Annotated in this window: 56 protein-coding genes, 1 pseudogene and 1 riboswitch (1 of these 58 running past the window's edge); of the genes and pseudogenes, 48 read left to right on the plus strand and 9 right to left on the minus strand. The window is 41.2% G+C overall.

What is annotated here, in order from left to right; all coding sequences use genetic code 11:
* On the plus strand, positions 1-266 hold a 266-nt coding region (locus tag GJS40_RS06370; RefSeq protein ID WP_270897022.1), incomplete at its 5' end, for an RNA-guided endonuclease InsQ/TnpB family protein.
* A 1,319-nt stretch (positions 267-1,585) separates the two neighbouring features.
* Here GJS40_RS06370 and thpD read toward each other — a convergent pair.
* Positions 1,586-2,533, minus strand: coding sequence for an ectoine hydroxylase (gene thpD, locus GJS40_RS06375; protein ID WP_270897024.1), 948 nt, complete (start codon positions 2,531-2,533; stop codon positions 1,586-1,588).
* Between the two features lie 180 nt (positions 2,534-2,713).
* Positions 2,714-4,057, minus strand: a complete 1,344-nt coding sequence (locus tag GJS40_RS06380) for an MFS transporter (RefSeq protein ID WP_270897026.1) — start codon at positions 4,055-4,057, stop codon at positions 2,714-2,716.
* A 222-nt stretch (positions 4,058-4,279) separates the two neighbouring features.
* Between GJS40_RS06380 and GJS40_RS06385 the strand changes: the two genes are divergently transcribed.
* The 23 genes from GJS40_RS06385 (at position 4,280) to GJS40_RS06495 (ending at position 29,323) form a co-directional block, all read left to right on the plus strand.
* Positions 4,280-6,667 carry a 3-hydroxyacyl-CoA dehydrogenase/enoyl-CoA hydratase family protein gene (locus GJS40_RS06385; protein ID WP_270897028.1) on the plus strand — a complete coding sequence of 796 codons (2,388 nt, stop codon included), beginning with the start codon at positions 4,280-4,282 and terminating at the stop codon, positions 6,665-6,667.
* A 22-nt stretch (positions 6,668-6,689) separates the two neighbouring features.
* Positions 6,690-7,868: an acetyl-CoA C-acetyltransferase gene (locus GJS40_RS06390; protein ID WP_270897030.1), complete on the plus strand. Its 1,179-nt coding sequence runs from the start codon at positions 6,690-6,692 to the stop codon at positions 7,866-7,868.
* A gap of 21 nt (positions 7,869-7,889) precedes the next feature.
* A complete protein-coding gene (locus GJS40_RS06395) occupies positions 7,890-9,674 on the plus strand; it encodes an acyl-CoA dehydrogenase family protein (protein WP_270897031.1) in 1,785 nt (594 codons plus the stop codon).
* A gap of 433 nt (positions 9,675-10,107) precedes the next feature.
* Positions 10,108-10,467, plus strand: a complete 360-nt coding sequence (locus tag GJS40_RS06400; RefSeq protein WP_270897032.1) for an arsenate reductase family protein — start codon at positions 10,108-10,110, stop codon at positions 10,465-10,467.
* Positions 10,468-10,488: 21 nt separating this feature from the next.
* Positions 10,489-10,872, plus strand: a complete 384-nt coding sequence (gcvH, locus tag GJS40_RS06405; RefSeq protein ID WP_270897033.1) for a glycine cleavage system protein GcvH — start codon at positions 10,489-10,491, stop codon at positions 10,870-10,872.
* 545 nt (positions 10,873-11,417) lie between these two features.
* Positions 11,418-12,443: a methionine ABC transporter ATP-binding protein gene (locus tag GJS40_RS06410; RefSeq protein WP_270897034.1), complete on the plus strand. Its 1,026-nt coding sequence runs from the start codon at positions 11,418-11,420 to the stop codon at positions 12,441-12,443.
* On the plus strand, positions 12,436-13,104 hold the full coding sequence (locus GJS40_RS06415) for a methionine ABC transporter permease (RefSeq protein WP_270897035.1): 669 nt from the start codon (positions 12,436-12,438) through the stop codon (positions 13,102-13,104). The genes GJS40_RS06410 and GJS40_RS06415 overlap by 8 nt, the downstream gene beginning before the upstream one ends.
* 16 nt (positions 13,105-13,120) lie before the next feature.
* Entirely contained in the window at positions 13,121-14,005 is an 885-nt protein-coding gene (locus GJS40_RS06420) for a MetQ/NlpA family ABC transporter substrate-binding protein (RefSeq protein ID WP_270897037.1), read from the plus strand.
* Between the two features lie 473 nt (positions 14,006-14,478).
* On the plus strand, positions 14,479-15,273 hold the full coding sequence (gene sufC, locus GJS40_RS06425) for a Fe-S cluster assembly ATPase SufC (RefSeq protein ID WP_270897039.1): 795 nt from the start codon (positions 14,479-14,481) through the stop codon (positions 15,271-15,273).
* A gap of 18 nt (positions 15,274-15,291) precedes the next feature.
* Positions 15,292-16,599: a Fe-S cluster assembly protein SufD gene (gene sufD, locus GJS40_RS06430; protein ID WP_270897041.1), complete on the plus strand. Its 1,308-nt coding sequence runs from the start codon at positions 15,292-15,294 to the stop codon at positions 16,597-16,599.
* Positions 16,599-17,819: a cysteine desulfurase gene (locus GJS40_RS06435; RefSeq protein ID WP_270897043.1), complete on the plus strand. Its 1,221-nt coding sequence runs from the start codon at positions 16,599-16,601 to the stop codon at positions 17,817-17,819. The genes sufD and GJS40_RS06435 overlap by 1 nt, the downstream gene beginning before the upstream one ends.
* Complete coding sequence (sufU, locus tag GJS40_RS06440; protein ID WP_270897045.1) at positions 17,809-18,255, plus strand: Fe-S cluster assembly sulfur transfer protein SufU; 447 nt, start codon at positions 17,809-17,811, stop codon at positions 18,253-18,255. Before GJS40_RS06435 ends, sufU begins: the two co-directional genes overlap by 11 nt.
* Before the next feature lie 139 nt (positions 18,256-18,394).
* The gene (sufB, locus tag GJS40_RS06445) at positions 18,395-19,792 is read left to right on the plus strand and encodes a Fe-S cluster assembly protein SufB (protein ID WP_270897046.1); all 1,398 of its coding nucleotides are present in this window, start codon (positions 18,395-18,397) and stop codon (positions 19,790-19,792) included.
* A 224-nt stretch (positions 19,793-20,016) separates the two neighbouring features.
* Complete coding sequence (locus GJS40_RS06450; RefSeq protein ID WP_270897049.1) at positions 20,017-20,823, plus strand: peptidoglycan recognition protein family protein; 807 nt, start codon at positions 20,017-20,019, stop codon at positions 20,821-20,823.
* An 88-nt stretch (positions 20,824-20,911) separates the two neighbouring features.
* Positions 20,912-22,144, plus strand: coding sequence for a cytochrome P450 (locus tag GJS40_RS06455; protein WP_270897051.1), 1,233 nt, complete (start codon positions 20,912-20,914; stop codon positions 22,142-22,144).
* Positions 22,145-22,268: 124 nt separating this feature from the next.
* Positions 22,269-23,090, plus strand: coding sequence for a sulfite exporter TauE/SafE family protein (locus GJS40_RS06460; RefSeq protein WP_270897254.1), 822 nt, complete (start codon positions 22,269-22,271; stop codon positions 23,088-23,090).
* A gap of 475 nt (positions 23,091-23,565) precedes the next feature.
* Complete coding sequence (locus tag GJS40_RS06465) at positions 23,566-24,972, plus strand: bifunctional metallophosphatase/5'-nucleotidase (RefSeq protein ID WP_270897052.1); 1,407 nt, start codon at positions 23,566-23,568, stop codon at positions 24,970-24,972.
* Positions 24,973-25,039: 67 nt separating this feature from the next.
* Positions 25,040-25,339, plus strand: a complete 300-nt coding sequence (locus GJS40_RS06470; protein ID WP_270897054.1) for a YunC family protein — start codon at positions 25,040-25,042, stop codon at positions 25,337-25,339.
* A 114-nt stretch (positions 25,340-25,453) separates the two neighbouring features.
* Positions 25,454-26,248 carry a thymidylate synthase gene (locus tag GJS40_RS06475; RefSeq protein WP_270897055.1) on the plus strand — a complete coding sequence of 265 codons (795 nt, stop codon included), beginning with the start codon at positions 25,454-25,456 and terminating at the stop codon, positions 26,246-26,248.
* The gene (locus tag GJS40_RS06480) at positions 26,245-26,730 is read left to right on the plus strand and encodes a dihydrofolate reductase (protein WP_270897057.1); all 486 of its coding nucleotides are present in this window, start codon (positions 26,245-26,247) and stop codon (positions 26,728-26,730) included. The genes GJS40_RS06475 and GJS40_RS06480 overlap by 4 nt, the downstream gene beginning before the upstream one ends.
* 67 nt (positions 26,731-26,797) lie before the next feature.
* Entirely contained in the window at positions 26,798-27,553 is a 756-nt protein-coding gene (gene yunB, locus GJS40_RS06485) for a sporulation protein YunB (RefSeq protein WP_270897058.1), read from the plus strand.
* Between the two features lie 142 nt (positions 27,554-27,695).
* Positions 27,696-29,222 (plus strand): sodium-dependent transporter, encoded by a 1,527-nt coding sequence (locus GJS40_RS06490; protein ID WP_270897060.1) that lies wholly within the window; start codon positions 27,696-27,698, stop codon positions 29,220-29,222.
* On the plus strand, positions 29,219-29,323 hold the full coding sequence (locus GJS40_RS06495) for a methionine/alanine import family NSS transporter small subunit (RefSeq protein WP_270897062.1): 105 nt from the start codon (positions 29,219-29,221) through the stop codon (positions 29,321-29,323). Before GJS40_RS06490 ends, GJS40_RS06495 begins: the two co-directional genes overlap by 4 nt.
* Before the next feature lie 19 nt (positions 29,324-29,342).
* Here the strand turns inward: GJS40_RS06495 and GJS40_RS06500 are convergent, their stop codons facing one another.
* Positions 29,343-30,341 carry a M23 family metallopeptidase gene (locus GJS40_RS06500; protein ID WP_270897255.1) on the minus strand — a complete coding sequence of 333 codons (999 nt, stop codon included), beginning with the start codon at positions 30,339-30,341 and terminating at the stop codon, positions 29,343-29,345.
* Between the two features lie 162 nt (positions 30,342-30,503).
* Between GJS40_RS06500 and lipA the strand changes: the two genes are divergently transcribed.
* Together lipA and GJS40_RS06510 are read left to right on the plus strand one after the other, a co-directional pair.
* Positions 30,504-31,406, plus strand: coding sequence for a lipoyl synthase (gene lipA / locus GJS40_RS06505; protein ID WP_270897064.1), 903 nt, complete (start codon positions 30,504-30,506; stop codon positions 31,404-31,406).
* A 90-nt stretch (positions 31,407-31,496) separates the two neighbouring features.
* Complete coding sequence (locus tag GJS40_RS06510; protein WP_270897256.1) at positions 31,497-31,793, plus strand: YutD family protein; 297 nt, start codon at positions 31,497-31,499, stop codon at positions 31,791-31,793.
* Between the two features lie 82 nt (positions 31,794-31,875).
* On the opposite strand, the gene GJS40_RS06515 is transcribed toward GJS40_RS06510, so the two are convergent.
* The gene (locus tag GJS40_RS06515) at positions 31,876-32,181 is read right to left on the minus strand and encodes a hypothetical protein (protein WP_270897065.1); all 306 of its coding nucleotides are present in this window, start codon (positions 32,179-32,181) and stop codon (positions 31,876-31,878) included.
* 105 nt (positions 32,182-32,286) lie between these two features.
* Here GJS40_RS06515 and GJS40_RS06520 point away from each other — a divergent pair, with 105 nt between their 5' ends.
* Both GJS40_RS06520 and GJS40_RS06525 read left to right on the plus strand, forming a co-directional pair.
* Positions 32,287-32,736 (plus strand): DUF86 domain-containing protein, encoded by a 450-nt coding sequence (locus tag GJS40_RS06520; RefSeq protein ID WP_270897066.1) that lies wholly within the window; start codon positions 32,287-32,289, stop codon positions 32,734-32,736.
* A gap of 5 nt (positions 32,737-32,741) precedes the next feature.
* Positions 32,742-33,506, plus strand: a complete 765-nt coding sequence (locus GJS40_RS06525; protein WP_270897067.1) for a TIGR01457 family HAD-type hydrolase — start codon at positions 32,742-32,744, stop codon at positions 33,504-33,506.
* Here GJS40_RS06525 and GJS40_RS06530 read toward each other — a convergent pair.
* Positions 33,503-34,000 carry a phosphatidylglycerophosphatase A family protein gene (locus GJS40_RS06530; RefSeq protein ID WP_270897069.1) on the minus strand — a complete coding sequence of 166 codons (498 nt, stop codon included), beginning with the start codon at positions 33,998-34,000 and terminating at the stop codon, positions 33,503-33,505. The two genes, GJS40_RS06525 and GJS40_RS06530, sit on opposite strands and share 4 nt — an antisense overlap.
* A 137-nt stretch (positions 34,001-34,137) precedes the next feature.
* Here GJS40_RS06530 and GJS40_RS06535 point away from each other — a divergent pair, with 137 nt between their 5' ends.
* From GJS40_RS06535 to thrB, 4 genes are all read left to right on the plus strand, one after another.
* Complete coding sequence (locus GJS40_RS06535) at positions 34,138-35,130, plus strand: protein kinase family protein (RefSeq protein ID WP_270897071.1); 993 nt, start codon at positions 34,138-34,140, stop codon at positions 35,128-35,130.
* A gap of 155 nt (positions 35,131-35,285) precedes the next feature.
* Positions 35,286-36,587 carry a homoserine dehydrogenase gene (locus GJS40_RS06540; RefSeq protein ID WP_270897072.1) on the plus strand — a complete coding sequence of 434 codons (1,302 nt, stop codon included), beginning with the start codon at positions 35,286-35,288 and terminating at the stop codon, positions 36,585-36,587.
* Complete coding sequence (gene thrC, locus GJS40_RS06545) at positions 36,588-37,658, plus strand: threonine synthase (protein ID WP_270897074.1); 1,071 nt, start codon at positions 36,588-36,590, stop codon at positions 37,656-37,658. It begins immediately after the preceding gene.
* Entirely contained in the window at positions 37,648-38,568 is a 921-nt protein-coding gene (gene thrB, locus GJS40_RS06550) for a homoserine kinase (protein WP_333723890.1), read from the plus strand. The genes thrC and thrB overlap by 11 nt, the downstream gene beginning before the upstream one ends.
* Positions 38,569-38,648: 80 nt before the next feature.
* Here the strand turns inward: thrB and GJS40_RS06555 are convergent, their stop codons facing one another.
* From GJS40_RS06555 to GJS40_RS14540, 3 genes and pseudogenes are all read right to left on the minus strand, one after another.
* A complete protein-coding gene (locus tag GJS40_RS06555) occupies positions 38,649-38,888 on the minus strand; it encodes a NifU family protein (RefSeq protein ID WP_270897076.1) in 240 nt (79 codons plus the stop codon).
* 131 nt (positions 38,889-39,019) lie between these two features.
* On the minus strand, positions 39,020-40,090 hold the full coding sequence (locus GJS40_RS06560; protein WP_377902108.1) for an NAD(P)/FAD-dependent oxidoreductase: 1,071 nt from the start codon (positions 40,088-40,090) through the stop codon (positions 39,020-39,022).
* Between the two features lie 402 nt (positions 40,091-40,492).
* Positions 40,493-40,675 (minus strand): annotated as a pseudogene (locus tag GJS40_RS14540) (TetR/AcrR family transcriptional regulator); the annotation flags it as partial.
* 187 nt (positions 40,676-40,862) lie between these two features.
* On the opposite strand from GJS40_RS14540, the gene GJS40_RS06565 reads away from it, so the two are divergent.
* The 3 genes from GJS40_RS06565 to GJS40_RS06575 all read left to right on the plus strand — a co-directional run bounded on the left by GJS40_RS06565 (position 40,863) and on the right by GJS40_RS06575 (position 42,239).
* Positions 40,863-41,099, plus strand: coding sequence for a YuzB family protein (locus GJS40_RS06565; protein WP_270897078.1), 237 nt, complete (start codon positions 40,863-40,865; stop codon positions 41,097-41,099).
* Between the two features lie 518 nt (positions 41,100-41,617).
* On the plus strand, positions 41,618-41,812 hold the full coding sequence (locus tag GJS40_RS06570; RefSeq protein WP_270897080.1) for an aspartyl-phosphate phosphatase Spo0E family protein: 195 nt from the start codon (positions 41,618-41,620) through the stop codon (positions 41,810-41,812).
* Positions 41,813-41,885: 73 nt separating this feature from the next.
* Positions 41,886-42,239: a HesB/IscA family protein gene (locus GJS40_RS06575; protein WP_270897081.1), complete on the plus strand. Its 354-nt coding sequence runs from the start codon at positions 41,886-41,888 to the stop codon at positions 42,237-42,239.
* Between the two features lie 1,240 nt (positions 42,240-43,479).
* Here the strand turns inward: GJS40_RS06575 and GJS40_RS06580 are convergent.
* Positions 43,480-44,463: an NAD(P)/FAD-dependent oxidoreductase gene (locus GJS40_RS06580; protein ID WP_270897082.1), complete on the minus strand. Its 984-nt coding sequence runs from the start codon at positions 44,461-44,463 to the stop codon at positions 43,480-43,482.
* Positions 44,464-44,647: 184 nt separating this feature from the next.
* Positions 44,648-44,843, plus strand: a riboswitch (cobalamin riboswitch).
* Between the two features lie 206 nt (positions 44,844-45,049).
* On the opposite strand from GJS40_RS06580, the gene cobJ reads away from it, so the two are divergent.
* The 13 genes in view from cobJ to GJS40_RS06645 are tightly spaced (at most 14 nt apart) and all read left to right on the plus strand, a layout consistent with a single transcriptional unit that may run on beyond the window.
* Complete coding sequence (cobJ, locus tag GJS40_RS06585) at positions 45,050-46,639, plus strand: precorrin-3B C(17)-methyltransferase (RefSeq protein WP_270897083.1); 1,590 nt, start codon at positions 45,050-45,052, stop codon at positions 46,637-46,639.
* 12 nt (positions 46,640-46,651) lie between these two features.
* Positions 46,652-47,491, plus strand: a complete 840-nt coding sequence (locus tag GJS40_RS06590; RefSeq protein WP_270897085.1) for a sirohydrochlorin chelatase — start codon at positions 46,652-46,654, stop codon at positions 47,489-47,491.
* Between the two features lie 13 nt (positions 47,492-47,504).
* Entirely contained in the window at positions 47,505-48,278 is a 774-nt protein-coding gene (gene cobK / locus GJS40_RS06595) for a precorrin-6A reductase (protein WP_270897087.1), read from the plus strand.
* Positions 48,279-48,953: a precorrin-8X methylmutase gene (locus tag GJS40_RS06600; RefSeq protein ID WP_270897089.1), complete on the plus strand. Its 675-nt coding sequence runs from the start codon at positions 48,279-48,281 to the stop codon at positions 48,951-48,953. It begins immediately after the preceding gene.
* Positions 48,934-50,052, plus strand: coding sequence for a cobalt-precorrin-5B (C(1))-methyltransferase (locus tag GJS40_RS06605; RefSeq protein WP_270897091.1), 1,119 nt, complete (start codon positions 48,934-48,936; stop codon positions 50,050-50,052). Before GJS40_RS06600 ends, GJS40_RS06605 begins: the two co-directional genes overlap by 20 nt.
* Positions 50,049-51,257 (plus strand): precorrin-6y C5,15-methyltransferase (decarboxylating) subunit CbiE, encoded by a 1,209-nt coding sequence (gene cbiE, locus GJS40_RS06610; protein ID WP_270897092.1) that lies wholly within the window; start codon positions 50,049-50,051, stop codon positions 51,255-51,257. The genes GJS40_RS06605 and cbiE overlap by 4 nt, the downstream gene beginning before the upstream one ends.
* Positions 51,254-51,982: a precorrin-2 C(20)-methyltransferase gene (gene cobI / locus GJS40_RS06615; RefSeq protein WP_270897094.1), complete on the plus strand. Its 729-nt coding sequence runs from the start codon at positions 51,254-51,256 to the stop codon at positions 51,980-51,982. The genes cbiE and cobI overlap by 4 nt, the downstream gene beginning before the upstream one ends.
* A complete protein-coding gene (cobM, locus tag GJS40_RS06620) occupies positions 51,979-52,770 on the plus strand; it encodes a precorrin-4 C(11)-methyltransferase (RefSeq protein ID WP_270897096.1) in 792 nt (263 codons plus the stop codon). The genes cobI and cobM overlap by 4 nt, the downstream gene beginning before the upstream one ends.
* Positions 52,763-53,848, plus strand: coding sequence for a cobalt-precorrin 5A hydrolase (locus tag GJS40_RS06625; protein ID WP_270897098.1), 1,086 nt, complete (start codon positions 52,763-52,765; stop codon positions 53,846-53,848). The genes cobM and GJS40_RS06625 overlap by 8 nt, the downstream gene beginning before the upstream one ends.
* A gap of 14 nt (positions 53,849-53,862) precedes the next feature.
* Complete coding sequence (locus tag GJS40_RS06630; RefSeq protein ID WP_270897099.1) at positions 53,863-55,245, plus strand: cobyrinate a,c-diamide synthase; 1,383 nt, start codon at positions 53,863-53,865, stop codon at positions 55,243-55,245.
* The gene (gene cobA, locus GJS40_RS06635; RefSeq protein ID WP_270897100.1) at positions 55,242-56,000 is read left to right on the plus strand and encodes a uroporphyrinogen-III C-methyltransferase; all 759 of its coding nucleotides are present in this window, start codon (positions 55,242-55,244) and stop codon (positions 55,998-56,000) included. The genes GJS40_RS06630 and cobA overlap by 4 nt, the downstream gene beginning before the upstream one ends.
* Positions 55,997-57,067 (plus strand): FecCD family ABC transporter permease, encoded by a 1,071-nt coding sequence (locus GJS40_RS06640; RefSeq protein WP_270897101.1) that lies wholly within the window; start codon positions 55,997-55,999, stop codon positions 57,065-57,067. Before cobA ends, GJS40_RS06640 begins: the two co-directional genes overlap by 4 nt.
* A gap of 11 nt (positions 57,068-57,078) precedes the next feature.
* A protein-coding gene (locus GJS40_RS06645; RefSeq protein WP_270897102.1) for an ABC transporter substrate-binding protein crosses the window boundary here: on the plus strand, positions 57,079-57,671 show its 5' portion. The gene runs 367 nt beyond the window's last position; only the first 593 of its 960 coding nucleotides appear in the window; its start codon is at positions 57,079-57,081; the stop codon falls past the right edge of the window.

The following is a 57,671-nucleotide window of genomic DNA, read 5'->3' on the forward strand; positions in this document are numbered from 1 at the left end:
TGAAAAATAAACATTTAGCAAAAGCAGTTGCACAACAAAAATTATATGACTTTAAAAGAGTTATTCAGTATAAATGCGAATGGTTAGGTATTAAATTTGTTGAAGTTGATAGATGGTTTCCTTCATCTAAACTGTGTTCAAAATGCGGTCAGATTAATAAAGAGCTGAAATTATCTGACAGAGTATATAGGTGTGATTGTGGACATGAGATAGACAGGGATTTAAATGCATCTATCAATTTAGCAAATTATGCAATCAATATGTAATCACAAACAAGAACATATTGATATGTAGGGTTCGTTGTACCCGAATTAACGCCTGTGGAGTGTTATACCAAACGAGAGTAGCTTCGGCAAAATCGGACACGTTGAAGCAGGAAATAAACAAAACTTTAGAGTTTTATAGAGTTTTGGCAACGGAAATGCTTGCTCGTTATGAAAATGAAACAGTCGTCGTCGTTTGTTCTGGTTCCTCGAATGAATTTTGTTTAGAAGACTGGCTATTTTATACATTCATTACTCTCTCGAACGAATTGGAGCGACTGGGAGATGAGCGATTCAGCACTTTCTGCCTATCACTTTTATCAAGGGGTTGGAAAGAACAATGTCAGTGACTTGTTTTACGAAACTAGGGTTGGGAGAATGCTTATTCGCCAATGAATAAAAGAATCAGTGACATTTGCTTGTGCACACGATAAATATGACACAGTTCCAGAAATGATTGATCAAAAATATATTGGCCTTCATCACAAAAGCAGTACGACTGTGTGAACTTACTTCTATCAACAATTTGTGTTGGAAACATCCCTATTCGGCCAAGAGGCGTTTCCAGAAGCAATTTTTGATGAAGCGGTAACAAAAAATGTCCAAAAAGTCACCAATCATGACTTTTTGGACAGCTTCTTTTTGTAAGGTTTTTTCCTTTTTTCTAATGGTTGGGTTACTATTTCTAACGGTATATTTCTTTAAGTTTCCCACCAGAAGCGCATGCACAAGAAGTATAAATAAGCCTCCGATGATTCTATGTCACCAGTATGATGTACGCGGATCGTCAGCAGGACGGCCGAATGCACCACAAGCACCCAATCGAAGCTGCTCTGGAACGAGATTCCCCATTTGTAACACGTCGTGAGACCATTCGGTAGGATTTTGTGTGATATTTCGTCGTATGAATCTTTTATACGACACTTCAGTGCATCGATCTCGCAATAAAAGGTCGTATGAAACATGTGCGACCTATTTTTATCCTCATTTCTTCCATTTTAAGCTTTCATACGACCATTTGACCGGTGTTTGACAAAATGAAGCGTCGTATGAAACGTTTGTGGGACGATTCATCTTCTTTTTTTAAGCGTCATTCGTCGCATGAAACATAAAAACGCTCCGAATCACCTAAATTTTTCCAATTCTAATCCACTTACAACCACTCCTGTTCGAATTGTACGAAAAAAGTGTCGCATCACCAGTTCATACGACACTTTTTTCATCATTTTCATTTTTAATTGTTCTTTGTACACAAAAAGAGAAACTCACCAAGTTTTTGGCGATGACTGAAGTTTGTCCCAGCCACGGTCGTTGATTTGAAATTATTTTTTACTTGCAATTCGAGAAGAAAAGTTTTCTAAACGATCTCGGATAGGTGTAATCGGTTCGACATTCTCCCTATTTGCTAGAAACTCTGGACGAGGGGGTTGTCCGGAGAACGGTGCTTCTAATTTATTTTCAATCGAGTTATAGACAAAGAACACATTGCTGCGCGGATATGGAGAAATGTTGCCACTCGAACCGTGCATAACGTTGCAATCAAAGAAGAGGACAGAGCCTGCTGGTCCGGTGGCACGGTCAATTTTTCCGTCTGCTTGCTCCACAAGCCATCTCATGCTTTCGTTATCCGGGACCCCAATTTCTTGTTTTTGTAAAGAAGTTTTATAGTTATCTTCCGGTGTTTCTCCTGCGCATGAAACATACCAATTTTGAGAGCCTGGAATAATCATTAATGGTCCATTAAATTCATAGTTGTCTGTTAAAATAATAGAACAGCTTACCGCGCGCATATTTGGCATCCCATCTTCTACGTGCCAAGTTTCAAAGTCTGAATGCCAATAAAACTCTTTCCCTTTGAACCCTGGTTTAAAATTAATGCGAGACTGCGTAATATACACTTGGCTACCTAAAATTTGTTGTGCTGCTTGTACGATACGCGCATTTTTAGATAATGCTTGGAAAAAGCCGTTATCTTTGTGGACGTCAAAGACAGAACGAATTTCATCACTTCCCGGTTCTTTAATGACATCATCAGCTTCTCGATGCCTGTTCTCATCCATTGTTCGTTGAAGTTCGCTTTTCATAATCGCTACTTCATCTTCATTGAATACACGTTCTAAAAATAGATACCCGTTTTTTTCAAATTGATTTAATTCCTCATCTGACAACGGGCCTTCGGAAAACATTGGGTTACGGTGAACTACAGGATCTTTCCTTTCCATGATTTGAGCAGATTGCCCGGTTCTTGAAGGATACTTATCTACTGTCATTACACCATCACTCCCCTTGTTAATGATGACAATTTCTAGAAAAGTGAACCCAATATAGGTGTTTTCCTGAAAAAACGACTTTTTCCTCAAAAAGGAAGCCGACCTCCTACAAAAGGAGAGCGGCTTATCTACAGTATAACATGAAATAACAAGGTCGTAAAAAATCAGTCGACAATATTTTTAACGAGGATTCTTTTTTGGAAGTCGTAAAGATAATCCAACAAGGAAGAGACAAAAAGCGATACAAATATACGCAATGAGATGCAATTGTTCGAACGATATATTCGTAGTAAAAACAAGGCCTAAAAGACTTGATGAAAGTATCGCACCAAGATAGCGGCTTAATTGAAGCAGCCCAGAGGCAGCTCCAGTATCTTCTTTATTTACATGTTCATAGAGAGCTGTTTGTGTTGAAATGTTGTTAAAGCCAGAACTAAAGCCAATAATGATCATGATGGTAATTAGCCAAAAGAGAGGAGAAGACTCTCTAAATGTGAGCAGCAATGTCGTCCCAATAAGAAGAATAATGGCCCCGATAACAAGTGGTAGTTTGGAACCGGCTCGATCGATAAGGCGACCTGCGATAGGTGCTGTAAATACGCTTGCCCCAGCTAAGGAAAGCATGATGACACCTGTCGTTCCAACACTGTAATGAAGTTCTTGTTGCAAAAATGCAGGTAGACCAAAAAAGTAACAGTAATAGACGAGGTTAATTAAGACAAACTGGATATACACGAGCGTCACATTTGTATTTTTACGGAGTGATGTTACATCGATAAAAGGATCCTTTTTTCTTGTCTCTAATACATAAAAAACAATAAAACCTATGACACATATCATGAGAGTGATGTAATTAATTTTATTTTCTAAAGATAGTAGGAAAAGAATCAAAGCTGAGATTGTGACGATAAATAATAGGATGCCGGTGAAATCAATTCGTTTTAATTCTACTTTCCCTTTTTCCCCTCCTGGTAAAATAAAAAGAGCAAGAGTAAACGATAAAATGACGAATGGAAAATTAATAAAAAATATGGCCGGCCAATTCCATGAAGCAATTAAAAAACCACCAATGGACGGTCCAAAGGCAGCAGACGTTGTGGAAAAAATTGATAAAACAGCCAGTGACTGCGCTTGACGTTTTGTAATGTGCGTACGGACCATACTCATACCACTGGGAAACAGTGTCGAACTCCCAATTGCCTGTAATGCACGACAAGCAAGAAGAGTCGGAAAATTAGGAGAAAAGGGAGCGAGAATAGATGCAACAGCTACAATGAGAAGACCACTCATAAATAATCGTTTTGCTCCGAACATATCCGATAATTTTCCCATGACAGGTTGTCCAGCAGCACTGGCTAAGTAAAAAATGGAGATCAACCAAGAGGCATCCGCAAAAGTAAGAGTGAATTCTTCTTGGATTCGTGTTACCGCCACTGCAATCATTGAAGAATTTAAAGGGTTTAATAATGTACCAAGCCCAATCGTTAAAACGAGCAAACTCGCCTTCGGATATTTCGTTAACAAGACTTTCACCTGCAACTTTCAAGAGACATATATACAATATAGAAACATGTTACCATTTTTTTATTGTACCGTCTTGTAAAATGAATTTTCTTATCATTTTCAAAATTTCTCTTGCGAATTTTAATAAAATATTTTATAGTAATAATGAAAGAATGAATAGTTATTCATTTTTATTTTTTGCTTTGTGGTGAATGGTCATTCATTCAAAAAAGGAGGAAGACGATGAAAGGGAGCATTCAACAAGCAGCCGTACTTGGTGCAGGAGTGATGGGATCAAGTATTGCCGCTCATCTTGCCAATGTTGGAATACGAGTTTTGTTATTAGATATTGTACCGAAAGAGTTAACAGATGAAGAAAAGAAAAAAGGGCTCACACTAGACGACAAAGTAGTACGAAATCGACTGAGTAATCAAGCGGTGAAACAGTTAACCAAACAAAAACCGGCACCGCTTACGACAAAACGTAATCTTTCTCTTATTGAAACAGGGAACTTGGAGGATGACATGAAACGGCTCCAAGAAGTGGATTGGATCATTGAAGTTGTCGTTGAAAACGTCGCTATCAAAAAACAACTATTTGCACAAGTAGAAAAATATTGGAAAAAGGGTACCATTGTCAGCTCAAATACTTCTGGGATTTCGATTCATGAGATGACAGAAGGGCGCTCCGATGAGTTTTTATCTCACTTTTTAGGAACGCATTTCTTCAATCCGCCTCGGTATTTGAAGCTGTTGGAAATAATCCCGCATAAAAAGACGGATCCGGAAATCCTCGCATTCATGAAAAAATTTGCAGAAGATACGCTTGGAAAAGGGGTCGTTGAAGCGAAAGATACACCGAACTTTATCGGTAACCGTATTGGAACGTATGGATTACTTGTCACTGTGCAGGAAGTGTTAAAAAATGGCTGGTCCATTGGTGAAATAGATTCCGTCACTGGCCCACTTATAGGCAGAACGAAAAGTGCGACTTTTCGCACATTAGATGTAGTAGGATTAGATACTTTTCTCCACGTGGCCAAAAATGTATATGACCATGTGGAAGGAGAAGAAAAAGAAATGTTTGCTCCTCCATCCTTTATGAAGGAGATGGTGGAGAAAGGATGGATTGGAAGTAAAGCGGGTCAAGGTTTTTACAAAAAACAAAAAGGTGAAAATGGAAGTGAAATTTTAGAAATTGATCCAGCAACATTGGAATATGTTCCGCGGAAAAAAATAACGGCACCTTCCGTTGAGCGAGCAAAACAAGCAAAAGGACTTGAAAATAAATTGAAAACGATTGCATATGCGGAGGACGATGCTGGAAAGCTCGTATGGACATTGTTAAAAGCGACACTGTTATACTCCGCCGAAAAAGTAAAAGAAATTGCAAATGACATTGTTGCGATTGATGAAGCGATGAAATGGGGTTTTGGCTGGGAGCTTGGTCCATTTGAAACGTGGGATGCTATCGGAGTAAAAGAATCGGTTGCGAGAATGGAGAAAGAAGGAGAGAAAGTTCCGGAATGGGTAAAAGAGATGCTCGCAAAAGGCTATACCTCTTTCTATCAAACTCCGACCTTATATTACGACAATGGCACATATCAAGAAAAATCGGTGAATGAAAAAGAGATTCACTTAAAGACGTTGAAAAATGAGCGAAATGTCGTTTTAAAAAATGCCGGTGCTTCATTAATTGATATTGGCGACGACGTTCTCTGTTTAGAATTTCATTCCCCAAATAACGCCATCGGGCTAGATATTTTGCAAATGATTGAAAAGTCAATAGAAGAAGTAGAGAAGAACTATAAAGGGCTTGTTATCGGAAATCAAGGAAAGAACTTTTGCGTCGGTGCAAACTTGATGTTGATTTTAATGGAAGCCCAAGACGATAACTTCTTTGAACTTGATTTGGTCGTGCGTAAATTCCAACGTACGATGGCGAAAATTAGATATGCAAAGCGTCCTGTCGTGGCAGCTCCCCATGGCATGACCCTCGGTGGCGGAGCGGAAGTGTGCCTCCCGGCTGCAAGCATTCAAGCGGCTTCTGAAACATACATGGGTCTTGTGGAAGTTGGAGTCGGGTTAATCCCAGGTGGGGGAGGAACGAAAGAACTTTATCTCCGTCACATTGAAAACTTACCGAAAGATGAAAGTGTTGACTTGCTTCCAATCGCAAATCAAGTGTTTGAAAAAATTGCTCTGGCAAAAGTTTCGACATCGGCGGACGAAGCACGGGAGAACGGGTATTTAAGTGAACGAGACGGTATTGTTTTTAACGGAGATCATACGATTTATCGCGCAAAACAAGAAGTGCTCCATTTATACGAGCAAGGTTATCGTCCGCCGAAAAAAGAGAAAATCCCGGTCGTTGGAGAAACGGGATATGCTGCGATGAAAATGGGAGCGGAAACGCTGCGCTTCAGTGGAATGGCGTCGGACCATGATGTGAAGATTGCTGATAAACTAGCATTTGTGCTTGCAGGCGGTAGAGTCCCTAAAGGAACACTTGTCGATGAACAATATTTACTTGATTTAGAGAGAGAAGCATTTTTAAGTCTTGTTGGTGAACCGAAAACACAACAGCGGATGCAACATATGTTAACGAAAGGAAAGCCGTTACGTAACTAACGTCTTCAAGGAGGGGGATTACGTGAAAGAAGCAGTCATTGTTGCCGGTGCCCGCACACCGGTCGGAAAAGCGAAAAAAGGGACATTAGCCAATGCTCGTCCGGAAGATTACGGAGCATTGACGGTGAAAGAAACGTTAAAACGAGCGGATGGATACGATCCATCGCGCATAGATGATGTCATTATCGGTTGCGCCATGCCTGAAGCAGAACAAGGGTTGAATATGGCAAGAAATATTGCCGCCTTAGCAGATATTCCTCATACGGTACCTGCTGTAACGGTGAATCGTTACTGTTCGTCTGGGTTGCAAACCATTGCATACGCTGCCGAGCGAATTATGATCGGCCATGCCGAGGCCATTATTGCTGGTGGAGCTGAATCGATGAGCTTGATTCCGATGGGAGGAAACGTCATTGCCCCAAACCCTACCCTCGTAGAAAAAGCACCGGAGTACTACATGGGAATGGGACATACGGCAGAACAAGTAGCCCGTGAGTTCGGAGTCTCTCGAGAAGACCAAGATGCCTTTGCAGCAGAAAGTCATCGCCGGGCAGCAAAAGCAATTCAAGCTGGAAAATTTGAGGAAGAAATTGTACCTGTCGAAGTGACGTTACGCTCCGTTGACAACAACAATAAATTACAAGAAAAACACGTGACATTGACACAAGATGAAGGAGTTCGTCCAGATACAACAATAGAAACGCTAAGTCGTTTGAAACCTGCTTTCCACCCACAAGGTACCGTGACCCCGGGAAACTCTTCTCAAATGAGTGATGGAGCGGCTGCAGTTCTCGTGATGGAGAGAGAAAAAGCGGAAGCGGAAGGATTCACACCACAATTGAAATTTCGCTCCTTTGCGGTAGCAGGCGTTCGTCCAGAAGTGATGGGGATTGGTCCTGTGGAAGCCATTCCAAAAGCGGTCAAACTAGCAGGCCTTGAACTGGAAGATATCGGTTTATATGAATTAAATGAAGCCTTTGCTTCTCAGTCGTTACAAGTTATTCGTGCCTTAAACCTTGATCATGACAAAGTGAATGTAAATGGTGGTGCCATTGCTCTTGGACATCCTCTTGGGTGCACGGGTACAAAATTAACCCTCACTTTAATGCATGAAATGAAACGGCGTAAGGAGCAATTTGGAGTGGTCACGATGTGTGTTGGTGGCGGAATGGGAGCTGCAGGAGTCTTTGAATTACTATAACTTTTCCTTGGAGGGATGATGATGAACAATACAATGGAAATGGGAGTAAAAGGTGCTGGCTTTTTAGTAGGGGAAGTTCAAGCAGACCAAGTATTTACACCGGAAGACTTTACTGAAGAACATGAAATGATTGCTAAAACGACAGAAGATTTTGTTCTTGGGGAAGTCGTACCTGTGAAAGAAAATATTGAAAATCATGAATTTGATATTTCCGTAAAACTATTAAAGCAGGCAGGGGAATTAGGATTACTTGGTGCGGACGTACCGGAAAAATATGGTGGATTAGGTCTTGACAAAATTAGTTCATCTTTAATTACGGAAAAATTTGCGCGGGCGGGAGCTTTTTCTTTAAGTCACGGGGCACACGTGGGGATTGGTTCTCTTCCCATCGTCTTTTTCGGAAATGAAGAACAGAAGAAAAAATATCTCCCAGCCCTTGCGACAGGTGAAAAAATTGCGGCTTATGCATTAACAGAACCGAGCTCTGGCTCCGATGCCTTAGGTGCCAAAACAACAGCGGTGCTAAACGAAGAAGGGACCCATTATATTTTAAACGGGGAAAAACAATGGATTACAAACTCTGGTTTTGCTGATGTGTTCGTTGTATATGCAAAAGTGAATGGGGAACATTTTTCCGCTTTTATCGTAGAACGAGAGTTTGAAGGTGTATCTACCGGACCGGAAGAAAAGAAAATGGGGATTAAAGGTTCCTCTACTCGCACACTTTTATTGGACAACGTGAAAGTTCCGAAAGAAAATGTCCTCGGTGAAGTGGGGCGAGGGCATGTCATCGCTTTTAATATTTTGAATATCGGTCGCTATAAGTTAGGCATCGGTTGTGTCGGTGCAGCTAAGCGTGCGTTGCAATTAGCAGCGGAATACGCCAATGAACGAAAACAATTTAACGTTCCTATCGCTTCATTTCGCGCGATTCAAGAAAAAATCGGCACGATGGCGACAGAACTCTATGCTCAGGAAAGCGCTCTTTATAGAACCGGTGGTCTGTTTGAAGAGAACATGAGCAAACTAACGGCGGAAGAACAAGAAAACGGTGGAAAAGTAGCTGCTGCTATCGCTGAGTATGCCGTGGAATGCTCGTTAAACAAGTTTGCTGCTTCTGAAATGCTTGACTATGTGGCGGATGAAGCGGTGCAAATTTACGGTGGATATGGCTTCATGAGTGAGTATGAAGTAGAGACCATTTACCGTGATTCTCGTATTAACCGAATTTTTGAAGGAACGAACGAAATTAACCGACTCCTTGTACCAGGAACAATTTTGAAGAAGGCATTGAAAGGAGAGCTACCGCTATTACAAAAGGCGCAAAGCCTTCAAGAAGAACTCATGATGATGATGCCGGAAGAACCTGGGGACGCACCGTTAGAACAAGAAAAATATTTGCTTCACAATATGAAAAAAGTGTTTTTAATGGTAGCAGGAACGGGAGCACAAAAATACGAAACAGCCCTTGAAAAAGAACAAGAGTTATTACTTAAAGTTGCGGATATTGTAAGCGATATTTACTCGATAGAATCGGCAATCCTACGTACTGAAAAAGCAATCAACAAAAATGGAACAGAAAAAGAAGCCTTAAAATTAAAATATACCGCAGTGTTTACCGAAGAAGCGGTAAATCGGATTGAACAAACTGCAAAAGAGTCACTCATTCATATGGAAGAAGGAGATACCCTTCGTACTATGCTTTCAATGTTACGGAAGTTGACTCGCCATAACCCAATCGATGTGATTGCATTAAAACGTGAGATTGCAAAAGAAGTGTTAAAAGAACAAAAATATGTCGTGTAATTTTCGTTGTCCAATTTAGGGTGCATTGAGCACTCTAAAATAAAAATATATCACCTTTCTTTTCAGGCATTCTTCTCTCTGAAACGTATGGAAAGAAGCTCCGTGATAAAAACGGGGCTTCTTTCCGTGTTCACTTTGGGAGCATACATGAGTGTTTCAGAATGGTGTAGTAGTCTGTCCGTAGTGGGAAAGAACGCGCTTATCGCCTAAAACCCCTCACGTCCTTCACCTGCGATTACTCGGTGCAAAAGAGTCATTAAAGTATCTCCAAGTAGCTTTTGTGTAAGTCAGAACGAGGTAGAAGTTAAAGAGCGACTTCTAGCCTCGTTTTTCCACCGCCTTCGTGCTTGACCAGTTGTATCCGCCTTTCAATGATTTAAAAAAAATGACATAATAGGTAGGAGATTATATATAGAAAGGAGAATATATACGCATGGCGCTTACTTATTATGGATACAACCGATGTGGTACATGTCGAAAAGCGAAAAAGTGGCTTGATGAAAACGGTATCACTTATGATGAGTATGACATTACGAAACAACCCCCAAGTCGAGAAGAGCTAGAGGAGCTTTATAAAAAAAGTGGCTTAGAAATAAAAAAGTTTTTTAATACGAGTGGGAAAAAATATCGGGAACTTGGACTGAAAGATAAAGTGAAATCTGCTGATGAAGAAGAGCTCCTTGATATTCTTGCTTCGGATGGGATGTTGTTGAAGCGTCCAATTGTGACGGATGGGGAAAAGGTGACCGTTGGGTTTAAGGAGGATGTTTTTGAGGAAGTATGGAAGCAGTAATTATAATGGAGGAGGATCATGATGAACTTACCGCAAGAATTGAAGTATTCAGATGAACACGTATGGGTAAAAGAAGAAGGAGATCATATCCGTGTTGGAATTACTGATTTTGCCCAATCGGAACTAGGAGATATAGTTTTTGTAGAGCTTCCAGAAGAAGGAGATGAAGTGGAAGCGGACGAGCCTTTTGGAAGTGTCGAATCCGTAAAGACAGTTTCTGAATTATATGCACCAGTGAGTGGAAAAGTGGTTGAAATTAATGAAGAACTAGACGATTCACCGGAGTTTGTCAATGAATCTCCTTATGATAAAGCGTGGATGATCGTTATCGAACCTTCTAATAAAGGAGAGCTCAATGAATTAATGTCTGCAGCGGAATATGAAGAAATGGTGAGCGAAGATTAACCGTATTCTCTATCCCTAAAAGGCGACGAACGTCTCGTCTTTTAGGGTTCTTTTTGTGCAAAAGAAGTCGAAATTAATCGATATATAAGAGGTAGGGAAGAAATGGTCCTTTTCCTCCTCTTTAATGCTTTGTATAATAGCAAGATAGGTAGTTTGTGTCTGATGTGAGAAAAGTGATGATCACAAAAAGCATTTTTCTCGTCTTGACGGGTTTTAGAATGGTTGCGTACCATCGTTCGCGGTCATCATCCTTACGTAGCGTTTCTCCATGTTGTGTTTTTTCACAAGTCCTTCATCCCATTGTTTTATCTTGTCTGAGGCTTTCTTCGTGTTGATGCGGAGGATGTCAAACATGCTCGAGTACTTTCTAAATGTCTCCCTTGAACTTTCACCTTTTTCTAAAACTATTTGCTATCTAGGAGAAAATAGATAGAATAGTATCATGATGCGTAGGAACTATTGACAAATTCAAAAACTATTCAATTAGCGAGAAACATTGTTTTCTGATAAGATTTATATGATATAATCCAAATGAGGGATTGCAGATGATACATTTACAACAACTATCAAAGATTTTCCGCACGAAAAAAGACGAGATTACTGCGGTAGATAATGTTGATCTTTCCATTCGCGAAGGAGAAATTTTTGGCATTATCGGTTACAGTGGTGCGGGTAAAAGTACATTAATTCGCTTGCTTAACATGTTAGAGCGTCCGACAATAGGAGAAGTCATCGTTGCAGGAAAAGAAATGTCTACGCTTCGAGGAAAACCGTTACGAGAAGCGAGACAAAATATAGGAATGGTTTTTCAACATTTTAATTTGCTCTGGTCTCGAACCGTCTTTGAAAATATTTCTTTTCCATTAGAAATTGCTCGTGTTCCCAAAGCGGAACGGACGAAAAGAGTGAATGAATTAATGGAGCTTGTCGGTTTGAGTGAACGAGCAAACGCTTATCCTTCTGAATTAAGTGGGGGACAAAAACAGCGAGTGGGTATTGCACGCGCGCTAGCAAATGATCCAAAAGTGCTCTTGTGTGACGAAGCGACATCCGCCCTTGATCCAAAGACAACGGACTCTATTTTAGATTTGCTTGTAGATATTAATCAAAAATTTGGTTTAACCATTGTGTTGATCACCCACGAAATGTACGTGATTCGTAAAATTTGTCACCGAGTCGCTGTTATGGAAGATGGGAAAATTGTGGAGCAGGGGGACGTTCTAGACGTTTTTCGCCAGCCGAAAAAACAAATTACAAAAGAGTTCGTCAAACAAATGGCTGAGCAAGAAGAAACGTTAGATACCGTTGTCCCGCTTTTAAAAGACCATCCATCCGGGCCTATTGTTAAGTTAATGTTTTTAGGAGAAGGAGCAGAAGAACCTGTTATTACCCATCTGATTCGTCAGTGTGGTGTTAGTGTGAACATTTTACAAGGGAAAATATCTCGCACGAAAGATGGTAGTTATGGCACCTTATTTGTTCAACTGCAAGGAAATACCTCCCACATTGAACAAGCATTGGCGTTTTTAAGAGAGAACAACGTAGAAGCGGAGGTGCTCACCGATGTTTAAACAGCTCCTCCCAAATGTCAATTGGAGTAATATGTGGGAAGCAACAGTCGAAACCATTTACATGAGCTTCATTGCCGTTGTCATCACTTTTATACTCGGAATTTTCTTAGGGTTAGTTTTATATTTAACAGATAAGGATAACCTTTGGGAAAATAGAATGATTCATGCGATTACAGCAGCTTTTGTAAACATCTTTCGTTCTATTCCTTTTATCATTTTAATTATTTTACTTATTCCATTTACAACGTTTTTAGTTGGCACGATGCTAGGTCCAAGTGCAGCTTTACCAGCGCTTGTCATCGGAGCTGCCCCTTTTTACGCGCGCATGGTCGAAATCGGTCTGCGGGAAGTGGATAAAGGGGTTATTGAAGCAGCGCAGTCGATGGGAGCGAATCAATGGCAAATTATTTTTAAAGTGCTTCTCCCGGAGTCTATGCCTGCCCTTGTTTCCGGGATTACGGTCACTTCCATTGCGTTAGTTAGTTACACTGCAATGGCAGGAGTCATCGGCGCTGGAGGATTAGGGGATCTTGCTTTTCGAGAAGGATATCAGCGCAACAATCCGGATGTTACTTTTGTAGCTACCATTGCCATTCTTATTATTGTATTTATTTTGCAATGGATTGGCGATTTTATTACTCATAAAACAGATAAAAGATAGGAAGGGGTAAGTACCAATGAAAAAGTGGTTATCATTACTATTTGTCACTGTGCTGTTATTTGTTTTAGCAGCTTGTGGTGGCGGGGAAGAACAGCCGACAGAAGAAGAAACAGAAGCACCAGCGGAGGAAGAGACAGAGGAAAGTGCAACAGAGAATGGAGAGTTAGAGACGTTAGTAGTTGGAGCGTCGAATGTCCCTCACGCTGAAATTTTGGAATTTGCCACTGATTTGTTAGAAGAGCGAGGAATTGAATTAGAGATTGTCACGTTTAATGACTATGTATTGCCGAACCAAGCTTTAGCAGAAGGAGAAATTGACGCAAACTATTTTCAACATATTCCTTATTTAGAAGGCCAAATTGAGGAACATGGTTACGACTTTGTGAATGCTGGCGGTGTACATATTGAACCGATCGGAGTATATTCACAAGAATATGAAAGCTTAGAGGAATTACCGAATGGTGCAGAAATTTTAATGAGTAGTTCTGTAGCTGATCATGGAAGAATATTAATGATGCTGGAACAAGAAGGTCTCATTACATTGAGTGACGAAGTAGACGGAGTCGAAGCGACCGTGGACGATATTGTAGAGAATCCGAAAAACCTACAATTCTCCGCAAACATTGAACCGGCAATGCTTCCACAAGCTTTTCAAAACGGGGAAGGCGATGCGGTGTTAATTAACTCAAACTACGCTATTGACCACGGTCTCAATCCGTTTACTGATGCCATTGCAATAGAAGATGGAGAAGATAATCCGTATGTCAATATCATTGCCGTACGAAGCGAAGATGAAAACAATGAAGAGATTCAAACATTGTTAGAAGTGTTACGCTCTGAAGAAGTTCAAACATTTATCGAAGAAACGTATAACGGAGCAGTGGTGCCTGTATCAGAATAAGGAAAGGGAAGGAGGTGTCTCATGCATGGCATCTCCTTTTCCATGTCATCAACTTTTTCAGCAAAAATGTATAAAAAAAGAAAAAAACTACATATTACAAAGGAAAGATTCCCTCGATCGGCAAGTCGCCTCTTGCTACTTCTTCTCAAATAACACAGCCTATTTGAAATTGTTAGATTGATTTCAGTTTTCATTTGCAGAAAAATTTGTTACACTAACGATAGTAAATTGAAAGAACAAAATGGGGAGTGTTTCCCGGAAGAGTAGACTTTTGGGAATGCTCCCTTTTATATTTTGGCAGTTTCCACTATTATGATAGGAGAAACCTATTGGCTAAATTGTTCCCGCGCATCTCATGTGTTCTCTTGAAGTTTATTTGAATTTGTTATAAAATAATAATGAGAATAGATTGAGAATGAAAAAATAAGGGTGTCTACGTCATCCTTTAATTATAAACAATGGAGGTATATCATATGGCAACACCAACTTTAAAAATAGAAAATCTTCATGTAGAAGTGGAAGGTACTGAAATTATTAAAGATTTTAATCTGGAAATTAAAGGTGGAGAAATCCACGCAATTATGGGTCCGAACGGTACAGGCAAATCAACCCTTGCCTCCGCGATTATGGGACACCCTAAATATACCGTGACACAAGGAAAAGTGCTGTTAGACGGAGAAAACATTCTCGATATGGACGTAGATGAACGGGCAAAAGCAGGATTGTTTCTTGGAATGCAATATCCAAGTGAAATTAGCGGAGTAACAAACTCTGATTTCTTGCGTTCTGCCATCAATACAAAACGTGGTGAAGGAAACGAGATTTCCTTAATGAAATTTATTCGAAAAATGGACGAGAAAATGGAACAGCTAGAAATGGATCCATCTTTTGCGCAACGTTATTTAAACGAAGGATTTTCCGGCGGGGAAAAGAAACGAAATGAAATTTTACAGTTGTTGATGTTAGAACCTAAGTTCGCTATATTAGATGAAATTGACTCTGGTCTTGATATCGACGCTTTAAAGGTTGTAGCAAACGGTGTGAATAGCATGAGAAACCCTGAATTTGGCTGTTTGATTATTACACACTATCAACGTCTTCTCAACTATATTACACCGGATCAAGTACACGTGATTATGCAAGGCCGCATCGTAAAATCCGGTGGTGCTGAACTGGCGGAACGTTTAGAAAACGAAGGTTATGATTGGATTAAAGAAGAACTAGGAATTGAAAACGAAAAAGTTGGCGAACAAGAGCAAGAAGCGTAAAAACGGGAGGTATAGATGATGTCAGTGGATACAAAATGGACGTTTGATGAAAAATATGTAAAAGAGTACTCCCAACGTCGGGGAGAACCTGAATGGCTCACCGAGGAGCGCCTTCTTGCTGTCCGACTGGCAGAGAAGCTAGAACTCCCGAAGCCAGAAAAAACGAATATTAAAACATGGAATTTTACTTCTTTTAAGCATGACGTCACTGGAGATTATGGTGAATTAAAAAGAGAAGAATTGCCAGAAGAAGTAAGAGTTCTTCTCGATCGAGCGAGTGAAGGAGAAAATATTCTCGTTTTGCGGGATGGAAAGCTTGTTTATCGTTCCATTAGCGAACGGTTAAAAGAGCAGGGAGTGTTGTTTGTAGATATTGAAACGGCGGCAAAAGAGCACGGGGATTTATTAAAACAATATTTTATGAGTCACGCAGTGGACGTGGATGAAAATAAATTAACAGCACATCATGTTGCATTGATGAACGGCGGAGTTTTCGTTTACGTTCCGAAAAACGTAGAAATGGAAGAGCCGCTCCAAACGATTTACTGGCAAGAAGATCCAGAGGCAGCGATTTTTAATCACGTGACTGTCGTTGCGGAAGACAACAGTCAAGTGACTTATTTAGAAAATTACGTATCATTTTCTGAACAAGATGCAGTAGCAAATATCATTTCTGAAGTATACGCCAAACCTGGAGCAAACATTTCCTACGGTGGGGTGGATCATTTTGAAAAAGGAATGACCACTTCCGTCATCCGTCGTGGATATGCAGAAAAGGATGCTACCATTAAATGGGCACTTGGCCAAATGAATGAAGGAAACACACTCTCCGACAATACAACCATTTTAAAAGGGGACGGTGCTAACGCTGATGCGAAAGCAGTCTCTGTAGGGCGAGGGAAGCAAAGTCAAAACTTCTTGACGCACATTGTTCATCACGGCAAACATACCGATGGTCAGATTTTAACCCATGCAGTGATGAAAGATGAAGCTTCTTCCATTTTCAATGGAGTTTCAAAAATAGAAAAAGGAGCAACAAAATCGAACGGTGAACAAACGGAACGGGTGCTGATGCTAAGCGAGCGTGCTCGAGGGGACGCCAACCCGATTTTGTTAATTGATGAAGATGATGTTACCGCAGGACACGCTGCTTCTGTTGGACAAATTGATCCAATGCAAATGTTTTATTTGATGAGTCGTGGTATTTCAGAAAAAGAAGCAGAAAGACTCATTATTCACGGTTTCCTTGCTCCAGTCGTGGATCAATTGCCTCTTCAAGCGGTAAGAGAACGTTTAACAGAAGTGATTGAAAGGAAAGTGCAATAATGGATGTACAAGAAGTTCGCAAAGAGTTTCCAATACTCCATCAACAAGTCAATGAAAAACCGCTCGTATATTTAGACAGTGCAGCAACAGCCCAAAAACCATTGCGAGTCATTGAAGCAGTGGACGATTACTATCGCCGTTATAACTCCAATGTGCATCGAGGGGTTCATACATTAGGTGGAATGGCCACCGATGCATACGAAGGAGCACGGGAAAAGGTTCGTTCTTTTATCGGTGCAAATACTACGGAAGAAATCATTTTTACAAGAGGAACAACCACGTCCTTGAACATTGTCGCTCATAGTTATGCCCGTGCGTTTTTAAAAGAAGGCGATGAAATTGTGCTTACGCCAATGGAACATCACAGCAACATCATTCCATGGCAGCAAGCCGCCAAAGTAACGGGGGCGACACTGAAATATATTCCCCTGCAAGAAGATGGAACCATTACATTAGAAGACGTGAAGAAAACCATCACAAATCATACGAAAATCGTAGCCATCTCTCACGTTTCCAATGTGTTGGGAACGATGAACCCAGTGAAGGAAATCACTCGCATGGCACACGAACAAGGAGCTATCACCGTAATTGATGGTGCTCAAAGTGCTCCGCATATGAAAATAAATGTGACCGACTTGGATTGTGATTTTTATGCCTTTTCTGGACATAAATTAGGAGCACCGACAGGAATTGGTGTCTTGTACGGAAAAAAGGCATTACTTGAACAAATGGAGCCGGTGGAATTCGGGGGAGAAATGATTGATTTTGTTGATCTATACGATTCCACCTGGAAAGAGCTCCCATGGAAATTTGAAGGCGGAACACCAATAATTGCAGGTGCGATTGGGCTTGCCGCAGCGATTGATTTCCTTGAAGATATCGGAATGGATCAGATTCATCAACATGAAACGGAACTAGTCAATTATGCCTTTGAAAAATTACAAACAATTGATGATTTATCCATCTATGGACCAAGAAAGAGAGCAGGACTGATTACATTTAATTTAGAGAGTGTTCACCCGCACGATGTGGCAACCGTATTAGATGCAGAAGGAATTGCAGTAAGAGCCGGTCACCATTGTGCGCAGCCATTGATGAAATGGTTAGATGTCACAGCAACAGCCAGAGCTAGTTTTTATTTATATAACACATTCGAAGAAATAGATATTCTGACCGACGGTTTACTAAAAGCAAAGGAGTATTTCGGGGATGTCTTTTAATGGGAATCTAGATACACTCTACCGACAAGTGATTATGGACCATTACAAAAACCCGCGGAATCGTGGGAAACTGAATGGTGACACCCTTCATATTCATATGAATAATCCAACTTGTGGAGATCGAATTGAGTTGCAATTGAAAATAGAAGACGACAAAGTCACGGATGTGAAGTTTTTAGGAGAAGGATGTTCGATTAGTTTATCGTCCGCTTCCATGATGACAGAGGTCATTAAAGGACTACCAGTGGACGAAGCGCTTGACATATCGCACATTTTTTCGCAAATGATGCAAGGGGAATCGTATGATGAAGAAAAGTACGACCTCGGTGACTTACAAGCACTGGAAGGAGTACGAAAGTTTCCTACTCGCATTAAATGTGCTACACTTGCGTGGAAGGCCATGGAAAAAGGACTAAAGGAACAGGAAAATAATTAGGAAAGAGACATTGGGGAGAGCTGTCTCATAGAGATGTCAGCGGAAGGTGCGATGAACGTCATCATGAGACAGCTATTATAACGAAGAGGGATTGTCACAATCGGCAATTCACTCGATTTTCCTAAAGGAGGTCATTCACATGGCTAAACAATTGCCAGAAATAGGAGAATATCAGTACGGTTTTAGAGATAAAGACGTATCAATTTTTCGTTCGAAAAAAGGTTTGACGGAAGAAATTGTACGAGAAATCTCAGAAATGAAAGAAGAACCACAATGGATGCTTGATTTCCGGTTAAAGTCTTTGGAAATTTTTTATAAAAAACCGATGCCTCAATGGGGTGGCGATTTAACAGGACTCCATTTTGATGATATCACCTATTATGTCAAACCTTCTGAACGCTCAGAGAGATCTTGGGATGAAGTGCCGGAAGAAATTAAAAACACGTTTGACAAGTTAGGAATTCCAGAAGCAGAGCAAAAATATCTTGCAGGTGTATCTGCACAATACGAATCAGAAGTGGTCTACCACAATATGCAAGAGGACTTGGAGAAACAAGGAATTATTTTTAAAGATACAGATTCCGCTCTAAAAGAAAACGAAGATCTTTTTAGAAAATATTTTGCAACCGTCGTTCCTCCGTCTGATAACAAGTTTGCAGCCCTTAACTCTGCGGTCTGGTCAGGTGGCTCTTTCATCTATGTTCCAAAAGGAGTAAAGACAGATACACCACTTCAAGCGTATTTCCGAATTAACTCGGAAAACATGGGACAGTTTGAACGGACATTAATTATCGCGGATGAAGATAGCTCGGTGCACTACGTAGAAGGTTGTACCGCACCAATTTATTCCACCGATTCACTTCACAGCGCAGTCGTTGAAATCATCGTGAAGAAAAACGCATACTGCCGTTATACGACCATCCAAAACTGGGCACCAAACGTATATAACTTAGTGACAAAACGTGCGGTAGCTGATGAGGGTGCAACGATGGAATGGATTGACGGAAATATTGGATCGAAAGTGACGATGAAATATCCGGCAGTAATTATGCGTGGAGAAGGGGCAAAAGGAACCGTGCTTTCCATTGCGATTGCAGGAAAAGGTCAACACCAAGACTCCGGTGCAAAAATGATGCACTTAGCCCCTAACTGTTCTTCCACCATTGTCTCGAAATCAATTTCTAAACACGGTGGGAAAGTAACGTACCGGGGAATTGCTCACTTCGGTCGGAAATCGTCTGGATCGAAGGCGAACATTGAGTGTGATACACTCATACTCGATAATAAATCCACGTCAGACACCATTCCATATAACGAAATCTTAAACAACAACATTACTCTCGAACACGAAGCTTCTGTATCGAAAGTATCTGAAGAGCAGCTCTTCTATTTGATGAGCCGCGGTATTTCCGAAGAAGAAGCAACAGAAATGATCGTTATGGGCTTTATCGAGCCATTTACGAAAGAATTGCCGATGGAATATGCGGTTGAAATGAACCGTCTCATTCGATTCGAAATGGAAGGCTCTATCGGTTAATATTTATCAAAAAAACCTGTCACATTGGATGTGGCAGGTTTTTTATGGTTTGTACGTCATATTTTTATGGTTTGTACGTCATATTTTTATGGTTTGTACGTCATATCATGAAGCATATCTGTTTATTGTGGGGTGGAGACTACTTCACACAAGATGAGGTGTGAAAAGGAAAAGATAGGCGCATTTGTCGAGATGCTTATAGTGAAGCGAGGTGAGAATGAAAAGTGAACATTACAGACATCCGTTCGAGAGCACCGAGACACCGAACCAAAAGAATCATTCGTAGACCTTTGAGCGCTATTCGAAAAATTGTCATCCATCACGGGGCAACGAGAAGGGGGCTAGGTGGTACGAATTACGAAGCATATCTCCGCTATCATGTCTACACGAATAATTGGTCATGTGGTGGTTATACGTATGGTGTGGAGCCAAATGGAGAGATTAAATGGGGGTATGACTGGACGATCCAGACACCGCATGTAGGAAACGCGAATAGGCACTCTCTTGGCATCGTTTTACCTGGCGATTTTCGACATGAAAAACCGACGGATATCCAGTGGCGACGAGCATTAGAATTAGTCAGTGACATAAAAAATAAACTGCCGAACCGAGTAAGAGTAGTGGGGCATCACGAAGTATCAGGTTACGAATGGAAAGAGTGCCCAGCTTTTAGTATGAATCGGTTTCGAATTGATTTAAAAAAATTAGGAAAAGGAGCAAAGTATATGTGGCCAACAAGTCCAACTTTGCGAAAATGCTATGAAACACAGTTAGAAAGAGCAATAAAGCGTGGCATCATCGATCAGCAATGGTTACAACGCTACAAAAAAGGCACTCTAGATCAGTCAGATGCCATTGCGTTGAATATGCTTATTTTTAGTGCAGAACCTAGTCGACAAGTATATGATGTTCATGCAAAAGCGTGGAACAAAGCAATGAAAAAAGGTGTGCTGAACGGGGAAAAACCGAATCATCCGTTAACGAGATCGGAGTTTGCGACAGCAGCGAACCGCCTCGGGTTGTTGGATTAAAGTGGTGGTTTCCCTTGCATATTCACGATTGAGAAAGATACATTAGGGCAACATACGAATGACCACAATATCTAGGAGGTTATTCGTCGTGTCGCACCGAGAAATGCCAGTAGAAAAAGGACTCGATCACACGTTACAATTGTTAAGAGAAGGCTATGACTTTATGATGAATCGAAAAGATAAATTCCACTCTCGGGTATTTGAGACAAGACTATTAGGAGAAAAAGTGTATGGTTTAGTCGGAAAAGAAGAAGCGGAATTGTTTTATGATGAAGATAAATTTGTCCGTAAAAATGCCGCTCCTGGCCGAGTGCAAAAGACGTTATTCGGTAAAGGAGGTGTTCAAGGGTTAGATGGAAGAGAACATCGCCACCGGAAAAAGATGTTTATGTCGTTGATGAGTAACGATACCTTGCAAGAAATACGTCAACTTGTGCGTAAAGAATGGAATCATCTCCTTGCTCACACAGAGAAAGAACTCCATGTGCGTGAAGCCTCTCAAATTGTCTTCACACGTGTGGCACTGAGATGGTGTGGCATTCCTTTCGAAGAAAAGAAAGTTTCCGATTGGGTAGACGAATTAAATGATTTGTTTGAACACGTCGCTCATATAGGCCCGAAACATTGGAAAGCGCGTTTTTTTCGTAATAAAGCTGAAAAATGGCTGGAAGAATTAGTGGAAAAAGTGAGAGCTGGAAAGGAAACGGTTGATCAAAACCGTCTGTTATATCATTTTTCAATGTATAAAGATGCTCATGGCAACTTCCTATCACCAAATATCGCCGCTGTGGAAATACTCAACCTATTACGTCCCACGGTTGCAGTTTCTGTCTACGTCGATGTCATGTTTTTAGCAATGCGTGATTATCCAGAAGAAATGAAGAAAATAAAATCGCAAGGAAAAGAGGCAGGGGAACGGTTTATTCAAGAAGTCCGACGCTACTATCCATTTTTCCCTTTTTTGGCCGCACGAGTAAAAGAAACGTTTATTTGGAATGGTTATGAATTTGAAAAGGGAAAGTTAACGTTACTGGACTTGTATGGTACGAATCACGATCCTGCCATTTGGAAAAATCCTCACCTATTTGATCCAGATCGGTTTATCAACTGGAAAGAAACTCCTTTCTCTTTTATCCCGCAAGGAGGAGGGGACTTTGAGATTGGCCACCGTTGTCCTGGAGAATGGCTAACACTAGAGTTATTACGAGAAACATTAGATATCTTCATTCACGACGTTCCGTTTACGTTTCCAAAGCAAGATGGAGATATCGAAAGAAACGACATACCACCACAGCCAAATATGATAATAAATATCATCTAAACTCGGGGTCCATCATGCCCCGATTTTTTTGATGGCAAATATTTTGAGGAAAGAAGGAATCGTAGTAAAATAAAAAGAAAGTTATCCTATGACTGGTACATGGGGAAAGAAGGTTCATATGATTATTACATTTTTAATACTGCTAATGATAGGTTTTCTTGCTGGGACGTTAGGTAGTTTATTAGGTCTTGGAGGGGGGATTATTGTTGTACCTGCTTTGTTGTTCTTGGGAGGGATTTTTCCTTTTCTCGAAGGCGTGACCCCTCAAATTGCAGTGGGGACGTCCGTTCTTATTATGATTTTTACCGGACTTTCTTCAACACTCGCTTACATGAAACAGCAAAGCATCGATTATACATCAGGTTGGATATTTTTTATCGGTAGTGGACCAGGTGCTTTATTTGGAGTATGGCTCAATAAAGGCATCGAAGTCGCTCCTTTTTTAATTTTTTTCGGAATTTTTATTGTAATTACTTCGTTTATATTGCTTTTTCGAGATAAAGTTCGTCCGCTTCCAGTCAAAGGAAAAGGCATTCGGAGAACGTACATAGCGCCAGATGGAACGGAAGTAGTATATGGGTTTACTCCGGGAGTAGCGATTGTCATTGCTTTTGTCGTAGGGATGCTTTCTGGTTTGTTTGGTATTGGGGGCGGGTCTCTCATGGTGCCGGTGATGATTCTGTTATTTGGATTCCCCCCTCATTTAGCGGTAGCGACATCCATGTTTATGGTATTATTGTCGTCTCTAGTAAGCTCTGTTTCGCATATTTATCTAGGAAATGTCGAGTGGCTTTATGCGTTGGCTTTAATCCCTGGAGCATGGTTTGGAGCAAAAACAGGCTCTTATATTAATCGGAAAATTAAAAGTGATACGCTCGTTACTTTTTTACGCATTTTTCTAATTGTGATCGGAATTCGATTAATTTGGCAAGGATTTTCCGGATGATAATTTAATGTTAGGCATAATCAAAGAGGCTGTCTAATAAGTCCTGAAAAATAAATCGAGAGTTCCTTTCAACAATCATTTAGCGCTGAAATGGTGCCATACATCGTGCATGGCTTGCTTTCACAATGGTGTTTGGATTGAAACGGTGCCATGATCCATTCATAGCTTGTTTCCACAAACTATTTTTGAATGAAACGGTGGCATGAGCGATCCATGACTTGCTTTCATCAGACATTTTTGAATGAAACAGTGTTATGAGTCATTCATGGCCTGCTTCCATTAGCTATTTTTATATGAAACGATAACATGACCCATCCATGACTTACTTCCATCAACCATTTGGTGTTGGAAACATGCCTATTCGGACAAGAGACGTTTCCAGAAGCAATTTTTGATGAAGCGATAACAAAAAAATGTCCAAAAAGTCACCAATCATGACTTTTTGGACAGCTTCATAACAAAGGCGGTGCATGTATTGTCACAATTTATTCCGTTACATTTCTATCATACAAATGATTTACACAGTGACCTTCATCAATGGTCAAAAGCGGTGTCATATTTGAAGAAACGCCGCCACTTCCATGAGAAAAAACAAGAAACATATTTATTTTTGGATATCGGTGATCATGTCGATCGCGTGCATCCTATTTCGGAAGCAACAAGAGGGAAGGCGAATGTTCAATTATTAAATGAGGCAGGCGTACATTTTGTCACCATTGGAAATAATGAAGGGATTACATTGTCAAAGAAAGAGCTGGATACGTTATATGAAAACGCTACTTTTCAAGTATTGTTAGCGAATCTTTTTGAACCAAATGGCAAGCGTCCTACTTGGGTCAAGCCTTACGAGGTTGTGACAACAAAAGAAGGAATTCGAATTGGTTTGATTGGAGTAACAATTCCTTTTTATCCATTTTATCAAGAGCTAGGTTGGAAAGTAAAAGACCCGTTTGAATTATTGCCCGAACTATTAGAAACCGTCAAGCAACAATCAGACATTGTCGTATTACTTTCTCACCTCGGCTATCCGCAAGATAGAGAAATTGCTGAAAAGTTTTCGGGGATTGATGTCATCTTAGGAGCGCACACGCATCACTTATTAAAAACAGCGGAAGAAGTAAATGACACCCTCATTGCCCAATGTGGAAGGAACAGTTTTTATGTGGGAAGAGTGCAATTACTTTATGATCAAACGAATAGAAAAATAGTGAAAAAAGAAGGTGCTGCAGTACATGTGAGAGAAGAGTCTCCTTCTTCCGAGACGGTTCAATTACTAAAAAGGTTGGAAGCTTCTTCGCAAAAAGTGTTAGAGGAAACCATTGCGGACGTCCCGGAACCATTTAGTTTATCATGGACCTCTCCATCTTATTTTGCCAATATGTTAGCGGAAGGATTGAAAGAATGGTGCGGAGCGGAAATTGCGATGGTCAACTCAGGACTGTTATTAGAACCGCTTCATCACGGAAAAATTACCCGAAGAGATATCCATCGTCTCTGTCCTCATCCTGTGAACCCATGTCTCATTCAAGTGAAAGGCGCCATTTTAAAGGAAACAATTGCTCAGTCCTTTACGCCACAAATGATTCATCTTCCGCTGAAAGGATTTGGTTTTCGTGGAAAAAAAATTGGACGCATGGCTTTTGCCGGTTTAGAGGTTGAGGTAAAAACAATAGAAGACAAAAATTATGTGGAGAATATTACCATCAACGGCCAATCGTTGGAATCCGACAAAACGTACTCTCTTGCCACAGCGGATATGTTTACTTTTGGTCCTCTGTTTCCAGGTTTGAGTCAAAGCGGTCCGAAAAAGTATTTTATGCCGGAAACGATTAGAGACGTTCTCGCTCACGTATTAGAAAAACGTTTTCCTTATAAACCATAGAGAAATCGGTGTTTCTCTTTCCTTTCCTTGCATATGTATGTAGGAGAAAGGGGGAAGAGAGTTTACGATGATTTCGATGGATCCGTTATTACTGCATGATAAATGGTACACTTCGATTGTTGTTGAATTACCTGAAACTACGCTTTTAATTGTGACAGGTGAAAAAGGATATATCATGTGCGGAGCGTTGGATATAGAAGTGTTGGATAAAAAGTGGCCAAAACGGAAAATGCCGGCTGCCCGAGCAATGGGAGTAAGGACAATTGCTGAATTGTTGGAAGCACCAATGGAATCCGTCTCCAAGGCTGGCCAAGAATTAGGGGTTAAACAGGGAATGACGGGAAAAGAAGCGTTAAAATATTTGTAATTTCTATGGAAGGATAGGGTGTAATACACATCCCCTTCCATTTTGTTTTTTTCTGTACCATGGAATCTGGTATAATGACATATTATAATGTTTACCGAGAAGGCGGGATAAGACATGCAACAATACTTAGATTTGTGTAAACATATATTGGAAAATGGCTCGAAAAAAGAAGATCGTACCGGGACGGGCACCATTAGTGTATTTGGTTGGCAAATGCGTTTTAATTTAGAAGAAGGATTTCCTCTGTTAACGACAAAAAAATTACATTTGCGTTCCATTATCCATGAATTGCTTTGGTTTTTAAAAGGGGATACCAATGTCACATACCTACAAGACAATAAAGTTCGCATTTGGAATGAATGGGCAGATGAAAATGGGGATCTTGGACCGATTTATGGAAAGCAGTGGCGTGCTTGGGAAGGAGCAAATGGGAAAACGGTCGATCAAATTTCCAATGTCATTGATGAAATTAAAACAAACCCGAATTCCCGTCGTCTTGTTGTCAGTGCATGGAATCCAGCAGAATTAGAGGAAATGGCACTAGCTCCGTGTCACTGTCTTTTCCAATTTTATGTAAACGATGGGAAGCTATCTTGTCAATTGTACCAAAGAAGTGCGGATGTTTTCCTTGGCGTGCCCTTTAATATCGCTTCCTACGCACTCCTTACAAAGATGATTGCGCAAGTGTGTGGGCTACGAGCATTCGAATTTGTGCACACTTTTGGAGACGCACACATTTACTTAAATCATATTCAACAAATTAAAACCCAACTCAAAAGAGAGCCGCGGGCTTTACCGCAGATGCATTTAAATAAAGAGATAACAAATATTTTTGATTTTACTTATGATGATTTTACGCTTGAAGGGTATGACCCTCATCCAGCCATTAAAGGAGAAGTCTCGGTATGATTTCATTTATCGTTGCAATGGATGAAAACCGAGTGATTGGACACGAAAATAGCATGCCGTGGCATTTACCAAACGACTTACAACGCTTTAAAAAAATTACCACCGGCCACACCATTATTATGGGGAGAAAAACGTACGAATCGATTGGTCGGCCGCTTCCGAATCGAAAAAATATTATTTTGACGCGGGATGAAAACTACAAACAAGAAGGTTGTATTGTGATTCATGCAATGGAAGACATTGCTCCTTACGCCGAATCAGAAGAAGAAGTGTTTGTCATTGGTGGGGAAACATTATTTCGGCAAACTTTTTCGATGGCTGAAAAAATGTATATCACAATGATTCATCATGCTTTTCCTGAGGGGGATACGTTTTTTCCGTCTTTTTCAACGGAAGAATGGGAAGTAGTTTCGGAAGAGAAAGGCACGGTGGATGAAAAAAATAAGTACCCCCATACGTTTTATATTTTTAAAAGAAAATAAATTGTTGGTTTGTTCCCGTCCTTTTTTGCATATACATGAAAAACGAGGAAAAGGAGGACGGGTATTGATGTTGAAAAAAACGCGGTTCAAAGCTCCGCTCCCCTTTCGCTCTGTATTGCTTCTTTCCTTTTTCCTATTTATGTTATGCACGATTTTTGGTGTATGGCTTGTAGATCAAAGTATTCGACCGGCAGTCATGGATATTGCCCACTCGGAAACACAAAAAATCGCCGTTGCTGCCATCAATGAGGCCGTCCGGACGGAAGTAGTAGACCGAGCAAATGTGGAAGAAATGGTACACGTAGAAAAAAACGGTGACGGGCAAGTTACTTCAGTCCAATTTAATGCGGAAATATATAATGAAGTATTATCAGAAGCGACGCTAAAAGTACAAGAATATTTAAAATGGATGGAAAAAGGAGGATTGCCTGGTAAAACGATAGCAGAATTAAAAGCAGAAAACAATGAAGCTGAAGGGATTATTCATGCAATTCCACTCGGGAAAGCAACAAATAATGCGTTACTTGCGCAATTAGGGCCACTGATTCCAATTCGATTTATGCCGATTGGAGATGTGACGACAAATCTTAGCGAATCCATTCAAGAGACGGGAATAAATAATACGTATTTGCGGATTTCATTAGAAGTTGCGGTTGATGCAAGAATTATTATACCCTTTGGCACGGAACAAGCGATTGTCACGACAGAAATTCCGATTGGAATGGTTTTTATTTCGGGAGAAGTACCGTACTATTATCACCGCGGAGAAAACGAAGGAGCAATGCCTGCAATGATTCCCGGTGAAGAACAGGAAGGGGAGTGAAAAGTCCTCCAACTTTATTCACTATTTTGGGAAAATATGTTATAATCTTTGTAATAAACAGAAAGGAGGAAGTAGAAATGAAATAATTCGGACATGATTTATCTGAATTTTCACTTTTTAATAAGAAAGGAGCGAGTTGTAAATGAGAGAACAATGGGGTACGCGTGCTGGTTTTATTTTAGCCACACTTGGATCCGCAGTAGGACTTGGGAATATATGGCGCTTTCCGGCGGTAGCGTATGAAAACGGAGGTGGTGCCTTTTTCATTCCTTATTTATTTGCACTGTTAACGGCAGGAATCCCATTACTAATCATGGAATTTACGATCGGTCATAAATATCGTGGTTCTGCTCCATTAAGTTTTTCAAGAATGAACAAAAAGGCTGAATGGATTGGTTGGTGGGGAGTATTCGTTGCCTTTGTTATTTCCACGTATTATTCCGTGATTATTGCATGGTCTATTTCCTACAGTATTTATGCTTTTAATTTATCTTGGGGCGAAGACACGGAAGGATTTTTGTTCAATGAATATTTACAAATTTCTGATGCAGAAGGAATTGTCGGTGGCTTAGTACCGGGAGTAGTGATTCCACTCATTATTGTTTGGGTTATTGCGCTCGGTATCTTATTTAAAGGAGTACAACGCGGCATTGAATTGGCAAACCGCATTTTTATTCCTACGCTTGTAATTATTTTCCTTATTATTGTTATCCGAGCATTGACACTTCCTGGAGCGTTTGATGGTTTACAAGCATTTTTCCAACCGGATTTTTCAGCTATTACTTCTGGGGAAGTGTGGATCGCGGCATATGGTCAAATTTTCTTTAGCTTGTCGATTGCTTTTGCCATTATGATTACGTATTCTAGTTATTTATCAAAGAAATCAGATATTACAAATAATGCCTTTATTACTGGTTTTGGTAACTCCAGCTTTGAATTACTTGCCGGAATTGGTGTGTTTGCTGCTTTAGGATTTATGGCAGGTCAAGCGGGAGTCGCCATTGAAGATGTAGTTGCAGGCGGAGTGGGACTGGCATTCGTTGTTTTTCCACAAATTATTAATCAATTTCCAGCGTTAAATGGCTTATTCGGATTTTTATTCTTTGCTTCACTGGTGCTGGCAGGGTTATCATCTTTAATCTCCATTTCTGAGACGTATGTTCGAGGTTTGTCTGATAAGTTTGGTATTTCGAGAAGCACTTCTGTTGCCATTGGTGGAGGATTAGCGGCTGTTATTTCTTTGATATACGCTACCAATGGAGGTCTTTATTTCCTTGATGCGGCCGATTATTTCATTAACCAGTTCGGGGTAGCGCTCATTGGCTTAGTAGAAGTAGTGGCAATCGCTTGGTTTATGCGAAAGTTAAATGTATTACGAGACCATGCGAACACCACTTCAGGCATTCGTATTGGTTTTTTCTGGAAGTTTTCGCTAAGTATTATTACGCCTCTTGTGTTAGGATATATGATGTTTGACTTATTTAAATTAAACCTCCTCCGCCAGTTTGATACGGAGACCGGTAACTACGAAGGTTACTCAGACATTTTCATTTATTACAGCGGTTGGGCCGTCGCGTTATTTGCTCTCGTTGTCGGGATCATCTTTACGCTTATCCGTTGGCAAAAAAATCAGGCAAACAATTTGAATGAGGGGGCAAGTGAATCATGACTGGAAGCGCTATCTTTATGATGATTCTAGGGATTCTCATTATTTGGGGTGGACTAATTGCAAGTATTGTTCATGCAAGAAGAGTATCCAAAAGAAGTTAAAACGAAAACAGAGAGTCGTTCATCTGTCGGCTCTCTGTTTTCTTTCTTCTCGTTCCCATTTTTTTAAAGAAGGATATGGATCAAAGGACCATTCCGTGTAGCCGTTGTCTCGATACATTCCGTAATGGAGATGAGGTGGGAATTTGCCTTGGGTTCCAGGTTTCCCATATCCGGAACTCCCCACATATCCAATCGTTTCCCCTGGTTTCACAAGATCCCCTTTTTGAAGGCCTTCTGCAAAACTACTCAAATGGGCGTAATAATGGTATGTGTTGGATAAATCTCGAATACCGATGCGCCATCCCCCATATTTGTTCCATCCTTTTAACTCAACGACACCATAGGCAGTGGACCGAACAGGAGTATTATAACCGGCAAAAATATCGGTGCCTTCGTGAATTCGTCGTCCTCCCCAACCACGTCGGTCTCCCCATGTGCTTCGATAGCTGTAGTTATAATGAAGAGGAACTGGAAAAGCTCGCTCGTCTTCAATATCTAATTGTTGGAACTTTTTGTAAAGACGCGCATGTCCGGTAATAATATTTACTGCTTGATCTCTCTGGTAATAATCCCATAATCCAATACGGATATTTTCATCATCGTATCCGTAACTTTGTAAATAGCGTGCGAATGTATACAAAATGTCTTCATCTTCTTCTAAAGAGGCTTTTCCGTTCCCATTGCCATCTTGTCCCACCCCTTCGAACAGTGCAATGGAGACCGGGTCTTCGTCATCCATCTTCATGTTTAGCGGACCGACCCATTCCTGCGGCGAAAAGTAAATGTGAATAACGCCGCTTGCACCATGGTCGGTTGGTTTCGCTTTACGAATTCCTCGTTCATACGCGTCCACTCCTGCTAACCAGTACCATGGCACGCCTGTGACTGCTTCTGTTTTTTTGTACAAAGCAAGTCGTTTTTCGTATACGTCTTCTTGCTCTTCTTTTGCCGAGACATCCAATTCAAAAGAAACGTTAAAGCCTAAAAGAAGTACACAGCATACGACGATTTTTTTCATCATAATTTCCCATTCCTTTATTGCGGTTGTTTTTATAGGTTTCCGCAAATCAACGGTTTCATGAGGGCCAAAGTATGGAAACAATTCTTATATTTGTCCTTATCCATCGGGACGTGTTAAAGTATAATAAACGATTGGGGAAAGAGAATGGAGTGATGATGAGTGGCAAAAGCGGAAGAATATCTCCGGAAACCTGACTGGCTTAAGATTAAATTAAATACCAATGATTCATATAAAGGTTTAAAGAAAATGATGCGCGAAAAAAATCTTCACACCGTTTGTGAAGAAGCGAAGTGCCCGAATATTCATGAGTGTTGGGCAGAAAGAAAAACGGCAACATTTATGATATTAGGTGATGTATGTACGCGTGGCTGTCGATTTTGTGCGGTGAAAACCGGCCTTCCAACCGAATTAGATTGGCAAGAGCCTGAAAGAGTAGCAGAGTCAGTGGAACAAATGGGTCTTAAGCACGTCGTTATTACGGCAGTGGCAAGGGACGATTTAAAAGATGGAGGCGCAGCAGTTTTTGCTGAGACGGTCCGGGCGGTGAGACGCAGAAATCCCTATTGTACCATTGAAGTATTGCCATCGGATATGATGGGGATAGAGGAGAACTTGAAAATTTTAATGGACGCCCGTCCGAATATTTTAAATCACAATATTGAAACGGTCCGTCGGTTGACTCCGAAAGTCCGCGCAAGAGCAACGTATGATCGTTCCTTAACTTTTTTACAACGCGCGAAAGAAATGCATCCGGACATTCCGACGAAATCGAGTCTCATGGTTGGTTTGGGCGAAACGAAGGAAGAAATTATTGAAACGATGGATGATTTGCGTGCCCACAACGTAGATATCATGACGATTGGTCAATACTTACAACCGACGAAAAAACATTTAACCGTGAAAAAGTACTATACGCCGGAAGAATTTGCCGAGTTTAAAGAGATTGCGATGTCGAAAGGTTTTAGCCATTGTGAATCGGGGCCACTCGTTCGTTCTTCTTATCATGCCGATGAGCAAGTAAATGAAGCGCAAGTGTTACAAGAAGCAAAAAAGTTTGAATAAGTCCTTAGAGGGTGTCATTGGTTGCGAGCATGTTTTTGTCAGGAGGTGGCGAGTGTGAAAGTACAAAGTGAAAATGAAAATAACAATACCATCGTACAAGTACAAGGACAACGATTTGAATTAGTTGAGAACGTCCGCGATGGTTGGAACGAAGATGCTTTTATCGAACGATACAGCGACGTTTTAAATAAATATGACTATGTCGTAGGGGATTGGGCGTACGAACAGTTACGTTTAAAAGGTTTCTTTGATAATTCCCGCAAAAAGGTACCGCACGATACGAAAATATTTACGTTAGAGGATTACATATACGAACATTGTAACTTTGGTTGCGCATATTTTGTTGTGAAAAAAATCCGCCGCTCCACCACAACGAATCATTACTGACAAAAACGAGGAAGAGCTGTCCCAATCATTTATTTGGAACAGCTCTCTTTTTCAATGAAAGAAGTGAAAGGAAAGATGACAATTACCTTGACGTGTATAAATATTCTTCGTGGTCATCAGGGTCATCATGTACCGGGTGCGCCCCAGGATATTTCCGCGGGAAGTCGGCATGTTGTGCTTTGTACTCGTAATTATAGGCACTATACGTTCGTTGCTGCTTTTTCCACGGCGTTGTTTTTTGTAGGGACGCTTCTATCGGAGAACCATAGGGCCCTTCCGGAATTTCTTCCGGTACAAGATACCTTCTGCCCACTTCCACGTTCGTAAAATCCGTATAGTTGTTAGAGCCTTCATGTGCGATACGAGCTTTTTTATAATTGTTTTCCAATCATTATCTCCCCTTTCCTTTTGTACTTTTCCCTTCAACGAAGGAAATCATGCGAGTGTGATATAATGAACGATGAAATAAGATACAGAGAGGAGTGTCAGTTCCTTGTATTTTGTTGATCGAAAGAAAATAGAGGAGACGCTTGCATATATTGAATCGTTACATGCTCCTTTTGAGGAGATAAAACCTTTACAAAGTAAAGTGGAACGATTAGCATTAGAACGTATTGCGCAAGGTTGGGTGGAGGCAATCATTGATGTAGGAAATCAGATGATTGATGGTTTTATTATGAGAGACCCGGGAAGTTACATAGATATTATTGATATTTTATGGGACGAAAAAGTCGTGACAAAAGAAAATGCCGATCAGCTAAAAGCTATCATTGGTTTGCGGAAGTTACTCGTTCAATCTTATACGACAATTGATCACGCTCACTTTCTTCACGTTTTAACAAAAAATCATCAAGCAATAAAGGAATTTCCACAGAGAGTCCAAGCTTATTTAGATGAGGAACTCGGACCGGTGTCTGCTTTTTTGCCGGATGATAAGGAGTAGGTGACATGAAGAATTATGAGGCTTATTTGTTTGATTTAGATGGAACGATCTATCGGGGGAACGAACCACTTTTAGCAGCAATTGATTTCGTTCATACGTTATATCAAAAGGACATTCCTTATATGTTTGTATCCAACAATTCCACCGCCACACCAGCAACCGTTGCTAAACGTCTACAGAACATGGGGATAAAAGCTACACCGTCACAAGTTATTACATCGGGAGAAGCAGCTGTTCACTTCATTTCCCAACAAGATAAAGAGAAATCTGTGTACGTGATCGGGGAATCTGGGTTAAAAACTCTTCTTTCTGAGGCAGGAATGAAAGTAAAAGAAGATCATCCTGCTTACGTTGTCGTTGGTCTAGATCGGAAAATTACATACGAAAAATTTACAAAAGCGTGCATTGCAGTAAGAAACGGTGCTACTTTTATTTCAACAAACAACGACAGCGCCATTCCTACCGAAGACGGGTTATATCCAGGGAATGGAGCGCTCACTTCCGTTATTACCGTCGCGACAGGACAACGACCAATTTTTGTAGGAAAGCCAGAGAAAATGATGATCGAACAAGCAATAGAAAGACTTGGCGTCAAAAGAGAGACTGTTGTGATGGTAGGAGATAACTACGATACCGATATACGAGCCGGTATCAATGCCAACATCGATACGATTCACGTTCAAACGGGAGTGACTTCTAAACGAGCATTAGAAAAGAAAGACATCCCTCCCACTTATAGCATTTCGTCGTTATCCGATTGGATCATTTAATTGTCGGAAGCAAGATGATGTGCTAAGCGACTAGAAGCAGCGGCAGCAATGGCGGCAACTATATCATCGAGAAAAGTGTGGCAATTACCAGCTTTTTTATCATTTAATGTTTTTAATATGCCAATTTTTTCTTTATCTAAATACCCAAAATTAGTGAAACCGATGCTTCCATATACATTCACAATAGAACAAGCCAATACTTCATCTACTCCATACAATCCTTCATCCGATTGTATGATGGTAGAGATCGGTTCTGATAAGACATTTTTTTCTGCTAACGTGTCCAATTCGATGGCTGTGAGAATGGTATGTTGCACTTCTCGTTTCGACAACACCGCATCAATGTGTTCTAGGCAGGTGTCGGCACTGAGATCGTCTACATAATCCTTTTGTAAAGATAATACGAGGGATGCAATGTCTTTTAACGCAACCCCTCGTTCAGCAAGTGCTTCTTTTGCTTTTTCTTTTAAGGAATCATTGGTGTAATGCGTCATATTGATCTCCTTCCGAATGTTCTGTTTTTCTTTTTATTGTTCGCTGGATGGATGGAATCTATCCGGAGTTGTTCTGTCACGTCAAAATGACTCATAAATATGGAGATAACAGCAGATGCATGAGGAGACGTGAGGGGATGTATGACCACCATCTGTATGAACGATACGGAAAGAAAGCAGAGGAATGGCTACGCATCGGCCCATATGATGGCTTTGAAAGTGACGGAGAGTATTTTGTTTTTGTTCCTTTTCATGAAACCGAAGAAAGATGGAAAGAAAAATGGCAATGGGCTTATTATTTAGAGCAACAAGGAGAACGAGCATTGGCACAAGCAGTCCCCACCGTATCAGGGGATATGATGACTACGTTCGCGGAAGAGTTCTATCTGCTTTTTCGCCTTCCACTCATTCAAAAAGAACGGGATTGGAATGACGAAGAATTAGGTGCCCTTGCTCTTTTTCACGAAAAAGGAAGAGCGATTTCTGAAACGGTATTAGACACTTATTTTAGTGAACGTTGGTGTCACTGGTGGGATGTTCGCCTACAACAATTAGAAGAATGGTATAAACGAGTGAGAAAAAAAAGAACACAGTCATCCTTGGATAAATTTTTTATGGAAACATTTCCTTATTATGTTGGTAGAACGGAAAATGCGATACAATGGTTCAAACGAAAAACATCGTCGGCAGATTGGGTACATGGGGTCATTGCCCATCATACTTTTACTCCATCTACATGGCTAGCTGTGTCGGAGCATTGCGAATATGTAAAATTGCCAACAGATTGGCTATATGACCATCCTACTCGGGACATTGCAGAGTGGTTGCGGCATGAAGAAAATATAAAAAAAATGTTCGACAATTTGTCTTTATACGAACATATTTATCCACTCACAGAACGAAGTCGTCACTTTCTTTTTGGACGATTGCTGTTTCCATATGAGTACATCCATACAATAGAAGAGACGTATCAACAAGAAGCAATGGAAGATAGGGAAGGGCTGGAAGTAAAGCTGCAAGAATTGTGGAAGAAAGAACCAGCTACTTTAGAAAAATTAGCACACTTCCTGCGCGCGTATATGCCTAATGAAGAAGATGTTCCAACTTGGCTATTTCGACCATCCATGTGATATTCCCGAGGAACATTTATTGCGACCGAATGGAAAGAAAGTCCTTGTAAAAAACAAAATAAACTTATATAATGTCCATTGTATAAAAACAATTGTTTCTCTGAGCGAAACAAATGAGATAGAGAAGAATGATGGGGTAAAAAGGAGTGGGTGAAATGAAGCGCGAAATCGTTGTCGGTTTACTCGGGTTAGGAACGGTAGGTAGCGGGGTCGTAGAAATTATTCATAATCATCAAAGAGAGTTAGAACATCAAGTAGGTTGCTCAGTAAAAATAAGTAAAGTACTCGTTCAAAATAAAGATAAAAAACGGGATGTTTCCTTAGACGATATATATTTAACAGAGCAGGCAGAAGAGATATTGGAAGACCCGGAAATTGATGTCATTGTGGAAGTAATGGGGGGAACCCATGAAACTAGAGATTACTTATTGTCTGCTTTTCAAAACAAAAAACACGTTGTTACCGCAAATAAAGATTTAATGGCGTTATATGGAAGAGAACTCATCAATGCGGCCACAGAAAATGGTTGTGATTTATTTTTTGAGGCGAGTGTCGCAGGAGGCATTCCTGTCATTCGTGGAATAAGAGACGGTTTGGCTTCGGATCGATTGACGAAAATCATGGGAATTGTCAACGGAACGACGAATTATATCTTAACGAAAATGGATCAAGAAGGCCGAGATTATGAAGAAGTACTGAAAGAGGCACAAGAACTGGGGTTTGCGGAAAGTGATCCAACGGCAGATGTGGAAGGATTAGATGCGGCGAGGAAAATGGTCATTTTAGCTTCCCTTGGCTTCTCTATGAATGTCAATTTAGAAGATGTGGTCGTTCGGGGAATTACTACCGTGACTACGGAAGATATGGAATACTGTCGTCAACTTGGTTATACGTTGAAATTAATTGGTTTGGCAAAGCGAAAAGATGGAAGAATTGAAGTGACTGTGCAACCGATGCTTCTTCCAAATAATCACCCTCTTGCTTCCATTCATGATGAATTTAATGCCGTTTATGTATACGGAGAAGCAGTAGGCGAGACAATGTTTTATGGACCTGGTGCGGGCTCATTACCAACTGCTACTGCGATCGTTTCCGATCTTGTCACTGTTATGAAAAATATTCGTCTCGATGTGACAGGACAATTCCCACCTACTGCTCTTCATGAAAAAGTGTTAAAGTCGGATGAAGAAGTGGAAGCGAAATACTTTTTACGTCTTCACGTAAAAGATGAAACCGGGGCGTTTGATGAAATTACTTCGCTATTTTCAAAAGAAGAAGTTAGCTTTGAGAAATTATTACAATGGCCATTACAAACAGAACAACCGGCGGCAGAACTTGTGATTGTAACACACATGACAACGAGAGCTGCATATGAGAGAATATATCAACAGTTAGAAAAAATGGATGTTGTAATAGACATCAAGAGCAGTTATCGCGTAGAGGGAGGACAGTCTTAAATGGGTCAATGGAAAGGGTTATTACATGCTTATAAAGATTTTTTACCAATCAATGAAAACACCCCTTTATTAACGTTACATGAAGGGAACACGCCACTCATTTATTTAGAGCAATTATCAGAAGAATGGGGAGCGGAGATTTACGTCAAAACAGAAGGAGTCAATCCGACCGGTTCTTTTAAAGATAGAGGAATGGTAATGGCCGTAGCAAAGGCGAAAGAAGAAGGAAGTGAAGCGATTATTTGCGCTTCGACAGGGAACACTTCTGCTGCAGCTGCGGCCTACGGGGCTCGTGCTGGACTTCGCACGATTGTCGTCATACCAGAAGGAAAAATTGCCCTTGGAAAATTAGCGCAAGCAGTGATGTATGGTGCGGAAGTTTTTGAAATCCAAGGAAACTTTGACCATGCTTTAGAAATCGTTCGTTTTGTCAGTGAAAAAGAAAATCTAACCCTCGTCAATTCGTTGAATCCGTACCGCATTGAAGGGCAAAAAACTTCTGCCTTTGAGATATGTGACGTATTAGGAGAAGCACCGGACGTATTGGCAATCCCGGTAGGAAATGCCGGGAATATTACCGCTTATTGGAAAGGTTTTAAAGAATATAACGAGAAAAAACGGACAGGCCTTCCGCAAATGCATGGTTTTGAAGCGGAGGGAGCTGCTGCGATTGTAAAGGATCAAGTAATTGAAGAACCGGAAACGGTTGCGACTGCGATTCGAATTGGAAATCCCGCCAGCTGGAAACAAGCGAAAGCAGCAGCAATGGAGTCCAATGGTGCGATTCGTTCGGTCACCGATGAGGACATTTTAGAAGCGTATCAACTGCTTGCTCAAAAAGAAGGCGTATTTGCAGAACCTGCTTCCTGTGCTTCGATTGCAGGACTGAAAAAACAACTAGAAAATGGCTCCATCAAAAAAGGTTCGAAAGTGGTCGCTGTATTAACAGGGAATGGGTTAAAAGATCCAAACACTGCGATGGATACCGTCACAGTAAAACCAACCCTAATTCCTAATAATGAGAAGGCATTTTTAGAGAAGTTAAAAGGTGGTGCCTCTGGTGGAAAGTGAACGGCTGATCATTACGGTTCCAGCCAGTTCAGCAAACTTAGGTCCAGGGTTTGACTCTATTGGTCTTGCTGTGAATCGTTACTTAACACTTGAAGTAGAACGTGCTACTTCTTGGGAATTTTTTTCTCGTGACCCAGAACTTCAGGAAATCATTCAAGATGAAAACAACCTGATTTACGAAGTTGCCCATGCTCTTGCTGCGAAAGTGGGAAAAGAACTTCCTCCATGTCGGGTGCATATGATGAGTGATATTCCGTTAGCGAGAGGGTTAGGAAGTAGTGCTGCAGCGATTATTGCAGCGATTGAATTAGCCAACCAACTAACTGGAGCCTCTTTATCGGAAGAAGAAAAAATGAGATTTGCAAGTGTTTGGGAAGGACATCCGGATAATGTCGGACCATGTCTGTATGGAGGTCTCATTGTCGGGTCTCACACAGAGGAAGACACGAAAATAGTTCATTGTGGAGTTCCAACGGTGGAACTTGTGTTAGCGGTCCCTTCTTCCGAGTTACTTACGAAAAAAGCACGGGAAGTATTGCCGCAAGAATTACCTTTTCACGAAGCGGTGAAGGGTAGTTCTATTAGTAATGTGCTTGTCGCAGCTATTTTAAAAGACAATTGGGAACTTGCTGGTGAAATGATGACGAGAGACATATTTCATCAACCACATCGTGCAGCCCTCATTCCGGAATTGACGGAGATGATACAAAATATGAAGCAGTACGGGGCATATGGAGCAGCGTTAAGCGGTGCAGGTCCTACAGTCATCAGTTTTGTTCCCAAAGGAAGAGGAAAAAAAGTGGCTTCGAAATTAGAAAGAGCCTATCCTTGTTTTGAAATAGAATTGGCCAATCCCGATGCTTTTGGTGTGCAAGTGAAAAAAGAAAATACTCGATTTTCTTCGTTATAAGTCAAAATAAAAAATTTCCAACATCCTCATTGGAGGTGTTGGAAATTTATTTTAGGGGATTTCCCGCATTCTATGCACGATTAAAATACTTGTTCTAATTCTTTAACTCCCGGTACTTCTTCTAAAAGTGCGCGCTCAATTCCGGCTTTTAATGTAATGGTTGATGAAGGACAAGAGCCACACGCACCCATCAAACGAACTTTTACGATGCCGTCTTCTACATCGACTAATTCTACGTCACCACCGTCGCGTAATAAAAATGGGCGAAGTTTATCAAGTACTTCTTGAACTTGAGCGTGCATGTCAGTAGTTTCTGGCATGCTCCATCTCTCCTTTCTCTCCCTATTATATCGTATTAGAGCAGATGATATCCATCGTCAAAAAGGGTTTACATACATTTTACTATGAAAGCATTGTTTATTACAACCAAAGATACTTGTTCATTTTAAAATTAGACGCCAGAATGGTGTTTATACATCCAAAGCACACCACTTTTTAACAGACGGGCAACCCGACCGGTCAGAGCAGTTTCTCCCATGACACCAAATCCTTGTTTTTTACCGAGTGAACCTAACACCCCTTTTAATTTTATCGTAGGAAGTTTATCCGGCAATGGTTCTCCGTGCCATCGTTTTTTTAATACGGTTGCAATTTGATCCGCTTGCCCCTCTGCTAATTGGGCGCTTGGGGCGTGTGGCAGACTAGCGCAGTCACCGACGACAAACACATTTTCGTCGTTTGGAAGATGGTGGTGGTTTGTTAAAATCACTCGTCCAGAGGAGTCTTTTTCTACATCCAATTTGCGCACTACTTTATTTGGTTGAATCCCAGCTGTCCAAATAGTGGCGTCACTTGGTAAAAATTCATCATGATTATATAGCCCTTCTTCGGTTACTTTCGTAATGTTAGAATTACTAATTACTTCAACATCGTGTTTTTCAAACCAATTTTGTACGTAATTGCTCAGTCGTTTCGGGAACATAGGCAAAATCGTTTCCCCGCGATCAAATAACTTAATTTGAAGATCGTGCCTACTTTCTCGCAGTTCACTGGCGATTTCAACCCCGCTTAATCCAGCTCCCACAACAGAAACGACTGAGTTAGCAGGCAAGTTGTTTAATGTTTCAGACGTTCTGCGAGTGTCTTCCATGGATTGAATACTATACGTATGTTCTTCCGCTCCAGGGACACCATGATATTTATCTTCCGCACCGAGTCCGATCACAAGGTAATCATAGAATATAGGGTCTTCTCCTTTTAAATGGACGAGTTGATTTTCTAAATCAATGCTTTCTACGGTTCCGAAATGCCGCGTTAACCGTTTATGCTCCGGAAAAGGCACTCTTATTTCATGATCAGATTGTGTACCGGCAGCAAGGGCATAGTATTCTGTTTTTAAACAATGATATGGAAGTTTATCAACAAGTATGAGTTCAATATCGCTAGGAATTTCGTGCGGACGCAGTCGTTGAATTAACCGCATTCCTCCATATCCTCCACCTAAAATAACTAATTTTTTCATTGCACGATGTCCCCTTTTTGTTAATATTCCATTTAAACTAGTGTGAAGAAGTTCCATGAGTTGATTTAAGAATCCATCTAAAGATGGCTCATTAGAAGTGACGAGAGTATAATAAAAATGACTATTAATAATATGGGCCCAACTCGTTACGTCCGTATCTTTTTTTACGTCTCCTTGATGTATCCCTTCTTGTAAGACTTGCTTCCATATGTTGAAGATAGTGGATTCATTTTCAATGACATGCCGCCACACATTTCGAGTTAAATGTTGGTTTAAAGGATACTCCCCAAGCAAATAACTAACATAAGCCCGCAATTTGGATAATGTCGGCAACTTGTCCAGGCGATAAGTTGTTATGTATTGATGAATTTGATGAAGCCGATCTTCTGCAAGAGCCAGCATGATGGACTCTTTCGTTGGAAAATAATTAAAAAAGGTGCCCTTTGCGATGGAAGCGATTTCCGTAATTTCTTGGACGGTGGTCGCTTCAAAACCTTTTTCGCGAAAAAGAGAAACGGCAGCCTTTAATATTTTTTCTCTCGTTTGTAACTTTTTCTCTGTTCGTTTCAATATGTATCTCTCCACATGGAAAACAAATGATTGCAATCGAAATAAAATTGACCTTGGTCATTTTAATTATAACGATTATATGGCAATTTTTCAACAATACGGTGACAGTCTTTTGTTGTCTAAAAAATAGCAAATTTCTTAGTTGACTTCTCGCAAAAGGAGCGATAGGATAATTTGAAGGAGGCTAAAGAGGTGAACTAGGATGAATCCTATTATTGAATTTTGTTTAAGTAACTTAGCTAGTGGTTCACAAGCAGCATTAGAAGAATTGGAAAAAGATCCTAATTTGGATATTATAGAATATGGTTGTCTCGGAAACTGCGGTCATTGTGCCATGAACATGTATGCTCTTGTCAATGGAGAAATCGTTGATGGAGAAACACCGGAAGAATTAGTTGAGAATGTATATACGTATTTAGAAGAAAATCCAATGTTTTAATGTTCTTAGCTTAGAAGTCTCCATCTTCAATCGAGTGCAGAGCAGTAAAACCAACGATAAGGTGGAGATGATTTGGCTTTCGGTCAAGCTGCTAATTGACCGAACATACGTTATTATAGATTCACAAAGTTCTTTGATCATTGGATATATAAGGTTGCGTACGGAATTAAGTGCGAAAACCAAGCTCCTTCGTATGCGTAAAAATCCAAGGTATAAAAGAACACTTCGTATCAGTAGGGTCGGAATGCCCTGAATTCACGCTCGTGGAGAACGTATAAGACTTGCTTGCAAGCTATGTTCGTGGAAGCGAGAAGACCCCACTTCAAACGAAGTTAAGTGGTGGGTGATTCACATAAACGAAACCAGTATTGATTTTGATTAGAAATCAACACTGGTTTCGTTTTTGAGCAAAGTGTAGCTATTCTTTCAAAAATATATTGTTTCAATACGAGTGAAAAGTGGTAAAATAATTCTAGTATAAAAGTGATATAAGAAACATAGTTGTAGGGGGGATGGCAGTGGTTCGTAGTGAATATTTGGAAGTGTTGCGTGAGAAAATGATTATGACAGCAAAAGATCTTGGGATGAGTCATCCGCTCGTGTTGAAATATAGTAAAGAAATTGATAAAGAACACAATAAATTACTTGATTCATTAAAAAAAGACTTTCCTCCAGAAAAACAATTTTACCCAAATAAAAGCCAGATTGTTTGAAGGAACAACGAAAAAACGATATACTTCACATACACGGTTTTTTGCATGTGCACTCGAAAAGGAGGTTTTTCGAATGATTACAGTCACGGAAGCTGCGGCTGCCCAAGTGAAAGAAATGATGAAACAAGAAGGTGATGATACGCTTCTGTTTCGTGTAGGAGTCACCGGTGGTGGTTGTAGTGGTCTGTCATATAATTTAGGCTTTGCAACAGAAGTGGAAGAAGACGATACCGTGGAAGAACAGCATGGTATAAAAGTTGTCATTGATGATGAAAGTGCACCACTTTTAAAAGGTGTAACGATTGATTATAAACAAAATATGATGGGTGGCGGCTTTACCATTGATAATCCGAACGCGCTCGTCTCATGCGGGTGTGGCTCATCTTTTAAAACGGCAACGAATGCAGGAACTCCGGAAGAATGTTAATGAATTAAATAACACGACATTATTCATGAGATAACCAATCACCATTTTTAAGGGTGATTAGGATCGTTATTTTTAAAGCCCTTTTAGCGTATCGTTAGGAGGGCTTTTTTGTGTCTCATCGCAACAAGACGCTTGCGGGTTTGACATGATATAGAAGTTAAAAATCGGGCTTCATATCCTTCTGTCGCTTACCCGGGGCTATCCAGCTTTCTCGTCAGTCGTACTTGGAGATCGTGAGCTTCCATATTGTCCTCCGACTACGTGTAGTGACGGGTATACGGGGAATTGAAAAAGATAAGAGCTCGAATCCTATCTCCACCGTGTTATACGACTGATTTTAGCGTGAAAATGGAAAAAAGTGTCGTTTGAACCGGTGATGAAACCTTTATTTCTAAATTTCCATAAGCGTCGTATGAAGGAGGAGAGTGAGAAAATTACGTCATTGATGCTTAGGGTTTCGATTCATACGACCAATTTTTACTCGGAAAGTAAAATGAGATGTCGTATGATCCTTTCATGGAACCACTGTTCACGTAAAAGTTCTGTTGAAGTGCCGTATGAAAGAAAAAATTAGGTGATACAAAGGCGAAAAGTCGTTTCATACGACGCATTTTTAGCATAAAAGAAAATTGAATCGTCGCATGAACGTTTCATGGGACGACTATTACATCAAAATCCTAAATAAGTGTCGTATAGCAGTTAAAAATGGAAATAATTAGGTGAAAAATACTTGTTTTACTATTCATGCGACACATTACTGTTAAGAAAGGACAAATAAGTGTCGCATCATGATTTCATACGACCGATTCTTTCATATCAAACTCATTGAGTGGTTGCATGACACTTCTAAAGGAGAGCGCTTCAGATCGCTGGATCGGCTTCTTTCACCGCCCCTCCATCGCTTGTCACGGTTACCCGGCTTTCTCCGCTTTTCTTATTGTCTAGCTTCAGCAACCAGGCATTTGGCCTAAGGAACTTCTGCTAAAATCATGCCCGTCCTAGGCATAACGCAGAAGTCAGCACGTCCTATGCAAGTCAGATCATGTCAGAAGTCAAAGAGCGACTTCTGACTGTGTTCTTCCAACGCTAGTCGTGGTTAAACGGCTTTCTCCCCTTTTCTTATTGTCTAGCTTCGGCTCCTAGGCGCTCGGATTCTTCAGGTCAGATAAAGAAAGAAAAAACCGCTTTCTTTCCCGCCCTTCCAGAATGTATCGCGCCTGAACAGTCGCCTCCGCTTTTCTTAGAACATATGGGAGCTGTGGCCGGGTTGGAGGCGGGCTTTTGGATCGATGTATGCTTTCGCGTTATTGACGGCAGTTGGTGCTTCGCCAAATCCGACGGCAATGAGTTTTACTTTCCCGTCATAAGTCGTCACATCACCGGCGGCATAAATGCCTTTAATGTTTGTCTCCATTTTTGAATTTACTTTAATCGAGTTTTTTTCAAATTCAAGTCCCCAATTTTTTATTGGACCGAGAGAAGAAATAAAACCGTAATTGACAATCAAATGGTCGATATCAATCACTTCTATTTTATCTCCTTTCACTTCTTCTAACACAACTTGGTGGATATTCTCTCCATCTCCGATAATATCTTTCACTTGGAAAGGCGTCTTGATGTCGACAGTCGAGCGCTGTAGTTCTGCAACGCTATGTTCGTGGGCGCGAAATTTGTCTCTTCGGTGTACAAGGATCACATCTGCCACCGGATCGAGCATGTTTGCCCAATCTACTGCGGAGTCACCACCACCTAAAATCATCACTTTTTGATTTTTAAATTGTTCCATATCATTGACAAAGTAATGGAGGTTTCCGCTTTCGTATTTTTCAGCACCTTCTATTTTTAATTTTCGCGGTTCAAACGCTCCTACTCCTGCTGTAATGATAATCGTTCTAGAGTAGTGGGTTTCTTTCTCCGTGTGAAGTTCAAAGATGTCGTCATCTCTTTTGATAACATTTTCCACTGATTGTTCCAATACAATTTCAGTTTTAAACATATTCATTTGCTCAATTAATTGATCGATTAATTCTTGGGCACGTATTTTTGGAAATCCAGCCACGTCATAAATATATTTTTCAGGGTATAGTGCTGATAATTGCCCGCCAAGTTGTGGCATGCTTTCGATTATTTTTACTTTCGCTTGTCGCATCCCTCCGTAAAAAGCAGTGAACAAACCAGTCGGTCCACCGCCGATAATAGTAATGTCATAAATGTCTTGATTCAAAGCAGTCACCTCCATGAAATTCCCTAAAACTTTTCTTCATTATACGCATATTCTATTCCAATTGAAAAGGTAGCAATGGAGGAGAATGTCCGAAATGAAAAGATTATTTGTCGAAAAAGATTGCCAAGAAAATAAATTTGTATTATGGTATTACATGTAATATACTTTAAAACATTACGACAATTGCATAGGAAGTAGAAAAGGTGGAAACAGGAGATGGAACTGTTTCCTTAAAAGGGAAGTCCGGTGAAAGTCCGGCGCGGTCCCGCCACTGTAACTGGGTTGCTTGTCCAAGCGTCCACTCTCGTCTCATCAACGAGGGGAAGGAGGACAAGCGAAAAACCAGAAGCCAGGAGACCTGCCTTTTCTAACGACACCGCTTGAACCTACGGGGTTATTAGGGAGGTGTTAGAGAGCGCTTCATGATAAGTTGGTGATGTATGCTAGTACCTTTTATCATTGAAACAGAGCATCTTTAACATGTCCCGATATGTTAAAGATGCTTTTTTTATTGGCAAATAAGAAAGGCGAGAACTTTCTTCATGAAAGCGAGCGATACCATCATAAAAAAGAAAGGGTGGGGGAGATGAAAAAAGGAAAAATTTTAGTCGTCGGGTTTGGTCCCGGGGATGAAGCACATATGACTTTTCGCGCAAGAGAAGCCATCGTCGAAGCCGATATGGTCATCGGTTATAAGACGTATATGGACCTTGTCAGTCATTTAATCAAAGGAAAAGCCATCATCCGTACTGGAATGACAGAAGAAGTGACGAGAGCGCAAGAAGCCGTAAAGGAAGCAGAACAAGGGAAAACGGTTGCGGTGATTTCCAGTGGGGATGCTGGCTTGTATGGGATGGCAGGACTCGTCTATGAAGTATTAATGGATAAAGGATGGAAAGAGGAAGAAGGGATTTCTGTTGAAGTGATTCCAGGAATAACCGCCTTAAACTCATGTGCCGCCCTCCTTGGTGCCCCGGTTATGCATGACGCGTGTACGATTAGTTTAAGCGACCATTTAACGCCGTGGGAATTAATAGAAAAACGAGTCGAAGCAGCGGCACAGGCGGATTTTGTTATTGCGCTATATAATCCGAAAAGCGGAAGGAGAACGCGTCAAATTGAAGAAACCCAACGTATTTTACTAAAATATCGAGATCCGAAAACTCCTGTTGGTCTTGTAAAAAGTGCTTATCGTGAAAGACAACATATCGTGATGACGAATCTGGAAGACATGTTAAATCATGAAATAGGGATGTTGACAACGGTTATCATAGGGAACAATTCTACTTTTTATTATGATGGCAAAATGATTACACCACGAGGTTATCAACGAAAATATACGCTCGGGGAAGAAAAACAACAGTTAAAACCTTCCGAACGATTAAAACCAGAAACAGAACCGTGGGCATTACACGGCGGAAAAAAAGAGAACTTGCCAAAGTTTGAAAAAAAAAACTCTCTTCCCGCCGCGATAGCCAATGAAGCATTGAACATTGTGACAACAGCAAAAACTGATGAAATGTTTAAACAAACACCTATTTTTGAATTTGCTGTTTCGCCGGGGGTATGGGAAAAATCAATGAGTGCCTCTCAACTAGCGATGCTCGCTGAAATCGTAGGAGACAATGGAGAAGTGCGTTATACGCCCGATCATTACTTACAAGTTTCTGTTGAAACCGACTCCCCGGAAGAAATAACTGCCCGTTTGGAAAGGGAAGGATGGGAACTTTCTCCCGTTGGAAATGTTGTCCACGTGAAAGGATGTGACTTTTGTGACGGGGAGAAAAAGGAAAGCATTCCTTATGCCGCGGAAATAAAACAAAAACTTGAAGGTCTGAAAGTTCCCAAGATTTTAAAAATAGGGTTTAACGGCTGTGGAATGGCATGTTATGGAGCGGTAACCGATGACATTGGTATCGTGTATCGCCGCGGTGCTTTCGATGTCTTTTTAGGAGCGAAATCGATTGGTAGAAATGCCCACACCGGTCAACCGGTAGTGGAAGGATTAGTAAAAGACGAATTAGTCGATTTAATTGTTAACATCGTCATGGAGTACAAGGAAAAAGGGTTACCGAATGAACGGTTTTATAAATTTTTTAAACGAGTGCAACAAATTCAAGGGTTTCAATATCAAGAAATGTACACGCCAGTGGAAGTAAATAATCCGTGTGAATAAGAAGGTGACGGGATGAAAGCAATTTTGTTTGTTGGGCATGGCAGTCCGAAAGAAAAAGGAAATAAAGAGACGTTACAATTTATTGAAGGATTAAAAGAGAAATGGAATTTCCCCTTGATTGAATCTTGTTTTCTTGAACATGCACGTCCGACGATAGCGGAAGGAATTGAAACGTGTGTAACCAAAGGGGCAACCCATGTGGCGCTCATTCCAATCATGTTTTTACCGGCGGGTCATTCAAAGATTCATATTCCACATGAAATTGACGAGGCAAAAAAGAAATATCCATCCGTGCGGTTTACATACGGAAAGCCGATTGGGGTACATGCCGAAGTCGTCGATCTTTTAGCAGATAAAGTGAGAAAAGAAGTTGGTATCCGTGCCCCTGAAAATACCTCCCTCGTTCTCATCGGACGTGGAAGCAGTGAACCAGATACGAACAGTGAAGTGTACAAACTTGGTCGACTGTTGTCTGAAAAAATAGAACATGTCCCGGTAGAGGTGTCTTTTATTGGGGTGACGGTGCCTACGGTAGAAGAAGCAGTCGAGCGCCAAATTGCTTTAGGAAAAAAGAATGTGATTTTCGTTCCGTGTTTTTTCTTTAGTGGCATTTTGATGGACCGAGTATATGATAAAGTTCGTCAATTTCAAGAGATTTATCCTCATGGGGACTTTCAAACAACGTCGACGGTTGGTTTTCACCCTCGCTTAGAAATGGTGCTCTTTGAGAGGGTACAAGAAGCATTAGACGGAGAAGCGTTTTTAAACTGCGACATGTGTCAATATCGTTTATTTGCGGTGGAACATATGGAAGGTGTCCATCATCACCATCATCATCACGATCATTCTTAGTGGAGGGTGTTGAATGATTTTTATGCTAGCAGGTACAAGTGATGCAAAAGAATTAGCCGAAAAACTCAAAGAAGATGGCGAGGAAATCGTTGCCTCGGTTGTGACGGAAGAAGCGGCAAAAAAATTAACAACAAGTGGGATTCGCACAAGGATTGGTCGACTAACGGATAACGAAATGTTGCAAGCGCTGAAGGAGGAACGAGCGCTCGCTCTTCTCGATGCTTCCCATCCTTTTGCCGAAGAAGCTTCCCGAAACGCCATCGAGGCGGCGAAACGAGCGGAGATTCCGTACATTCGCTATGAGCGTCACTCCATTCATACGTATGACAAGCAAGTGACAAAAGTGGCGAGTTACGAAGAAGCGGCTGATCTTGCTTCCAAAAAAGGTGGAACGGTTTTTCTTACCACTGGGAGTAAAACGTTAGCCACGTTCGTCAAGGTGTTGCTTCCAAATAAAAACGTACGCATGATTTGTCGCATGCTTCCTCGCATTGAAAATATGGAAAAGTGTCAACAACTTGGAATTGAGCAAAAAAATATTGTCGCGATGCAAGGTCCTTTTTCGAAAGAATTAAATCTTGCCTTGTATAAACAGTTCGACACGGACGTGGTCGTTACAAAAGAAAGTGGAAAAGAAGGCTCCTTTGATGAAAAAGTGACGGCGGCGTTAGAGTTAGGGCTTGATGTCATTTTAATTGAGCGTCCTCGGATTTCCTATGGTACCGTCTTTCACACCGAACAAGAAGTCCGAAACTATGTGAAAAATATGATGAAAGAAGGGGTATAAATGGACTTTCAAACAAACTTTCAACCGTTAACGGTACAACCGATGGAAATTGAAGGAAAAAGCTTTGAAATTATTACGGAAGAATTAGGCGAACATTCTTTTACAGCGGAACAATATCCAGTAGTACAACGCATCATTCACGCTTCGGCGGATTTTGAATTAGGAAGAAGCGTCGTGTTTCATCCGGATGCGGTGAGAGCGGGTGTCCATGCGATATTAGCGGGAAAAGACGTCGTTTGTGACGTGCAGATGATTCAATCGGGAATTAGCAAGCAAAAATTAAAAAAGTTTGGTGGAGAAACGAAAGTGTACATTTCAGACGAAGATGTGGTGGAAGAAGCAAAACGTTTGAATACGACCCGGGCCATTGTTTCCATGAGAAAAGCCGTCAAAGAATCGGAGGGGGCCATCTTTGCGATCGGGAATGCTCCTACTGCTTTACTTGAACTCATTCGTTTAATTAAAACAGGGAAAGCAAAACCTAGTTTAGTCGTTGGGATGCCGGTGGGATTTGTATCGGCAGAAGAGTCAAAAGAGGAGTTAAGAAAATTAGATATTCCGTTTATTACGAACGTAGGAAGAAAAGGAGGGAGCCCTGTGACAGTGGCAGCGGTGAATGCTCTGATTCGAATTGCAGAAGCGCAGGTGACATCCAATGAAAAAGAAACCACCTAAAGATCCGAAAGATTTACGGCACGGTTATACGACAGGAGCAAATGCAACCGCTGCAGCGAAAGCGGCCATCATTAGCTTAGCAACGCAGCAGAAAGTAATGTCTACGGAGATTGTTCTTCCCATTGGTGAAAAAGTAACTTTTCATATGAAAGATGTAATTGTCCATAAAGATAAAGCGATCGCTTCTGTTATTAAAGATGCGGGAGATGATCCGGATGCTACCCATCTTGCCGAAATCGTGGCGACGGTTACTTGGAATGATGAACTCGTCATTGATGGTGGGGTTGGGGTCGGTCGCGTGACAAAAACAGGCTTACCAGTTCCAGTGGGAGAAGCAGCAATTAATCCTGTTCCGCGAAAAATGTTACGGGAGATGGCGGAAGAACAACTCCAGCGTTTTGGCAAAAAAGGGGTGACCATTATCATTTCCGTTCCTGAAGGGGAGAAAATCGCAGAAAAAACGTTAAACGCTCGCCTCGGAATTATCGGTGGTATTTCTATTTTAGGAACACGGGGGACGGTCGTGCCTTTTTCCACTGCCGCTTTTCGAGCGAGTATCGCCCAAGCAATTACCGTTGCAACCAAAAACGATCAGTCCCATATTGTTTTATCTACAGGAGGAAGAAGTGAAAAGTATGCGAGAACCCTTTTTCCTCATTTGTCAGAAGAAGCGTTTGTCGAGATGGGAGACTTTGTCGGTTTTAGTTTAAAACAATGCAAAGCAAGAAAAGTGAAACGGGCCACGCTTGTCGGGATGATGGGAAAGTTTTCAAAAGTGGCGCAAGGAATAATGATGGTACACTCCCGGAGCGCTCCGGTAGATTTTGGCTTTTTACGTCAAATGGCTGTGGAAGCAGGAGCGCCAGAAGCATTAGCAAAGGAAGTAGGAGAAGCAAATACAGCGACAGAAGCAGGAAACCTCATGAAAGAAGCGGGATTTAATTCGTTTTTCACCTTGTTATGTAAGAAAGCGGGAAAAGCGGGATACGATCACGTCAGTGGAGGACTTGAAGTGGAAGTCGTGTTAATGACGATGAAAAATGAGCTGCTTGGCCGTTACGTGTACGGTGGTGAAAGGTATGAGGAGGAGTCATCATGACAATGAAAGTGATTGGTGTAGGAGAAGATGGACGAGCAAATCTTCTTCCAATCTATGAAAAATGGATTCAAAGAAGTGAACGGCTCGTTGGTGGGAAGCGACTTCTTTCCTTTTTTCCGGAATATAAAGGAGAAAAGATGGTGCTCGAAGGGGGGTTAAAACAAACGATAGTAAGACTAGCGCAGGATCCGAAAGAAACGGTCCTTCTTGCTTCCGGGGATCCCCTCTTTTATGGCATCGGAAGCTATGTTGCAAAAAAGCTAGAAAACGTGGAAATTTATCCAGCACTAAGTAGCATTCAACTGGCCTTTGCCAGAATGAAAGAAAGTTGGCAAGATGCCTATTTCGTCAGTGTGCACGGGCGCTCCATGAAAGGACTTGCCCAAAAAATAAATGGAAGGAAAAAAGTGTGCCTTCTAACCGATGAAGAAAACACACCAGCGGCGATTGCACAATATTTACTCGATTTTGAAATGGAAGAATACACTCTTTTTATCGCAGAAAATGTCGGGGGAGAGAAAGAAAAAACGGGATGGTTTACGTTACACGAAGCAATCAACTATGACGCTTCTCCCCTAAACGTTGTTATTCTCCGTGCAGAGCATCCTCCAAAGCGACTTCCCTTTGGCTTTCCAGATGAATTGTTTAAACAACGAAAACCGGATAGAGGATTAATCACGAAAAAAGAAGTGAGAGCGCTCAGTCTTTCAGAACTCTCTTTACAAGAAGATAGCGTCGTCTGGGACATTGGCACATGCACGGGGTCCGTTGCAATTGAAGCGGCGTACATCGCTCGCGAAGGACAAGTGTATGCCATTGAAAAAAATGAAGCGGATATACAATTTGCGAAGGAAAATGCGAAAAAATTCCGAACAGACATCCACTTTTATCACGGAAAAGCCCCAGAGATGTTAGATACATGGCCTGACCCGGATCGGGTGTTTATCGGAGGAACAGGGGGAAATATCGAAACATTGCTATCCCTTTGCGTACGGAAGTTAAAAAGTGACGGAAGAATCGTGCTCAACGCAGCGACGATTGAAACTCTTTATCAAGCAATGGACATCTTTTCGTCTTTAGACTGTGAAGTAAACGTGACGATGGCCCATATCGCCCGAAGTAAAAAAATATTACATATGACTCGCTTTGAAGGATTAAATCCAGTCTACATCGTGACAGCGAGAAAAAAGGAGAGAGAAGGGTGACGACTTACGGAAAAGTTACTGGTGTTGGAATTGGTCCTGGAGACCCTGAACTGTTAACGATTAAAGCGTTTCGTGCTATCAAAGAAGCGGATGTTGTTGCGTACCCGAAAAAAAAGCGGGGAGCAAATAGTTACGCATACGAAATCATTTCTCCATATAAAGAAGTCATCAAAGAAGAGTTACCTCTCGTTTTTCCGATGACGAAAGAAAAAGATGTGTTAGAAAGAGAGTGGAAACGAATCGCAGATGAATTGTTTTTACACGTGAAAGAAGGGAAAAATATCGCTTTTGTCACGGAAGGAGACCCGATGCTCTACAGTACGTTTATTCATTTATTAAAAACGATGCGACGCTTTTATCCGAAAGTACCGCTTTCCTCCATTCCCGGTGTTTCTTCTACGACCGCTGTTGCGTCTACTTTTTTAATTCCTTTTGCAGATGGAGATGAAGAAGTCGCCGTTATTCCAGCGACGGAAAACCGAGAGAAAATGAAAGAAGCGATAGAAACACACGATAGCATCGTTTTTATAAAAGTTGCGAAAGTACTGCCAATGATGGTGGAAATATTAGAAGAGTTAAATTTACTTTCGTCTGCGGTTGTCGCAACGAAAGTGACGTCTGAACAGGAAATATTGTGGCGAGATGTCGAGGAGCTTCGCTACGCGGAGTTAGAATATTTAACGCTCATGATGGTACGAAAAGAAAGAAACGAGGTGTTCGTATGACGCAGCCACTTGTTCACATGATTGGAGCGGGGCCAGGAGATCCGGAACTTATTACAGTGAAAGGAAAAAAACTAATTGAAGAAGCGGATCTCATTCTTTACACCGATTCCCTCGTCAACCCGGAACTGTTTACAAACGTAAAAGAAGGAGCGGTCGTGAAAAAAAGTGCCGGGATGCATTTAGATGAACTAGTCGACATCATGGCAGAAGCGGCATTACAGGGGAAGAAAGTGGCGCGAGTTCATACGGGAGACCCATCGGTGTATGGAGCAATTTTCGAACAGATGAAAAAATTAGCGGAAAGAGGCATTGATACAAAAATTATTCCCGGAGTGAGTGCAGCATTTGCCGCTGCCGCTAGCGCAAAATTAGAATTAACCGTGCCAGAGCTCACTCAAACCGTCATTTTAACCCGCGCGGAAGGAAGAACGCCGATGCCGGAGAAAGAAAAGCTTGTCGACCTTGCTCGTCATCAATGCAGTATCGCGCTCTTTCTCAGTGCGACGTTAATCAAAAAAGTAGTTGCGTCTTTTTTAGAGGCGGGCTGGACGAAAGAAGATGCGGTTGTCGTTGTCTATAAAGCAAGCTGGCCAGATGAAATCGTTCTCCGCACGACGCTTGGACGTCTTCAAGAAGATATGAGAAAACATCGTATTACGAAACAAGCGATGGTCATTGTCAGTAAAGCTGCAGACGAGAAAAGATTACAATCCGGAAATTTTGAATCAAAACTATATGATAAAACCTTTACTCACGGATATCGCAAAGGAGAAAAAGTATATGAATAACATCGCAGCAGTTTCCATTACAAAACATGGAACAGAACTCGTCCGAAAGCTACACACTCATATGCCGGAAATAGACGTTTATTATATGAAAAAATTTGCCAAAGGAGACGAAGAAGAAAAAGGTTTTACGTTGTTTGAAGGTTCTGTAAAACACCAATTTCCCGATATGTTTAAGCGATATGACGGGATGATCATGGTCATATCGTTAGGGGCAGTCATTCGCATGATTAGCCCATTGTTAGTAGACAAAAAAACGGATCCAGCTGTTGTCGTTATTGATGATAAAGGGGAATTTGCTATCAGTGTTATTTCTGGGCATTTAGGGGGAGCAAATGCATTAACGAAAAAAGTGGCAGAGACACTGCAAGCAACTCCCGTTATTACAACGGCATCAGACGTACAACAAACAATTCCGGTTGACATTTTTGGCAAATCGTTCGGTTGGGTTCCAGAGGATTTTACTCACGTAGTAGAAGCAAGTGCCGCCGTCGTTAATGAAGAGCCGGTCATTATCGTCCAAGAGTCGGGAGAGACCGATTGGTGGGCGTACGATAAACCACTTCCTTCCAACTTGAAAGTAATTCACGATTGGGACGAAGTAAAAAATACGAACGCCAATGCCGCTCTCGTTATTACCCATCGACATTTAAGCGAAAAAGAAAAACAAATGTTGCCAACAGCGACGATGGTGTATCGACCGAAAGTGATTCACCTCGGAATAGGTTGTAATCGCGGTACATCAGCAGAGGAAATCGAAAATGCCATTTTGACGACGTTGGAAAAGTTATCATTATCTCCTTTATCGGTAAAAGCGATTGCGTCCATTGATTTAAAAAAGGACGAAGAAGGACTCTTACAAGTGTGCGAAAAATACGAGTGGGATTTTCGTTATTACGCTCCCGAGAAATTAAATACAATGCCGATAAAAAACCCGTCGGACGTTGTCTACAAATATACCGGTGCATACGGAGTAAGTGAACCAGCTGCCATGATATCTTCAGGGAATGAAGAGCTATTGTTAGAAAAAGAGAAATCAGGAAATGTGACGATTTCCATTGCAATTGAACGCCATGAATGAAAGGAAGCAAACATATGAGTGCAAGAATTGTTATCGCTGGAACGGCAAGCGGTGCGGGAAAAACAACGGTTGCCATTGGATTAATGGCTGCTTTAAAAGAAAAAGGACTGATTGTACAAGGATTTAAATGCGGTCCAGACTACATCGACCCAACCTATCATACGGCAGTTACAAACCGCCCTTCTCGCAATTTAGATAGTTGGATGTTAGAAAGAGACACGTTAAAAGACGTGTTTCAACGCGGGGTGAAGGGCGCCGATATCGCGGTGATTGAAGGAGTCATGGGGTTATACGATGGGAAAAGTCCGGAGTCAGATGTTGGAAGTACGGCGGAAATTAGTCACATCGTGGACGCTCCGGTTCTTCTTGTCGTCAACATTGGTGCGATGGCTCGCAGTGCAGCAGCGATTGTGAAAGGATTTCAAACATTGTCGGAACACGTACACATTGGTGGCGTCATCGTCAACCAAGCGGGAAGTGTTGGACATTACGAACTGTGCAAGCGTGCAATAGAAAAAGAATGCAACGTTCCGGTAGTAGGATATGTAAAAAAAGGAGACGTACTAACAATTCCAGAGCGCCATTTAGGGCTTCTCCCAGCAATTGAGCGAGGAGAATTGGACGAATTTTTTCACCAACTGTCCAGAACGATTGCCAGCCAAGTGGATCTCGACCAAGTGATAGATATTGCCCGACGCTCGTCGCCATTCCAAGGAGGGAGTACTATTTCTATTCCTTCCAACAAAAAAGCTCGAATTGCGGTTGCTTACGATGCTGCTTTTCACAGTTACTATCAAGAAAACTTTGAATTTCTAGAAGAAGCGGGTGCAGAACTCGTTTATTTTAGTCCGCTACAAGGAGAAACGTTACCAGAAGAATGCGACGCCCTTTACATCGGCGGGGCATTACCGGAAGAGTACGTAAAAACGCTATCCGAACAAGAACACGTGAAGCAATCGATCCGTCAAAAGGTCATCGAGGAACAGATGCCTGTCTATGCCGAAGGAGGGGGGTTCTTTTATTTACTTGAATCGTTTAAAACGACCGCCGGGACATCCCATTCCATGCTTGGAATTATTCGCGGAGCGGCAGAAATGAAAGAAAAGCTAGTCACTCTCGGTTACCGTGAATTAACTGCGAGAGAAGACACGATGATTTTGCGAGCGGGAGAAAAAGCGAGGGGGCATGAGTTTCGATACGTCACTTACGAAATGATGGAAGAAAATAAACGAGCCTATGGAGTAGTGACACGAAAGCGCTCAGAGCAAGTGGGGTATTCGTCCCAACATATTACAGCTTCTTCTATCCACGTCCATTTCGGTTCCAATAAAGAAATAGCGAAACGTTTTGTAACAGTGGCAGAAAAGTGGAAGAAAGAGCGGGAGGGGAAAATATGAAAACAGGATACGTCTATTTAACAGGAGCGGGCCCGGGAGATCCAAAACTACTTACAATCAAAGCATTAGAGTCTATCAAAGAATCGGATGTCATCATCTACGACCGGCTTGTGAATGAAGAGATTTTAAAAGAATGTAAGGAGGGAGCGGAGCTTATTTATGCGGGAAAATTCCCGAAAAATCATACGTTACGCCAAGAACAAATTCATGCTTTGTTAGGTGAAAAAGCAAAAGAAGGAAAAATTGTTACTCGTTTAAAAGGAGGGGATCCTTTCGTTTTTGGTCGGGGAGGAGAAGAAGCAGTTTATTTAAGAGAGAGAGGAATTCCTTTTGAAATTATTCCAGGGGTAACAGCTGGCATTGCGGCTCCTGCTTATGCAGGAATCCCGGTGACTCATCGCGATTTTGGCGGAACATTTGCTGTCGTAACTGGTCATTACTCGAAACAGCGAAAAAAAGAAATGTGGGAAGCTTTAGCAAAAGGAATAGACACCGTCATCTTTTATATGGGAATGAGCGAATTAAGAGAAATCACAGCGATGTTAATAAAGTATGGAAAAGACAGGGAAACACCAGCTGCGGTCATTGAATGGGGAACAACCGAGAAACAAAAAACTGTCGCTACCACTCTTTGTAATTTAGCAGATGAAGTGAAAAAAAATGGATTGAAAAACCCGGCCATCGTCATTGTCGGAGAAGTCGTTCAGCTTCATAATCATATTCCATGGTTTCAGAAAGAAGGGATAGTTCTTTGAAGGGACAGTCTATCGCTGAAGAAAAAATGTACAGTGAGGAAAAAAGGGACCCATTCCCACAAATTTGTCTAGGACTATTCATTCTCGCTTGTGGTGCATTTATTTTATCCATTATGTTAGGGTCTGCACATATTTCGGCAAGTACCATTATTTCTCTATTTGTCGATCTCATCACAGGAAAGAAAACAATCTCTAACATGAGTGCCACGGATCACATCATTTGGAGTTTGCGGTTACCGCGTACGATGTTAGCTTTCATTGTGGGAGCAGGTCTGGCGATGGTTGGTGTGGCCATTCAAGCACTCGTAAAAAATCCACTGGCTGACCCGTACATATTAGGTATTTCTTCCGGTGCATCGGTAGGGGCGACACTTGTGATATTAACCGGTGCCTTTTCTTTCTTCGGTACGTACAGTGTAGCCGGGGCAGCGTTTATTGGAGCCCTTTTAACCGTTATTCTCGTTTATTTACTTGCACAGGAAAAGTTTTTTATATCGACGCCGCGTTTATTATTATCTGGTGTGGCGGTGTCGATGATGCTCAGTGCCTGTACGAGCTTTTTAGTCATGTCCAACCCACGTGCGGAAGGAATTCAGACGGCTCTATATTGGATGTTAGGAAGTTTCGGTGGAGCGAGTCTTGAGATGCTGTGGATACCGTTTCTTAGCGTTTGTATTGGGTATATCTTTCTTTTCGCCAATTATCGCTCTCTCAACGTGTTAGTAACAGGTGTGGAGACTGCTACTTCCCTCGGCTTACACGTTCCTACTTTTCGATTGCTTCTAATTGTTGTCACAGCGCTTGTTACGGGAGTGCTCGTTTCCGTAAGTGGAGCCATTGGATTTGTCGGTCTTATGATTCCCCATATGGCTCGTATGATGATTGGCGCAGATCATAGAAGGCTCATACCGATTAGTGCTTTCATGGGGGGAACGTTTATGGTGATGGCAGATATCGTAGCGAGAATTGTCGTAGCACCGGAAGAATTGCCTGTCGGTATCATTACGGCCATTTGTGGAGGTCCTTTTTTTATTTGGTTACTGAAAAGAAGCAAATATGTCATCTAGGAGGATCACAGATGAGAAAACAAGTGATTTTTTTGCTCACACTATTATTTGTCGTGATAGGAGCTGCCTGTCAAACAGAAACAGAAGGAGTAGTGGAGACGAGTGAAAATGAACCAATTGTTGTGATGAACGGAGATAAAAAACTTGCATTTGAACAGCCACCAAGGCGAGCAATCTCAGTGAATCAGCACGTTACGGAAGTGATGCTCGCGCTCGGATTGGAAGAACACATGATTGGAACTGCTTTTTTAGATGACGAGATTCATCCTGATTATCAAGAACCATATGAAAATATACCGGTTTTAGCGGATCACTATCCATCGAAAGAAATTATTTTAAAAGAAGAACCAGATTTTGTATATGCTGGTTGGGAGAGCGCCTTTACAGAAGATGCAGTAGGGAGTAGAGAAGATTTACACGCGATTCAAATCGGCACGTACTTACAAGAATCATCGAATATGGTAAATCCGCAATTAGAAGATGTCTTTCAAGATATTCGAAATATCGGAACTATTTTCCAAGTGGAAGATCGAGCTGAAGCACTCATTCGTGATATGACCGAAAAAATAGAAAAAACGAAAGAAAAAATACCAGAACAGGATAC

It is taken from the genome of Aliibacillus thermotolerans (assembly GCF_027853235.1).
Taxonomy (GTDB): Bacteria; Bacillota; Bacilli; order Bacillales; family Marinococcaceae; genus Aliibacillus; species Aliibacillus thermotolerans.

Coding starts and splice junctions, on each gene's coding strand:
- GJS40_RS06525 (WP_270897067.1), top strand. CDS start 32,742: ATGAAGAATTATGAGGCTTATTTGTTTGATTTAGATGGAACGATCTAT.
- GJS40_RS06415 (WP_270897035.1), top strand. CDS start 12,436: ATGTTTAAACAGCTCCTCCCAAATGTCAATTGGAGTAATATGTGGGAA.
- cobJ (WP_270897083.1), top strand. CDS start 45,050: ATGAAAAAAGGAAAAATTTTAGTCGTCGGGTTTGGTCCCGGGGATGAA.
- GJS40_RS06420 (WP_270897037.1), top strand. CDS start 13,121: ATGAAAAAGTGGTTATCATTACTATTTGTCACTGTGCTGTTATTTGTT.
- sufD (WP_270897041.1), top strand. CDS start 15,292: ATGTCAGTGGATACAAAATGGACGTTTGATGAAAAATATGTAAAAGAG.
- GJS40_RS06630 (WP_270897099.1), top strand. CDS start 53,863: ATGAGTGCAAGAATTGTTATCGCTGGAACGGCAAGCGGTGCGGGAAAA.
- sufC (WP_270897039.1), top strand. CDS start 14,479: ATGGCAACACCAACTTTAAAAATAGAAAATCTTCATGTAGAAGTGGAA.
- GJS40_RS06555 (WP_270897076.1), bottom strand. CDS start 38,888: ATGCCAGAAACTACTGACATGCACGCTCAAGTTCAAGAAGTACTTGAT.
- GJS40_RS06395 (WP_270897031.1), top strand. CDS start 7,890: ATGAACAATACAATGGAAATGGGAGTAAAAGGTGCTGGCTTTTTAGTA.
- GJS40_RS06575 (WP_270897081.1), top strand. CDS start 41,886: ATGATTACAGTCACGGAAGCTGCGGCTGCCCAAGTGAAAGAAATGATG.
- yunB (WP_270897058.1), top strand. CDS start 26,798: ATGTTGAAAAAAACGCGGTTCAAAGCTCCGCTCCCCTTTCGCTCTGTA.
- GJS40_RS06600 (WP_270897089.1), top strand. CDS start 48,279: ATGGACTTTCAAACAAACTTTCAACCGTTAACGGTACAACCGATGGAA.
- GJS40_RS06540 (WP_270897072.1), top strand. CDS start 35,286: ATGAAGCGCGAAATCGTTGTCGGTTTACTCGGGTTAGGAACGGTAGGT.
- GJS40_RS06400 (WP_270897032.1), top strand. CDS start 10,108: ATGGCGCTTACTTATTATGGATACAACCGATGTGGTACATGTCGAAAA.
- GJS40_RS06410 (WP_270897034.1), top strand. CDS start 11,418: ATGATACATTTACAACAACTATCAAAGATTTTCCGCACGAAAAAAGAC.
- sufB (WP_270897046.1), top strand. CDS start 18,395: ATGGCTAAACAATTGCCAGAAATAGGAGAATATCAGTACGGTTTTAGA.
- cbiE (WP_270897092.1), top strand. CDS start 50,049: ATGACAATGAAAGTGATTGGTGTAGGAGAAGATGGACGAGCAAATCTT.
- GJS40_RS06560 (WP_377902108.1), bottom strand. CDS start 40,090: ATGAAAAAATTAGTTATTTTAGGTGGAGGATATGGAGGAATGCGGTTA.
- GJS40_RS06480 (WP_270897057.1), top strand. CDS start 26,245: ATGATTTCATTTATCGTTGCAATGGATGAAAACCGAGTGATTGGACAC.
- GJS40_RS06590 (WP_270897085.1), top strand. CDS start 46,652: ATGAAAGCAATTTTGTTTGTTGGGCATGGCAGTCCGAAAGAAAAAGGA.
- GJS40_RS06435 (WP_270897043.1), top strand. CDS start 16,599: ATGGATGTACAAGAAGTTCGCAAAGAGTTTCCAATACTCCATCAACAA.
- GJS40_RS06535 (WP_270897071.1), top strand. CDS start 34,138: ATGTATGACCACCATCTGTATGAACGATACGGAAAGAAAGCAGAGGAA.
- thrC (WP_270897074.1), top strand. CDS start 36,588: ATGGGTCAATGGAAAGGGTTATTACATGCTTATAAAGATTTTTTACCA.
- GJS40_RS06605 (WP_270897091.1), top strand. CDS start 48,934: ATGAAAAAGAAACCACCTAAAGATCCGAAAGATTTACGGCACGGTTAT.
- GJS40_RS06500 (WP_270897255.1), bottom strand. CDS start 30,341: ATGAAAAAAATCGTCGTATGCTGTGTACTTCTTTTAGGCTTTAACGTT.
- cobA (WP_270897100.1), top strand. CDS start 55,242: ATGAAAACAGGATACGTCTATTTAACAGGAGCGGGCCCGGGAGATCCA.
- GJS40_RS06385 (WP_270897028.1), top strand. CDS start 4,280: ATGAAAGGGAGCATTCAACAAGCAGCCGTACTTGGTGCAGGAGTGATG.
- gcvH (WP_270897033.1), top strand. CDS start 10,489: ATGAACTTACCGCAAGAATTGAAGTATTCAGATGAACACGTATGGGTA.
- thpD (WP_270897024.1), bottom strand. CDS start 2,533: ATGACAGTAGATAAGTATCCTTCAAGAACCGGGCAATCTGCTCAAATC.
- cobK (WP_270897087.1), top strand. CDS start 47,505: ATGATTTTTATGCTAGCAGGTACAAGTGATGCAAAAGAATTAGCCGAA.
- GJS40_RS06625 (WP_270897098.1), top strand. CDS start 52,763: ATGAATAACATCGCAGCAGTTTCCATTACAAAACATGGAACAGAACTC.
- sufU (WP_270897045.1), top strand. CDS start 17,809: ATGTCTTTTAATGGGAATCTAGATACACTCTACCGACAAGTGATTATG.
- cobM (WP_270897096.1), top strand. CDS start 51,979: ATGACGCAGCCACTTGTTCACATGATTGGAGCGGGGCCAGGAGATCCG.
- GJS40_RS06530 (WP_270897069.1), bottom strand. CDS start 34,000: ATGACGCATTACACCAATGATTCCTTAAAAGAAAAAGCAAAAGAAGCA.
- GJS40_RS06470 (WP_270897054.1), top strand. CDS start 25,040: ATGATTTCGATGGATCCGTTATTACTGCATGATAAATGGTACACTTCG.
- GJS40_RS06475 (WP_270897055.1), top strand. CDS start 25,454: ATGCAACAATACTTAGATTTGTGTAAACATATATTGGAAAATGGCTCG.
- GJS40_RS06495 (WP_270897062.1), top strand. CDS start 29,219: ATGACTGGAAGCGCTATCTTTATGATGATTCTAGGGATTCTCATTATT.
- GJS40_RS06490 (WP_270897060.1), top strand. CDS start 27,696: ATGAGAGAACAATGGGGTACGCGTGCTGGTTTTATTTTAGCCACACTT.
- GJS40_RS06565 (WP_270897078.1), top strand. CDS start 40,863: ATGAATCCTATTATTGAATTTTGTTTAAGTAACTTAGCTAGTGGTTCA.